Below are 57,671 nucleotides of genomic sequence, written 5' to 3'. Positions count from 1 at the left end.
CTGCCCTGAGGAAGCTTACCGCCCATCCCAAACTCAGCTTGCTGAAGCTGTCTTCCTTTTACAGGACAAAACCCTGGGGGAAAACGGATCAGCCCGATTTTCTGAATGCAGCTGCCCTGATCCACTGGGAAGATTCACCGGAAGAGCTTCTGACCTTCCTCCTTCTTACGGAAAAGGAAATGGGCCGGGTGAGAAAAGTCCACTGGGGGCCCAGGACGCTGGACCTGGATCTGATATATAATGAATATGAAAGGCGAGATACCAAATATCTTCAATTGCCGCATCCTTTATTCTGGGAGCGGCCTTTTGTGCTGGTCCCCATGGAGGAAATCCTGCCGGAATTTACCTTCCAGAGGGAAGGAATTCATGAAAGAATCCTTTCGCTTCATGGTTATGATGAAGTGAAACTAGAATGCACAAAAGGAAAGGAGTATGAAAATGGGAATTAATGAACAGTCATCCCTTTCCGGTGTCAGGGCAGCCATGACAGGGGCAAGACCCGAATCTTTTGAAAATGACAGTACAGCCGGTCCGGCTCTTACTGAAAAAATATTTTCTTTTTTTCATAAAAACGGGATTCTTGAGGAAAATAAGAATATAGAAATGATTACCGGTATTTCTGATGCTGCTAAAGCTCTTTCTGCATCAGCAGCTTTGAAGTCCTGTCATCAGGCGGTCATCATCGTCCCGGAAACGAAGGATATTTTCCGATGGGAAGAAGATCTTGCCTTCTTTGCTCCGGATATAGAAATTTATCCATTCCCTGTAGTGGAGGAGGCCGGTTTTCAGGTCGCCTTTTCCGGTTCGGAACGGCTTCGTGACCGCATGCGTGCTCTTTCGGCCATGGTTACCGGGGAAAAAGCCGTCATACTTGCTACAGCGGTAGAAGCTGCACAGAAAATCATCAATCCGGATGACCTGAAGCATTCACTGATTTCCATAGAAAAAGAAAAAGAATATGACCGGGATGATCTGGCAAGTGGTCTTGTCCTTGCGGGCTATGAGCGGGTGGACCAGGTAGAGAGAAGTGGTCATTTTGCACTGCGCGGAGATATTGTGGATGTGTATCCGATCAATGCTGCCCATCCGCTCCGTATCGAACTCTGGGGCGATGAAGTGGACAGCATCCGGTTCTTTGACGAAGATACCCAGCGTTCCATCCAGGAACTGGACCGGGCGGATATTCTTCCCCTTTCGCCGAAAGGGGAAAAGGATTCACTGCTTTTTTCCTATCTGACGAAGGGACTTCTTATTTACGATGAGCCTCAGCGGTCCGAAGAAAACCTGCGGCGCTATTTCCGGGAGGAAAAAGAAAACAGAACTAAAGTTTCTGCCTGGGAAGATGTGGTCCATCTGGGGAGAAGCGGGAAGAACCGGGAAATCATTCTTTCCCTTCTGAACAGGGAACTGACAGGTTTTCCTCATCCTCTGGTTCACGTCTGGCGTGGCCAAACCATGACGAATTACCAGCGCCAGATTCCTGTCTTTATAGAAGACCTGAAATCTTATCTGAAAAAAGAATGGCAGGTCCTTTTCATTGTCCCCAGACCCTCCGAAAAAGAGGAGTTAAAAGGAATCCTTAAGGATAATGAAGTCTCTTTCTCTGTCGGGTCCAATGATGGACCGGTTTCCCTGGTCAATGGTATTCTTTCCCGGGGATTTGAGCTGCCTGATGAAAAACTGGCTGTTTTCACTTCGGGAGACATTTTGGGAAGGCAGAAAATCCGCCGGACCCGCCGCGCTGGAAAAGGAAGGCAGATCCGTTATTTCTCTGATTTAAACATCGGAGATTATGTGGTACAGGATGTTCATGGTATCGGCAAATATCTTGGCATCCGTACGATTGAATTATCCGGAATTCATCGTGACTACATTGCCATCCAGTATGCAGGATCAGATAAACTTTTCCTGCCGGTTGAACAAATCACGACCCTTGAAAAATACATCGGCCCTGAAGGGGGCGTGCCGACCCTAAGCAAAATGGGAGAAGCTCACTGGGAAAAAATCCGGTCCAAAGCGAAAAAATCCATTGAAGAACTGGCAGAAAGGCTTCTTGATATATATGCCCGCCGCGAAATTACACAGGGTATTGCCTTTGCACCGGACGGGCCGGAACAGAGAGAATTTGAAGATACCTTTCCTTTTGTGGAGACCGAAGACCAGCTGACGGCGATCGAAAGCATCAAGAAAGCCATGGAACGGCCCGTTCCCATGGATATGCTGCTTTGCGGCGACGTGGGATTCGGGAAGACAGAAGTAGCAATGCGGGCTGTGTTCAAGTGTGTCATGAGTGGTTATCAGGCTATGGTACTTTGTCCGACTACGGTACTTTCAGCCCAGCATTACAAGAATTTCAAAGATCGTATGGATAGCTTCGGCGTGAATCTGGCAGTCCTGAACCGTTTTACATCTGTTAAAGAGAGAAAAGAAATTCTTCGGAAACTGGAAATTGGTGAGCTGGATATCATCATCGGTACCCATGCCGTGCTTAATAAAAAAGTTGTCTGCAAGAGGCTTGGCCTTCTTGTGGTGGATGAAGAGCAGCGTTTTGGTGTAGTGCAGAAAGAAAAATGGAAATCCTGGTCTTCCGGGATTGATGTGCTGACCTTGTCAGCCACCCCGATTCCCCGTACTCTCCACATGAGTCTTACCGGTGTGAGAGATATGGTAACGATCACTACACCGCCCCTGAACCGTCATGCCATCCAGACCTATGTGACTGAATACGACAGCCGTATCGTGAAAGATGCCATTCTTCGCGAAAAGGAAAGGGGAGGACAGACTTACTTTATTTATAATCGCATCGAGACCATGCCTGCCATGTATGAACAGCTCCGGGAAATACTTCCGGAAGACGTAACTATCGGCATTGCCTATGGCCGCATGGATGGAACCCGGCTGGAGCAGGTTATGCTTGATTTCTATGAAGGCCGGTATGATGTGCTCCTTTGTACGACACTGATTGAAAATGGTCTTGACCAGCCCAATGCGAATACCATGCTTGTCTATGATGCTGACAGGATGGGACTTTCCCAGATTTATCAGATGCGGGGCCGCGTTGGCCGGTCTGAAAAAATCGCAAGAGCCTGGTTCTTTTACCGAAAAGGGAAAATACTTTCGGAAGTAGCAGAAAAAAGGCTGGATACGATTCGGGAATTCACTGAACTGGGGAGCGGTTTCAAAGTGGCCATGAGGGATCTGGAAATCCGGGGTGCCGGCAATCTTCTGGGATCGGCGCAGCATGGAAATATCGCTGCCATCGGGTTTGCCACTTACTGTTCCATGCTTGAAGAGGCGGTGGAGAGGCTACGGCTCAAGAGAGAAAACAGGTCCATTCCGAGAAAACTGCCAAACACAACCATCGAATTCCGGCAGGATGCGTACCTTGACAGTACTTATATTTCCGATGAGGAACAGAAAATGGAAATCTACCGCCGTCTGGCTTCTGTGGAAGATGAGAAGTCCCTGTCTGACTTGATCGATGAGGTGGTTGACCGCTTTGGCTCACCCACAAAACCGGTGGAAAAACTTTTAAGTATTTCCAGAATCCGCGTAAAGGCAAGACTTCTCGGTATAGGCAGCATCCTTGATGGTGGAGCGAATTTCATCATTACCTGGGCTGACGAAGAACCTATGCGGGGTTGGAATCCAATGCTTCTTCCCAAAGAATGGCTCCCTAATATCAGGATTCTTCCCGGCAGTCCGGCAAAGTTTAGTATTAATAAGAGAGGCATACCTGAAGATACCATGACGTTGATTTCTTCCTTTATTGATGAACTTTACTCCGAAGTGAAAAAGGTAAGGGTAAAATAGAGAGATTTCCATTTTGACAGATTTCATGAATCATTTAATAATGGTACAAAGAAAATACAGGATAAAACTTTACAATTTCCTGTAAATCTGATATGACTATATGAGCTGTATCTCAAATCTTTGATTTTAAAACAGGTGAAAAATGCGTAAAAATTCATTCATTCAGGGGGCCCTGATCCTGACTGTGGCAGGAATCATCGTCAAGTTCATCGGTGCCTTCAGTCGTATTTATCTGTCACGGCTCCTTGGCGGAGAAGGTATCGGGCTTTACCAGATGGCTTATCCCATCTACCTGCTTTGCCTTTCCGTATCTTCTGCCGGTCTTCCCGTTGCTATTTCTATCATGGTGGCCGAGCGAAATGCGGTGAATGACTATTTTGGCGGACAGAAAGTATTCCGTATTTCTATGGTGGCCCTGATTCTGACAGGACTCTTCTTCAGCTGCCTTCTTTTCTTTGGTGCAGGCTGGCTCGTAGATACAGGAATAGTTCGTGACCCAAGGGCCTACTGGTCCCTCCTGGCTCTTTCACCGGCCGTTTTCTGTGCGACTCTTCTGGCAACCCTTCGCGGTTATTTCCAGGGGCTTCAGCTCATGACACCTACGGCTGTATCCCAGATCATTGAACAGATTGTCCGGGTAGTGACCATGATTGCTTTTGCCATCATTCTCCTGCCATCAGGACTTGAATTTGGCGCTGCCGGCGCAACCTTCGGAGCCGCTCCGGGCGCTTTTACCGGTATACTGGTACTGATTGTTTTCTATTATATGACCAGAAACTGGAGAAAAGAGCTCGCTGGGCAGCAGGATTCTTCCATTAAACCGCAGAGTGCCCTTCACATCATAAAAAGACTGCTGGTTCTTGCTATCCCTGTATCCCTTGCCAATATCATGCTTCCTATCGTTTCCAATATCGATCTTTTCATCGTACCTAGACGACTTGAAGTGGCGGGATTTGCTGTAGAAGAGGCAACAACTCTTTTTGGCTATCTTACCGGTATGGCAACAGCCCTTGTCAATATGCCCACAATTGTGACTGCCTCTCTGGCGGCCAGTCTGGTGCCTGTCATTTCTGAAGCAGTTGCCCAGCACAAAGGCGATGTGGTCATGAAAAGAACTGATACAGCCATGCGTCTGGCAAATCTTATTACGATTCCTGCTTTTGTAGGCATGTGTGTGATTGCCACTCCTATTTCTGCCATGCTCTATGCGACACCAGATGCAGGTCCTTGCATTGCGGTCATGAGTTTTGGCGTATTCCTGCTCGGCGTGCAGCAGGTTACTACCGGAGTCCTTCAGGGCATGGGAAAGACAGCCATTCCATTTCTGAATATGGTGGCTTCAGCCTGTGTAAAAGTATTCCTTTCCTGGAATCTGACGGCATTACCAAGTTGGGGAGTCATCGGGGCAGCCTGGGCAACGAATGCCGACTTTGGCGTGGCCGCCCTTTTGAATCTGATTTTCCTTTACAAATTCCGTCATTATATGATGGATATCATTCATACGGTCAAACTGTTTGTGGCAGCCGGTATCATGGGTGCGGCCGTACTGGCTATATACCATGGGATTGAAGGCTTCATCCACAGCAATACCCTGGCAACTCTCATCGCCATTATGGCGGGTGGTCTTGTTTACCTTATTGCCATAGTCCTGATCCGTGCAGTCAAGCCGGAAGATGTTCAGGGAGTGCCGAAAATCGGTCTGAAGCTTGCGAGACTTGTTGAAAAATTCAGTTTCAAAATTTAATGCATAAAAAATCCTTCTCCATAAAAACGGGAGAAGGATTTTTTTATGTTTAAGCAGGGAAATCAGATCAGATGAGGTGCCCGGGCCAGACAGTTTTCCGTGGTGGAAATCAATTCTTCCACGATTTCTTCCACCGGCTGTATTTTCGTCAGATGGGTAAGGGACATACCTGCCAGAACAAATCCGTTATCTGTATCCCCGTCCACTGCAGCCAATCTGGTAGTTCCTTTTGCCATTTCGATTAATTCGGAGAGGGGGGCACCGCTATATTCTGCTTTCAGGTATCTCTCGGAAAAACTGTTTTTGAGACCCCGGACACTGTCTTTTGTTGTGAATCCGGTGACCGTGGAATCTGTATCTTGAGCGTTGATGAGCGCTTTTTTTGCATTGGGGTGGAGACGGCATTCTTCAGCAAGCATGAAACGGGTCCCCATCTGGACTCCGGAAGCACCCATAACGAGGGCTGCCGCAATACCCCGGCCATCCACAATCCCTCCTGCCGCAATGACGGGAATCTCTATTTCAGGGAGTACATTTTCAAGAAGTGCCATGAGCGTGATTTTTCCGTCATGGCCTCCGGCTTCCATTCCTTCCACGACCAGTGCATCCGCTCCGGCATCCTGTACTCTTTTTGCAAGTTTTACATTGGGGACTACAGGAATGCATTTGACTCCGGCATGGTGGAAAGGCTCCAGCCAGGGCACCGGGTTTCCTGCCCCTATGGTCACGAAAGGAACTTTTTCATCACAGATCACCTGGGCCACGTCATCTTTGTTCGGCATCTGGAGCATCAGATTGACGCCAAATGTCTTTCCGGGGCCCAGGATGTCTTTAGCTCTTCGTATTTCTTCAAGAACCTGATCTGTTGAAAATCCTCCGGAGGCGATGACACCTGCGCAGCCTGTATGGGCCATGGCTGCAGCCAGGAGTCCGTCGGAAATATAAGCCATCCCTCCCTGAATGATGGGATAATCAATGGACAATAATCGTGTAATTCCTGTTTTCCACGCCATAGTTTCCTCCCAACGTTGTAAAATAATGATTAGATCAGAACTTCATCTTCTTTATCTTATTATACAGAAATTGAACCTGTCCGTTAAGAAATAAGTTTTCCCGACAGGTTAAAATTTCCGGCTTTCATCGGATTTGATCAATCTGGCGAACTTTTGGGATAAAGTAGAAATACTTATTCTGAGAAAGCATTCGATTTCCGTTATATAATGATAATAATTCATCGATTCACTATTTAAACCTGATTCAGCCACATTGGCGTTTACTTTTTAAGAAATGAAATTCAGTATTTTACAGCAAAAAGAGAATACCTGTTAGACATTCCGTGGATATGTTTTCCATATAACTACACAATATACCAAAAAGAGTATACTTATTTATATAAGATTTTACAGATGTTGTAGTATTAAACAAGGCGTGATATACTGTAAAAGGTAAAGCCCGGCTGGTTCTGTTTGTTTTCTGACTAATGGGAGGGATATTGGTGAAAGAAGATTCCTTAATGATGCTTCTCCTTCCGGAAATGATAGTAGAAGCACAGGAACGGTATGAAATTCTTCGCCAGATTCATGATATGCAGCCCGTTGGAAGGCATCTTCTTTCGGTGCAGACGAAACTCCCTGAAAGCACGGTGAGAAAACATATCGAAAAAATGGAAAAGGCCGGCCTTTTATTTTCCCGTCATTCCGGTATTACACTGACTCCGAAAGGGGAGTCTTTCATCGGGCCGCTGGCACCATATTTTCAAAAGACACCGGCTCTTTCAGATATGGAAAAACGCCTGTCTTCCGTCTTGTCTATGAAGAGAGTAGTGGTTGTTCGCGGAAATTCTGATGATTCCGATGAGATTAGTGAGAAAATCAGTCAGGAAGCGGCCATGATTCTTCTCCGGACAATCCGGGATGGTGATGTCACCGCTGTCAGCGGAGGAAAGATTCTGGCCGGAATTGCGGAAGCACTGCCTTCGCTGCATATGAATGTGGATATTGTTCCCGCCCGGGGTGGATCAGGCATGCAGATGGAATATGTGCCCGATTTCGTGGCAGCCCGGATGGCTGAAAAGTTTGGTGGACGTTACCATATGCTGCAGATTCCAGACGGTATCAGTCCAGAACTTTTTCTGAAAATCAGGAGTGAACTGCCACGGGTGCGGCAGGTAGAAAAAATGGTATCGGAAGTGAAAATTCTTTTAACCGGTATCGATATACCCAATGCGCCTTTCCGCTGGCCTGAACTTCCTTTCGATGTGAGAAAAAGACTGACGGAAGAAAAAGCGGCAGGAGAAGCATTAGGAATTTATGCGGATATTAACGGGAAAGTGCTCTATCGGTTCTATAATGCCGGTATTTCCCGGGAAGATATATCATCCATTTCCTGTGTGCTCATCGCAGCAGGGGGCAAAAGCAGGGGAGCAGCTATTCTTGCTATGGCAAGAGCAGGTTTTAGAGGTGTTCTTATTACTGACGAAGGTGCGGGGAAAGAAATATTACGTTTAACAGCCGCCGTGCAGTCAGAAAACAGGAGGTAAAGGAAATCATGACAAAAGTCGGTATTAACGGATTTGGCAGAATTGGCAGACTGGTATTCCGTGGAATGCTTGATCGGGATGATCTGGAAGTAGTGGCTATCAACAATCCAAGCGGTGTGGAAACTGCTGAATATCTTCTGAAATATGATACGGTTCATGGCCGGCTTGACAAGAAAGTGGAAATTGACGGCGAAGACCTGATTATCGAAGGGAAGCGGGTTCATGTGTTCCATGACCGTGATCCTGAAAATCTGGACTGGAGTAAGTATGGAGTGGAGATCGTTGTTGAATCTACGGGTAAACTGAAAGATAAGGCGAGTGCTGGAAAACATATTAAAGGAACTGTGAAAAAAGTTATCGTCACTGCTCCGGGTAAGGATGATGATGCTACCATTGTCATGGGGGTCAACGAAGAAACCTATGATCCTGAAAAAGATAATATCATTTCCAATGCATCCTGTACCACTAACTGTCTTGCACCGGTAGTTAAAGTGCTTCATGAAAAATTCGGCATTAAGAGAGGACTTATGACTACGGTTCATTCCTATACCAATGATCAGGCCATTCTGGAAAAAGCTCATAAGAAAGATGCCAGAAGAGGAAGGGCTGCTGCTGAAAATATCATTCCGACATCTACCGGTGCAGCAAAGGCTATCGGTATCGTTATCCCCGATTTGAAGGGGAAGTTAAATGGCCTTGCTATTCGTGTACCAACCCCGGATGTTTCCCTTGTTGACCTGGTGGCGGAACTTGGAAAAGACGTGACAAAAGAAGAAGTAAATGCTGCTCTTAAAGAAGCATCTGAAGGTGAACTTAAGGGCATTCTTGCTTATACTGATGAACCACTGGTTTCCAGTGACTTCAAGACCACGGATGTAAGCTCTACAGTTGACAGCCTCCTGACCATGGTGATGGATGGCAATCTGGTCAAAGTCATTGCCTGGTATGACAATGAATGGGGGTATTCCATGAGGATTATTGACCTAGTTAAGTTCGTAGCTTCGAAAGGACTCTGATTATGAACAAGCAGACCATTTATGATTTAAGCCCGGAAGGGAAGACCGTGTATGTCCGTGTGGACTATAACGTTCCACATGACAAGGAAGGTCATATCCTTGATGACCGCCGTATCCGTGCTACTGTTCCAACTATTCGGTACCTCATCGATCATGGGGCGGCGATTGTTCTTGCAAGCCATATGGGACGGCCAAAAGGAGTAGTCAATAAGGAACTTTCCTTAGCACCTGTGGCAGTCCGCCTTTCCGAAATCCTTTCCCGGGAAGTGCTTTTTGCGGATGACTGCATCGGCGAAAAAGCAGCAGCACTGAAAAAAGGACTGGAACCTGGACAGATACTTCTGCTTGAAAATCTCCGTTTCCATAAAGAAGAAGAAAAGAATAATCCCGATTTTGTTAAAGAACTTGTGGAAGGCTGTGATCTTGCGGTTAACGATGCCTTTGGTGTATCTCATCGTGCTCATGCATCGGTTGTTGGCGTAGGTCATGTGATGCCCATGGTTTCCGGACTTCTCTTGAAAAAAGAAATTGACTTCCTTGATGGAGTTATTGAACAGCCGGAGAGACCGTTTGCAGCTATTATCGGTGGAGCTAAAATCAGTGACAAGATTCAGGTTATTGCAAACCTGATGGAAAAAGCAGATGTCATTCTTATCGGCGGCGGTATGGCCAATACGTTCGTGGCGGCTCAGGGTTATGATATGGGTCAGTCCCTGCAGGACCGGGATCGTTTTGACCTTGCCCGCAATCTTATGAAAAAAGCCCGTGATATGGGCTCTGAAATCATGCTTCCGGTTGATTTTATGGCAGGTGATTCTTTCTCTGAAAACGCAAAGACAAAAGTGCTTTCTGCGGAAGAATTCGGGGATCCCTGGATGGCACTGGATATCGGGCCTAAAACCATTGAGCTTTATGTGGAAACTTTGAAGAAAATGAAGACTGTTGTATGGAATGGGCCAATGGGCGTATTTGAAATGAAACCTTTCTCCAGGGGTACATTTGCTATTGCAGAAGCCATGGCAGATCTTAAAGCAACTACCGTTATTGGTGGCGGTGAATCTGCATCTGTCGTGGACCAACTGGGAATAGGAGATAAATTCTCTCATGTTTCTACCGGTGGTGGTGCATCGTTGGAAATGCTGGAAGGTATGGTCCTTCCCGGTGTTGCCATTCTTGCAGATAAGGAGTGATGCTTTTTGAGGCAGACTCTGATTGCAGGAAACTGGAAAATGAATCTGACTGTTACTGAGGCAGAAAAATTTTTCAAACACTTCAACGCCCAGATGAAAGAAAATGTGGAACTCCTCGTCTGTCCGCCTTTTACGGATATCCCGCTGGCTCGTTTCTTTCTGGAGCGTTCATCGGTCAAATGGGGGGCCCAGGATGTGTATCCTTCAGAGAAGGGGGCTTTTACTGGCGAAATTTCACCAACCATGTTGAAAGACCTGGGATGCACTTATGTCATATGCGGTCATTCGGAACGCCGCAAGATTATTGGTGAAAGTGATGAATTCGTGGCACAGAAGGTGCAGGCAGTGCTGAACCGGGGATTGGTTCCTATTCTGTGCGTAGGAGAAACACTTGAGGAAAAGGAAGCAGGAAAAACGCAAGAGCGGATTGGTGAAGAAATCAACGCTGTTTTTACACTTCTAAAAAAAGAAGAGATTGGGAAAATCGTCATTGCCTACGAACCTATCTGGGCCATAGGATCCGGCAGGGCAGCAACCGCAGAGGATGCGGAGGAGATTTCTGCTTTTATCAGAAAAGCAGTGGAAGAATCGGCTGGCAAAATAGCAGCTGAAACAGTGCGTATCCTGTATGGCGGCTCTGTGAATGCTGATAATATTGTTGATTTTCTGAAAGAAAAAGATATCGATGGCGGGCTTATAGGCGGAGCAAGCCTGAGCCCTGAATCGTTCCTTGCTATATACAGAAATGCCTGATAAGGCATGTTTCATGATAAAATTAACAGGAGGAATAAAAAAGCATGGCAGTTATTACTGATCTTCACGCAAGAGAAATTCTGGATTCTCGTGGTAATCCTACAGTGGAAGTGGAAATGGTTTTGGAGGATGGTACATTTGCAAGAGCAGCCGTTCCTTCCGGCGCATCCACAGGCATGTTTGAAGCGACTGAGCTTCGTGATGGTGATAAAAACCGTTACAATGGCAAAGGTGTACTAAAGGCAGTAAACAATGTAAATGGCGAGATCGCTGATGCTGTCCTGGGATGGGATGCAAGTGACCAGAGGGGACTGGACCATATCCTGATCAATCTGGATGGAACGGAAAACAAGAGCCGTCTTGGAGCTAATGCTATTCTTGGTGTTTCTCTTGCTGCGGCTCATGCATCTGCTGAATCAGCAGGACTTCCCCTTTATCAGTATCTTGGTGGTGTTAATGCACATAATCTGCCTGTACCCATGATGAATATCATGAACGGCGGTGCTCATGCAGATAATAATGTTGACATTCAGGAAAGCATGATTATGCCGGTTGGGGCACCAAGTTTCCACGAAGGACTCCGTATGTGTGCAGAAATCTATCATGCCCTGAAAAACGTATTGAAAGGTAAAGGCCTTTCTACCGCTGTAGGTGATGAAGGTGGTTATGCGCCGGATCTTCCATCCAATGAGGCAGCTATGGAAGTCATCTGTGAAGCTATTGAAAAAGCAGGATATTCCGCAGGGAAAGATGTGGTACTTGCTACTGATGTGGCAGCTTCTGAACTCCTTGGTGATGATGGTCTGTACCATCTGGCCGGGGACCATACCGCAAAGACTGCGGAAGGCATGATTGAATTTTATGAAAAGCTGATTGACGAATATCCGATTATTTCCATCGAAGATGGTCTTGGTGAAGAAGACTGGGATGGATGGAAGAAACTGACGGATGCTCTTGGACAGAAGGTCCAGCTTGTTGGTGATGATCTTTTTGTAACCAATACAAAACGTCTTTCCAAAGGCATCCATGCCGGTGTAGCCAATTCCATTCTGATTAAATTGAATCAGATCGGCACACTTACTGAAACGTTTGAAGCAGTTCAGATGGCTCAGCGCTGCGGCTATACAGCTGTTATTTCCCACCGTTCCGGCGAAACTGCAGATACTACAATTGCCGATGTAGCTGTAGCACTTAACGCAGGTCAGATCAAGACCGGCGCTCCGGGACGTACGGAAAGAGTCGCGAAGTATAATCAGCTTCTCAGGATTGAAGAAGAACTTGATGCTGATGCGTTCTATGGCAGCAGTGCCCTTACGCATAGAATGAAAAGATTTGAATAAGAATTAAACGGGAAAGTCCCCCTGCTTTGGCAGAGGGACTTTTCTAATGCGTATTATTTTATTGCCTTTAAGAATAAGATGAAAATCCATCATCCTTCATGGTATAATGATGGAAGCAAATTTTAAAACTCATCATTAGGTTAAAGGAGCGATACCATGAGTAAAGTATATGTAATTGGTCATAAGTCCCCGGATACAGACAGCATTGCTGCTGCTATTTCATATTCTTACCTTAAAAAGCAGATGGGAATTGATGCTGTTGCTGCCAGGGCCGGAGAAATTAATAAGGAAACCGCATTTGCACTTGATTATTTTAAGGTAGAAGCACCGGAATTTCTTGAAACAGTAGCCAGAAAAAATCCAGATGATGAAAAAAACAAAGTCATTCTCGTTGATCATAATGAATCCAAGCAGTGCGTAAACGGTATTAAAGATGCAGACGTTCTGGAACTGGTAGATCACCATCGTCTGGGGGATTTTGAAACCGAATCTCCAATTTTCATCCTTGTCCGTCCTTTAGGATGTGTTAATACCGTGATTTATGGTTTGTATAAACTTCATGGCGTAAAACCATCCAGAGCGGTTGCGGGTATGATGCTATCCGCCATCATTTCCGATACCGTGCTTTTCCGTTCTCCGACCTGCACAGAAGAAGATAAAAAGGCAGTTGAGGAATTGGCAGCAATTGCCGGGGTGGACTATGAAAAATATGGAATGGATATGCTGAAGGCAGGCGCTGATATTTCCGATTATCCGCCGGAAAAATTGGCTCATAACGATACCAAGGAATTTGAAGCGGGCGATAAAATTTTCAGCTGTGGTCAGATTTCTGTAATGGATGTAGAACCAATCAATGCAAAAAAACCAGAAATCATGAAAATCCTGGAAGCAACAAAAGCAGAAAAGGGATATGTCGCATCTTACCTTATGGTGACAGATATTCTTGCTGAAGATACTTTCCTTTGGTTTACGGATGGCGCTGAAGCAACAGTTGAAGAAGCTTTCGGTAAAAAATCTGAAAATGGCTGCGTTTATCTTCCGAAGGTCATGTCCAGAAAGAAACAGGTAACTCCGTTCCTTCTGAAGGTTTATGGCGAATAATTTGTTTTGTCCGAAGAACTCATACATGACGATGTCATATATGAGTTCTTCTTTTACTAAGGAGAAAGAATGACAGATTTTTTAAATACATTGAATGATCGTCAGCTGGAAGCTGTAAAGCAGGTAGATGGCCCTGTGCTCATTATGGCTGGTGCCGGTTCAGGCAAGACAAAGGCATTGACCTGCCGTATTGCTTACATGCTTGAATTAGGGATTCGTCCGCAGGAGATTCTTGCCATTACTTTTACAAATAAAGCTGCAAAAGAAATGAAGGAACGTGTTCATAATCTTGTGGGACCGGAGGCAGATAAGATCTGGATTTCCACATTTCATTCTTTCGGGGTTCGTTTTCTCCGCCGGGAAATTAATAATTTCCCACCTTATAACGAAAAATTTACGATTTACGATTCTGACGATTCAAAACAGCTTGTCAAAAATGTTTTAAAAGAATTGAATCTTGATGATAAAATGTTTCCTCCCAATTCAGTACAGGGCAGCATTTCCTCAGCGAAAAATAGACTTCTCAGCCCGAAAGCTTTCCGTACTGAAGCAGGAGAGAATTTTTATAATCAGAAAATCGCAGACTGCTATGATTTATATGACAAGCATATGAAACAGAATAATGCTCTTGACTTTGATGATCTGCTTTTTATTACGACAGCTCTCCTGGCAAATGAGACTATACGGAAAAGGTGGCAGGACAGGTTCCATTATATTCTTATTGATGAATATCAGGACACGAACCATGCCCAGTACCTGATGGCAAGATATATTACTGGGAAATTGCAGAATATCTGTGCAGTCGGTGATGCTGACCAGAGTATCTATTCCTGGCGTGGTGCTGATCTTAGAAATATTATGGATTTTAAATCTGATTATCCTCGCGCTAAAATCATAAAACTGGAGCAGAATTATCGCTCTACCCAGACAATTCTGGATGCCGCCAATGCAGTAATCGCCAATAATCCGGATCGTCCATCCAAAATCCTTTGGACGGAAAAACGCGGTGGGAGCAGACTGCAATGGTATACAGCAGATGATGAGCATAACGAAGCGGACTTTATTGTCAATGTGATGAAGAAAAAACACGAGGAAGAACATGAGCCGTATGGAAATATGGCTGTTCTGTATCGTATGAATGCACAGTCCCGCGTTTTGGAAGAAATGCTGGTAAAGAAAGGAATCGCTTACACTATGGTTGGCGGTACCCGTTTCTATGATCGTGCGGAAATACGTGATATCATGGCATATCTTAAAGTTATCAATAATTTTCGCGATAATATCAGTCTTACCCGTATTATTAATGTGCCCAAACGTGGGATAGGAGCCACAACGATACAGAAGCTCACGGACTATGCCAATGAAGGCGGCATGTCTATGTTTGAAGGTATCATGGCTGTAGAAGGCTCGTCTATTTCCGCATCAGCTCAATTGAAACTTCAAAAGTTTTCAGCTCTTATTTTTGATTTTCTGAATGCTTCTGCAGAAGTGAGTGTTTTTGATCTGATCCAGAAAATTATGACTGATACCGGTTATCTTAATCAACTGCAGGAAAGTGATGATCCTCAGGCACAAAGCAGAGAAGAAAACCTGGGCGAACTGCTTTCTGTGGCAAAGGACTTTGTGACGAATCATCCCGAAGGAGGACTTCCTGAATTTTTGGAGCAGGTAGCTCTCGTGAACGATGTGGATAATTATCAGGAAACTGATGATAAGGTCACGCTCATGACTATGCATAGCGCTAAAGGGCTCGAGTTTCCAATCGTTTTCCTTCCCGGGATGGATGAAGGTGTCTTCCCAAGCGCCCGTTCTCTACTGGATGAATCAAGACTGGAAGAAGAGCGCCGCCTTTGCTATGTAGCTATTACAAGAGCAAAAAAAGAATTATATCTTTCCAACGCACATATGAGGACTATGTATGGTCAGATTAAGCCCTACATTCCCAGTCGGTTTCTTGATGAAATACCACAGGATCTTGTAGAAAGGGTATTTATCAGGGTAAGAGAAAGGAATCTGCAGGCTGCAAGAAGATGGCAGAATGAAACGAAGAGCCGTTATGCACTTTCCGATTCTACTGTGGTGAACAAACCGAAGAAGACAAGTGTCAAGGCACGATATGACTGGAAAGAGGGAGATATTGCCGTTCACAACCTTTGGGGAAAAGGCCGGGTTATAGCGGTCAGTGGAAAAGATAAAAATATGGTCCTGAAAATTAAATTTCCCGGTGACAAGGTACGCCAGTTGATGGTAACCTATGCTCCAATTACAAAAGAAGAATAGAGGTAAGCTATGGTACCGGAAGAAATCAGACAAAAAGTAGAGGCACTTCGAAAAGAAATCCGTCATCACAGCTATTTATACTACGTAAAAGATTCCCCGGAAATTTCGGATTATGAATTCGATCATATGTATCGTGCTTTGGTAGATCTGGAAAAGGAATATCCGGAAGTAGTGACACCCGATTCACCCACTCAGCGGGTTGGTGGCAAGGCTTCTGATGATTTCCGTAAAGTACGTTTTAGAAAACCTATGCTCAGCCTTGCCAATGCTTTCAGTGCCGATGAACTCCGGGATTTTGACCGGAGGGTCAGAGAAGGTCTGGGTACAGATAAGGTAGAATACATTACAGAACTAAAAATTGATGGTCTTTCCATGAACCTCATTTATGAAAACGGCCGACTGGTACAGGGGCTGACCCGGGGTGATGGCAGAGTGGGAGAAGATGTGACAGCCAACGTGAAGACTATTCATACCATTCCTCTGTATATTGAAAATGCGCCGCCCTACATGGAAGTACGGGGCGAAGTGTACATGCCAAGGAAAAGCTTCATCGCTCTTAATGAAGAAAGGGATGAGGCGGGAATCATGCCTTTTGCCAACTGCCGTAATGCGGCGGCTGGATCGCTCCGCCAGCTGGATCCCCATGTGACGGCAGCAAGAAATCTTGCCTTTTTTGCCTATGCTCTTGGTGATATCCAGGGATTGGAAATTCATTCCCAGGAAGAACTTCTGAAACAGCTGGAAATATTCCATTTCCAGGTGAACCCCAATTACAGGAAATGGGATTCCATCGAAGGCGTTATTGGCGGCGTGAATGAATGGGAACTGAAACGCCATGATCTGGGGTATGATACTGATGGCATGGTCATCAAAGTGAACGATTTTGCCCAGCAGAGCAGCCTTGGTGCCACAGTGAAAGATCCGAAATGGGCCATGGCCTATAAATATCCTCCAGAAGAAGCGGAAACGACAGTAGAGAGAATTATTGTCACTATGGGCCGTACCGGTGTACTTACTCCCTCGGCAGACCTTGCACCTGTTCACCTGGCCGGCACGACGGTAAAGAGAGCGACCCTTCACAATATGGATTTCATCCATGAAAAAGATATACGGGTAGGAGACCACGTTATTATCTACAAGGCAGGGGAGATTATTCCGGAAATTTCCAAAGTCCTTACTGATAAACGAACAGGGAAAGAAGAAATATTTGAAATGCCTGATACCTGTCCTATTTGCGGAGATCCGGTACAGCGGATAGAAGGTGAGGCTGCCTATCGCTGTGTAAACCCTGAATGCGGAGGTGTGGTGCGTGAAAAGCTCATTCATTTCTCCTCCCGTGATGCCATGGATATCGAAGGAATGGGACCATCGGTGGTTGACAGCCTTCTGGCAGCTCATCTGGTGAATGATCCCGGTGATTTCTATACACTGAAGCAGGAAGATATAGAAGGTATAGAAAGAATGGGTGAAAAAAGTGCCTCCAATCTGGTCGCTGCCATAGCTGACAGCAAGGGAAGGGGACTGGCGAAGCTGCTTTTCGGCCTCGGCGTCCGTTTCCTCGGAGCCAAAGGGGCTGAACTCATAGCTCACCGGTTCCGCACACTGGACAGAGTGATTGCTGCCGGTGTCGATGAAATTCAGGAAACGGAAGGAATCGGCAAAGTCATAGCAGGCAGTCTTTATGATTACCTTCATGACGTGAAGAACCTGACCATTATCAATAAACTGAAAAATGCAGGTGTCCTCATGGAAGAAGTTGTTCAGGAAACGGAAGGACGGGCTTTTGAGGGAGAAATGGTCGTTCTTACCGGCAAACTTTCTTCTATGGGAAGAAGGGAAGCAGGAGATATCATTAAACGACAGGGAGGAGATGTCCAGTCGTCTGTAACTAATAAAACCACTCTGGTAGTAGCTGGCGAAGATGCGGGCAGTAAGCTGGAAAAAGCGAGAGCCAAAGGAATTACTGTTATTGATGAAGAAACTTTCCTTGCCAGGGCAGGGGTACCCCGGCAGTGAGTAACGCTTAAGATCCCGGCAGATGGAATCTGCCGGGATTTTGCGATGAATCTTTTCATCGATGACAGGGATGAATTATTTCCGCTCTTGTCTTTTACGCCGCTTTATAAGGTGTGATATAATTGATACGGATTTTCTTTATTAACAATAAGATAAGGAAGTGTATCTATGAAAATTACCACCGAAGAAGCAAAAAAGATTGCGCTCCTTTCCCGCCTGGAATTCTCACCGGAAGATCTGGAGAAGATGCGCGATTCCATGAACAGCATCCTGACCTATATGGAAGAACTGAACCAGTATGACACCAGCGATGTACCGCCTACAGTTCATGCTGTCGAACAGTACAATGTCATGCGTGAGGATGAACCGCATACATCTTTTACCAATGAAGAAGCACTGCAGAATGCGCCGGACAGTGAAGATGGCTATTTCAAGGTGCCGAAAATTATTTAAGGAGGAAGAGCAGTGAAATATACCATTCATGATCTCCATGAACAGCTGGTAAAGAAGGAAATCTCCGCTGTTGAACTGACGAAGAAAATCATTGCTCACAGGGACAGTGTGGAAGGCGAGATCCATGCCTACCTGTCCACCAGTGATGAGTCCGCATTGAATGCGGCTGCCCTTGTGGATGAAAAGATTGCAAGAGGAGAAGAAATTTCCGATATGGCCGGGATCCCCGGTGCCATTAAGGACAATATGTGCATTAAAGGACAGACCTGTACAGCTGCATCCAAAATGCTGGAAAAGTGGGTATCTCCCTATGATGCGACTGTCATTGAAAGACTGAAAAAAGAGGACTATGTATCTCTAGGCAAAACGAATCTGGATGAATTTGCTATGGGTTCTTCCACCGAGCGATCTGCCTTTGGACCTTCCCGCAATCCCTGGAATACCGAATACGTTCCCGGCGGCTCCTCCGGCGGCTCCGCTGCAGCCGTTGCCGCTAATGAAGCCATTTGGTCCCTGGGCTCCGATACGGGCGGATCGATTCGTCAGCCTGCATCCTTCAATGGTATCGTTGGACTGAAACCGACTTACGGCCTTGTTTCCCGTTATGGACTTCTGGCTTTCGCTTCCTCCCTGGACCAGATCGGGCCTCTTGTCAAAGATGTGACCGATGCGGCTATTGTTCTTAATGCTATTGCTGGCCATGATGAAAGAGATTCTACTTCTATCCCGCTGGAAAAGAAGGACTATAAGAAAGCCCTGATCCGCGACGTAAAGGGAATGAAAATTGGTGTACCGAAGGAATTTTTCGGTAAAGGGATCAAAGAAGAAACAAAAGAAGCCATTCATGAGGCCTTTTCTTTCTATGAAAAAGAAGGCGCTGAAATCGTAGATGTTTCTATTCCACACATCAATAGTGGTGTTTCTGTTTACTATATTATTGCTCCGGCAGAAGCCAGCTCTAACCTGGCCCGTTATGATGGCGTAAGTTATGGTTTCCGCGCAGAAGGCAAAGATATCATCGATATGTACATCAAGACAAGAAGTCAGGGCTTTGGTGAAGAAGTTAAACGCCGTATCATGCTCGGCAACTATGTTCTTTCTGCCGGCTACTATGATGCTTACTACCTGAAAGCACTGAAAGTCCGTACCCTCCTGAAGCAGGAATTTGATGAAGCTTTCAAAAAATGTGATGTCATTGCAGCTCCTTCCGCATCTGGTACCTCTTTCAAATTCGGTGCCTTTTCCGATCCCCTGTCCCTGTATATGGAAGATATCTGCACAGTCCCGGTCAACCTGATTGGTGCTCCATCCATAAGCATCCCGGTGGGATTCAAAGATGGAATGCCTCTGGGCATGCAGCTAATTGGAAAGACGCTGGGTGAAGAAACTATTCTTCAGGCAGCTTACACCTTTGAACAGGCTCATCCTGAATTGACTAAGACAGCGCCAAAAGGAGAAATCAAGGAATGAAATACGAAGCAGTCATCGGTCTTGAAGTCCATACGGAACTTCAGACAAAAACGAAAATTTTCTGCAGCTGCAAGACATCCTTCGGTGCAGATCCTAATACCAATGTATGCCCGGTATGTCTGGGCCTTCCCGGTGTCCTTCCCGTACTGAACAAAAAAGTACTGGAATATGCAGTACGGGCAGGTCTTGCTCTCAACTGTGAAATATCCCGGTTCAGTAAATTTGACCGTAAAAATTATTATTATCCGGACCTTCCGAAGAACTTCCAGACTTCCCAGTTTGATCTTCCCATCTGTGAACATGGATATCTGGATGTTGAAGTAGAAGGCAAAAAAAGGAGAATCCGCATTACCCGCGCCCATATGGAAGAAGATGCAGGTAAGCTTGTTCATCATGGTACATCAATTACGGATTCTGATTATTCTCTGGTTGATTATAACCGTACAGGCACGCCGCTTCTTGAAATCGTATCCGAGCCGGATATGCGTTCTGCAAAAGAAGCAGTGGCTTATATGGAAAAGATGCGTGCTATCCTCCAATATGTAGGCATTTCCGATTGCCGGATGGAAGAGGGGAGCCTTCGCTGTGATGCCAATGTGTCTGTCCGCCCGGTAGGTCAGAAAGAACTGGGCACCAAGACAGAAATTAAGAATATCAACTCCTTCAAGGGTGTTGAAAGGGCTATTGAATACGAAGCCATGCGCCAGGCAGAACTTCTGGAAGATGGCGGTAAAGTAGTTCAGGAAACCCGCACCTGGGATGAAAAAGAAGGGGTTACCAAGAGCATGCGTACCAAGGAAGAAGCCAATGACTATCGTTACTTCCCGGAACCGGATCTTGTGCCCTTTACCGTCAGTGATGAATATATCGAAAACATTCGCAAGTCTCTTCCGGAACTTCCAGATGCGCGGAAAGAACGATATATGAAAGAATTCGGACTTTCCTCAGAAGATGCCGTATTTATGACCAATGACAAGGCAACAGCCGACTATTTTGAAGCCATGGTGGCAGCCGGTGCAGATCCCAAAGCAGCTGTCAACTGGCTCATGGGTGAATTTGCATCCCAGCTTTCTCTGGATGGCATTGAGATTTCCAAAGCCCCGGTAACGGCAGAAAACCTTTCCGGTCTTCTGAAACTTATTACTAAAGGCACCATTTCCGGGAAGATTGCAAAGAAAGTATTTGCTACCATGTGGAAAGAGGGAGGCAAAGCAGAAGATATCGTTAAAGCCCAGGGACTGGTACAGATTTCTGATACTGGTGCTCTTCAGGCACTTGTCGACAAGGTGGTCAACGAAAACCCGAAGGCCGTGGAAGACTTCAAGGCTGGTAAGAAAAAGGCTGTAGGCGCTCTGGTAGGCCAGATTATGAAAGCTACCAAAGGTAAAGCCAACCCGAGAGTCATCAATGAACTTTTGAACAAGAAACTCAAATCCTTATGAGCGAACCGGTAAAAGATGAGTATACGGAGGTTCAGGAAGAACCCCGCCCTATGTCTGAAGATGATGTCAGGGGTTATCATGGACTTACCCTGAACGACAAGGGGGAAGAAGAACGGACGGGCTCAGGAGGCGACGGCGATATCCATATGGGAAATATCCATGTACACATGGTTAATCTGGAATCCCTCCCTTTATGGAAAAAAGTGGTTTTGGGCTTGATCTGCGTGTGCGCAATTGTTGTTTTTCTTGTATTTGCCGTGGCGGCTGCCTGGGTATTTGCCATCGGGGGCGCCGTGGTTTTCGTGGCAGGAATCATTCTCTATTTCTTAAGAAAATATATTTTATAGAAAAAGCCTCTCCGAATGGAGAGGCTTTACTGCTTACTGCTTTATGATTGCAATTTCCTTAAAAAGGTTGCTGCAAAGAGAATGGGAAAGTCAGGATATGCTTGCCGGATTTATATTTCCAATCCCTTTTATCCGGGCTGGAAATTTTTGCATGGAAAATATAAATGGTATACTCCATTTTAACTTTGAATGTGATACAATAAGGACAACTGTGAAAGAGAAAGTGTACTATATTGGAGGTATACAATGAACAGACAACTTTCTATGGAATTTGTAAGAATTACCGAACAGGCTGCCCTTCTGAGCGGTCGTCTCATGGGTGTTGGCGACAAAGAAGGCGCAGACCAGGCTGCCGTTGACGGGATGCATCAGCAGTTCGCAAAGACTCCTGTATCCGGAACCGTGGTAATCGGTGAAGGCGAAATCGATGAAGCACCGATGCTTTATATCGGTGAACATGTGGGCGCAGGCGGAGAAGAAGTGGATATCGCAGTGGATCCCGTGGAAGGGACAAATCTGGTAGCCAAAGGACAGAATGGCGCCATTGCCGTACTGGCTATCGCCCCAAAAGGCTGCCTTCTTCATGCACCGGATATGTATATGCAGAAAATCTGTGTAGGCCCGAGAGCCAAAGGCAGAATCGATATCAATGCTTCCGTAACGGAAAACTTGAAAAATGTGGCGGATGCCATGAATCGTGAAATTTCCGATTTGACCGTTGTCATCCTTGACCGCGAAAGACATGAAGGCATCATCCGAGAAGCCAGAGCTGCCGGAGCCAGAATCCGTCTTATTACTGATGGCGATGTAGTTCCATCCATTGACTGCGGTATCCAGGGTAGCGGCATTCATATGGTCCTGGGTTCCGGCGGTGCTCCGGAAGGCGTTCTTTCCGCAGTGGGTCTTAAGTGTCTTGGCGGTGATATGCAGGCAAAACTGCTGCCCCATACGGATGAAGAACTGAGAAGACTTCATGAAATGGGTATTGACGATCCAAACAAGGTTCTTACCCTTGATGATCTGGTTAAAGGGGATGACTGCATTTTCTCTGAAACTGCCATTACTGACTGCGCAATGCTTCGCGGTGTCCGCTACTTTGGGGGCGGCGCAAGGACATCCACCCTGGTACTGCGCTACAAGACCGGAACTGTAAGATTTGTTGATACCATCCATCGTTTCGGAGATCCGAGACCGGCAGTCCGTCTGTCCTGATATTTCAATCATTGTACCAAAAAAACCGGCTTCTTTATGAGGCCGGTTTTGATTTGCATGAAAGAGTCATGCTTTTCAAAGTTCTTCTGCCATAGTATAATATAAGAGCTTTTAACTGTAAATTGGAAATGGAGCGTTGATTATGAGCAATCTGAACAAGAAATGCCGGGTTCACTATGAAGGGACATTTAACGATGGGACGAAATTTGATTCTTCCTATGACAGGGGACAGCCGCTGGAATTTACCTGTGGTGCCGGTCAGATGATCAAAGGCTTTGATGCAGCAGTGGTGGATATGAAGGTGGGGGAAATCAAAAATGTCCACCTCATGCCGGAAGAAGCCTATGGAATGCCGGATCCAAGAAATATTTTCACTATCGGCTTAAAGCAACTGCCCGGATCTGAGGAGCTATCTGTCGGTGCCCGAGTCATGCTGACAGGACCTATGGGACGATTTCCGGTCACAGTGACAGAAAAAACAGACACAACCATTACCTTTGATGCTAACAGTGAAATGGCAGGGAAAGAACTGAATTTCAAAATTGAACTCGTCTCTGTGGAAGACTGATTTTCAAAAGCCCTTTTCTACCTGGAAAGGGGATTTGTGCATCAAAAAACTCCCGAAACCGAATTGTTTCGGGAGTTTTTTGTTAAAAGAAATTAATAATTTTCGGCTTTAACAGCAAAGAAGCTTCTTGGATGGCCGCAGACAGGGCATTCTACCGGAGCTTCCACAGCTTCAACAGTGTAGCCGCAGTTAGCGCACATCCACAGTTTCTTTTCACCCTTCTTGAAGACCTGTTCGTTTTCCACATTTGCGAGCAGGAGTTTATAACGTTCTTCATGGGATTTTTCAATTTCCCCTACTTTTCTGAAGAGGAAGGCAATCTTCGGGAAACCTTCTTTTTCAGCAGTTTCAGCAAATTCCGGATACATGGAAGTCCATTCATCATGTTCGCCGGCAGCGGCTGCTTTCAGATTGGCTGCAGTGCCATTCTTCAGGTCACCGACGAGCCAGAACCAGATCTTGGCATGAGCTCTTTCATTAAGGGCGGTTTCTCTGAAAATATCAGCAATCTGACGGGAAATCTTCGGGTCTTTTTCCGCTTCGGCAGCAAAAAGGGTATACTTTACATGAGCCTGGGATTCACCGGCATAGGCAGCACGCAGATTTTTTTCGGTCTGTGTGCCGGCAACTTTTTTCATTTCTTCAACAAAGTTATCGTCGTACATAATAGTCCTCCTTTTAAAATAGCAGGAATAACAGCAGATATCAGAAAAAAATCTGCCCTACAAGTTCAGTATAAATTCTTTATCGATAAAAGTCAAATCAGTAAAACTCATAGCTTATTTGCATTTTCAGAAGAACATTAAAGGGAATTTATTATTTTTTGGAATGGGGTATAGGAAAATTTTTTAAACTACTTAAATGTATATTTTAAGAAAAAATATATTTATTTTATTCAAGAAATTGTAAAATAAAAGGCAGAGAACTGGATATATCTTGAAATAATTTATTGTAATTCGACAAACTTTACATAATTTTTACATATATGGGGTAACATGAAATAAACGGTATGCGTTCAAAAATGGAGGGTACCTATGTTTAGTCTTGTCAACAAGCATGAAGAATTTTTTGATTTTCTTGTTACTAATGCTGAATATTTCCATAAAGGTACGGTTCTTGCCAGGGATGTGCTTCAGGATCCGGCTAAACTGGAACGTTCAATAAAGGAAGTCAGGAATCTGGAACATTCTGCCGACGAAGTTACCCATAATATTTCTGCCAGAATGCGGCATGTATTTATTACACCGATAGACAGGGAGGATTTTTTCCTCCTGACTACAACCCTTGACGATTGCGTGGATGACATTCAGGATGTTGTTTTGAGCCTCAAATTGTATCATGCGGGGATTGGTTCCCGGATGGCCTTGCGTATGGCTGATATTCTTGTCAATATGTCATCTGAACTCATTGTGCTTTTTCGCCTTTTAAAGGAAATAGACAAGAATGAAACGGAAATAGGTGAAAGGGCTAGGAAACTCAATGCGCTGGAGAGTGAAGGAGATGAAGTGTATCGCAATACTATTTCTGCCCTTTTTGATGGTACCCATGAAGTAATGGAAATTATCCGCTGGAAGGAAATTATGGAGGCCATGGAGGAAACGGCCAACAGGGCGGAGAAGGTGGGAAATCTGATTAAAGAGGTGGTCATGAAATATGCCTGATCTGTACATTATCGCTTTTCTCATATGCCTTGCCCTATGTTTCGATTTTATAAATGGCTTTCATGATACGGCTAATGCCATAGCAACCTGTGTAGCTACCCGTGCGCTTAGCCCGAAAGTGGCCATCATTATGTCTGCTGTTCTGAATTTTGTGGGAGCCATGATTTCGACTGGGGTAGCCAAGACGATTGGCGGTGAAATCGTTACTTCTCCCCAGATGGTAGATTCGGTAGTGCTTTCGTCGGCTTTGGCATCAGCTATTATCTGGAATTTGTTCACCTGGCGTATTGGTATGCCCTCAAGTTCTTCTCACGCTCTCATTGGGGGTGTTATCGGTGCAGTTATCATTTCTTATGGTACCGGAGCTATTCATACAGCTGGGGTATTGACTATCGTCATAGGACTGGTTTGTTCACCGGTGTGTGCCCTTATTACAGGTTACATTATCATGACAATCCTGTATGTCCTTTTTCGAAACGTGGGCAAGTCCCGTGTCAATTATGTAGCTACTCATATTCAGATGGTTTCAGCAGCACTTATGGCTTTTTCTCATGGTTCTAATGATGCACAGAAATCAATGGGAATTATTACACTGGCTTTGCTTTCCGGTGGTTATATCAGTCAGCTGGAAGTGCCCTGGGAAGTTAAGGTTGCATGTGCTCTGGCTATGTCGCTTGGTACTTCTGTGGGCGGCTGGAAAATCATACGCACCGTGGGAAATAAGATTTTCCGAATGCAGCCTGTTAATGGACTGGCAGCTGACCTCAATTCTGCTATTACTATTTTCAGCGCGACCATGCTTCATCTACCCGTATCCACCACTCATGTTGTGACCGGTTCCATTATGGGTGTAGGCTGGGCAACGAGGTTTCGCGCAGTACACTGGAGTGTAGCCTATCAGATGGTTTCTGCCTGGATCATGACGATTCCCTGTACTGCTATAGTAGGTGCCGTAGTTTATCTCATTATTCGTCAAATTATTGGATAAATAAAAACCCGCAGGAAAGACTGCGGGTTTTATGGTCTGATACAGCTGTGTTCTTGTGAAATTGTTTTCTCTACCAGATATGGTACAATAGGATGTATAAATGAATCAAACAAGGCACAGGAGGTTAAAAATGCTTATTCAATGGTTCCCCGGTCACATGACAAAGACAAAAAGGATGATAGAAGCCCATCTGAAAGCTGTGGATGTGGTGGTGGAGCTCTTGGATGCCAGGATTCCTGCCTCCAGCGCCAATCCCATGGTTGGTGAACTGGTACAGGGAAAACCAAGAATTGTAATTTTGAATAAGGCGGATCTTGCAGACCCGAAGGAAACAGACAAATGGGTAAATTACTACAGAAAAAAGGAAATTCCGGTAGTCCCCATGAGTGTAGGAAACGCAAAAAATAAAAAGAAGCTTCTTGCTCTTATCCGCGAAACTGCCGCCCCGGTCCTTGACAAATGGCAAAGGCGAGGCCTAAAGTCCCGGTCTGTCCGTTTGATGATTCTTGGGATTCCAAATGTAGGGAAATCTTCGCTGATTAATTTTCTTGCCGGTACGTCAGCTACGAGAACTGCCAATACGCCCGGACATACTCGGGGCAAGCAATGGGTAAGGCTTTCTGAAGGACTTGATCTCCTTGATACTCCTGGAGTACTCTGGCCTAAGTTTGATGATCAGGTAGCAGCTCTTCGGCTGGCAGCTACCGGAGCTATAGCTGGTGATGTTTTTAATCCCGATGATGTGGTCCCGGCCCTACTCTCTTCTCTTGCAGAAATGGCACCGGATGCCTTAAAAAATATCTACAGGATTGAGGATGTTCATCAGGACCCGCAACTTTTGCTTGAAGCGGCAGGTCGGCGTCGTGGCTGTCTTCTGCCGGGCGGGGCTATTGACTATGACAGGGCCGAAGCATTGGTACTCCATGATTTCCGCAGTGGAAAGCTTGGAAGGATTACTTTGGACCCTCTGCCCTCGGAGGATGAGGAATGAAGATTGCAGAAATTCGTAACATATTAAAACAAGATGATGTTCCAGATGAGATAATGAAGGAAATCCTCTCTGACTCTCGTAAAGGCGTACAAATTCTTGTCGCGTCCTATATGAGGAAACTTGAAAGATTAAGCAGGGAACGACTTCGTGTTGAGTCTATGTACAAGACAGAAAGTGGATTTTATAAAAAAGGATTGAATTTGATAGCCGGCATAGATGAGGTGGGGAGAGGTCCGCTAGCCGGACCGGTTACAGTTGCAGCAGTGATTCTTAAACCCCATTGGTTTGCGGCCGGTCTTAATGACTCAAAGAAGGTAACACCGGCGCATCGAGAAGAACTTTCTAAAAAAATTCATGAAGAAGCAATAGATATTTCTATTTTCAGCCTTCCTCCCGAGGAAATTGATTCAGTAAATATTTATGAAGCTACCATGATGGCCATGTATCAGGCCGTAAAAAATTTAAGAGTAAAGCCTGAAGCAGTGATTGTGGACGCTATGCCCCTTCATTTTCCATTTCCTACAATATCTATGGTTCATGGTGATGCCAGGAGTGCCTCTGTCGCTGCTGCTTCTATTGTTGCGAAAGTGTACAGAGATCATCTGATGGATGAATATGATAAAGAATATCCTGGTTATGGGTTTGCCACGAATAAGGGCTATGGTACGGCAAAACATATCCATGCTCTGGAAGAACTTGGAGTGACTCCCATACACAGAAAAAGCTTTGAACCTGTGAAGAGTATGGTTCTTGGCAGATACTAGGAGGGAATAATAATCATGAGACAATGTATGGATGCGGAAAATCTCCATCGCCGTTTGAAGAAAATTGTTGGTCAGGTTCAGGCTATCGACAGGATGGTGGATGAAGATATACCGTGCGAGGATATTATTACGCAGGTCAATGCGGCCAAATCCGCTCTACATAAGGTGGGACAGATTATTCTGGAAGGCCACCTGCAGCATTGTGTGCGGGACGGTATCGAACAGGGAAATGCGGAGGAGACCATTGCCAAATTTGCTAAAGCTGTGGAAAGATTCTCTAATATAATTTAAAAGTTTAATAGTAATTCATCGACTATTTAAAAATGAATCAAAAAAATAGTGATGAGATTAAAAATAATTATTTTAAAATATAGTTTGATTAAAATTTCGGAAGTGACCATTAATTTTATTGTCACTTCCTTTTTTGAGTGTTACAATTTTAGAAATGGCAGATTATAAAATATAAATGCCATGTATTTTTGTTGTCCCGCGGAGGATTTTATTTGTATCCGGTCAATATCAAAATCAGGGATATGAGTTGTCTCGTTATCGGGGGCGGGCATATCGCTCTAAGAAAAGTCAATAAACTTCTTCAGGAAGGAGCAGCGGTAACAGTTTTGGCACCGGTTCTTTCAGAAGAACTTATGGAATTGTATCGAAAAAATTGTATTCATTGGAAGCAGACATTTTATCAGCCGGGAGATACGGAAGGGTATCATTTCGTAGTGACTGCCTGTGGAATCAGGGATGTGGCAGAGCAGGTACGGAAAGAGTCTTTAAGGAATTTTTTCCTGTATAATGGAGCCGATTTTCCCTCTCTTGGAAATTGCTCTCTGTCTGCCTGTTTTGAAAAGGGAGGAATCGGATTTGCCATTTCTACCAATGGCCGGTCTCCTGCCATGGCGAAATATATAAAAACATGGCTGGAAGATGAGATTCCTTCTTCTTTTGGTGCATGGCTTGACCGGGTGAGCGTGATCCGGGAAGAGCTTCCGGATGAACTTTCATCCAGCCGGGTGAGGGAATGCTTCTGGCATTCCGTTTTCAGTGACCAGGTCATGAATCTGGTCCTTTCAGGGAATTTGGACGAGGCAGAGGAGTGTGTACGTCATGCAATTGGTCGTTTTAGGACTGAATCATAAAACTGTTTCCGTAGATATCCGGGAACAGTTTGCCATTTCCGAGGAAAGCGCAAGGAGCGGACTTCACCATCTTGATGAACAGAATGGAATTCAGGAGGCAGTGGTTCTATCAACCTGTAACAGGACTGAAATTTACGCAGTCCTGAAAGATAAATCTTCAAAGAAAACTCTGGAAAAATTCTTTCTCGCGCTTTCCGGAAACAATGAAGCGAAAAAAGAATATTTCTTTTATTTCGAAGGAGAAGAATGCATCCGTCATCTTTTTGAGGTGGCATCCGGTCTTGATTCCATGGTGATTGGCGAAAGCCAGATTTTGAACCAGATTAAGACAGCTTATACCATGGCCCTTTCCGAGAAAGCGACAAAGACTATTCTGAATACTCTTTTCCACAGGGCAATCACTACCGGGAAAAGAGTCCGTACGGAAACCCGTATTTCTTACAGCGCCGTTTCTGTCAGCTATGCGGCAGTAAAATTGGCAGAAAAGATTCTTGGTAGTCTTTCTGAAAAAACGGCCATGGTTTTTGGTGCCGGTGAGGCTGCGGAGCTTCTGGTGAAAAATCTTCAGGGGAAAGGCCTGAAAAAAGTGATCGTAACGAACCGGCATTTGGACAAGGCAGAGGAACTTGCAAAGAAAATTGATGGAGAAGCTGTACCGTTCTCAAATGCCCTTTCTCATGCGGATGAGGTGGATATCATGGTCACTGCAACCGGCGCTTCCCAGTATATTGTGAAAGCCTGGGATGTGCGTAATCTGATGATGCGCCGGGGGACAAAGCCGCTTGTCGCTATCGATATCGCAGTTCCCTGCGACATTGAACCGGAAGTAGGTAATATCAAAAATGTTACTCTCTATAATATCGACCATCTGCAGGAAATCGTGGCGAATAATATCCGCTTCCGAAAAGAAGAGGCAGAGAGGGCAAAAGTTATCGTGGAAGAGGAAATCAAGTCCATTGAAGACCGTTTCCGCTATTTAAGTACAAGGCCTGTCATGGTTTCTCTTTCTGATAAGGCAGAAGAAATCCGGCAGCGTGAACTGCGCCGGGGCCTCTCCAAAATCGAAGGTCTGACCGATGAGGACATTCGGGTGCTTTCTCATATGACCCATATGATCGTACGCAAAATTTTAAGGGAACCCATGATTCAGCTCAATGAGTTCGCAGGAACTGAATGGGAATCTAGGGATAAGAAAGCTGTAGCCCGTCTCTTTAAACTGGATGTCAGAAAGGAGCAGGAACTTGAAAAATAAAATTATCATCGCTACCCGGGAAAGCCTTCTTGCACTCTGGCAGGCCAATTATGTGGCTAACCGCCTCAGAGAACAGTATCCTTCCCTTCAGGTTGAACTTCTTCCAGTAACTACGAAAGGAGATCAGATACTGGACCGTCCACTTGTGGAAATTGGTGGCAAAGGCCTTTTTATAAAGGAATTAGAAGTTATTCTTCTGGAAGGGAAAGCAGATATAGCCGTTCATTCTCTGAAAGATATGACGGCAGCCTGCCCGAAAGGCCTTTCTATTGCCGCTGTAACTGACCGAGAAGACCCGAGAGATGCTTTTGTTTCAAATACTTATAAATCCCTGAATGACCTGCCGCTTCATGCCTGTGTGGGAACATCCAGTCTCCGTCGTCAGGCGCAGCTTCTTCACTGGAGAAATGACCTTGATGTGCGTTCTCTTCGCGGAAATGTGCAGACCCGCCTCCGCCATCTGGATGAAGGAGATTTTGATGCAGTGATTCTGGCTGCAGCCGGGCTGAAACGGCTGGGGCTGGGCGACCGGATTACTTCATATATTTCCACAGATGACAGTATTCCTGCTGCCGGCCAAGGAGTTATGGCTATCGAAGCAAGGTCTTCTGATCAGGATACACTGGATCTGATTTCGTTCCTTCATAACAGGGAAGCGGCTTCCTGTATCCAGGCTGAACGGGCTTTTCTTGCGAAAGTGGGCGGTGACTGTAAAGTGCCTGCCGGGATTTATGCCATACCGTCAAAGGGCAAGAAGATAAAGTTGGAAGCTTTCATCGCATCCCCTGATGGAGAAAAACTGTACCGCAGTGAAATGACAGGAACCATTGAAAATGCCGAAAAACTTGGGAGCTCTATTGCCGAAAAACTTCTGGATGAAGGCGGGCGGAGAATTCTGGAATTGCTTCAGAAAATCTGATTGTATTTGAGGAGAATTTTATGAAAAAAGGGAAAGTTTATCTGATTGGCGCAGGACCAGGAGATCCAGAACTGCTGACGCTCAAGGGAAAAAGATGTCTGGAAGAAGCTGATGTGGTAGTTGGTGATTATCTTGCTGATAAGAGGCTCCTTCGCTTTATGAATCCGGAGGCCGAATATATTTATGTCGGCAAGAAGGCAGGCAATCATACCATGAAGCAGCATGATATTAGTCTTCTTCTGGCAGAAAAGGGGAAAGAGGGAAAAGTTGTTGCCCGTCTGAAAGGCGGTGACCCTTTTGTTTTCGGCCGCGGCGGGGAGGAAATCGAAGTTCTCAAAGAAGCAGGTGTGCCGTTTGAGGAAGTTCCCGGTGTAACGAGTGCTATTGCTGCTCCGGCTTATGCGGGAATTCCGGTGACTCATCGGAAGATGGCAGCATCCTTTGCTGTTATTACCGGTCATGAAGATCCGACCAAAAATGAATCTTCCATTCACTGGGATAAGCTCGCAGGTGGTGTGGATACACTGATTTTTCTGATGGGTGTTGCAAATACTTCCATGATTGCCTCCCAGCTGATGAAATACGGAAGGAGCAAGGATACGCCCGCGGCCTTTGTCTGCTGGGGCACCCGTCCCTATCAGGAAACTTATACAACTACTCTGGAAAAGGCGGCAGATGATGTAAATAAACTTGGTATAAGGCCGCCGGCAGTATTTATCGTGGGGGATGTGGTCAATCTCCGTCAGGATATGCGCTGGTTTGATGACCGTCCTCTGTTTGGTAAAAAAATCATTGTTACCCGTTCCAGAGCACAGGCTTCCCGTCTCGTGGATGTGCTGAATGAAAAAGGTGCAGAAACCATCGAGATTCCGACAATTGCTATTAAAGAACCTTCCGATAACTATAAAGGAATGGATGAGGCGCTTGAACACATTTCAACTTACGACTGGCTGCTTTTTACAAGCCAGAATGGGGTGGACTATTTCTTCAAACGGCTTTATGATAAAGGAATGGATACCAGGGCACTGGGCCATCTGAAAATCGGTGCCATCGGACCGGCAACGGCCCGCTGGCTTGCCCGCCATGGCATAAGGGCAGATTGTGTACCGGAAAAGTACAAAGCTGAAAATCTGCTGGCCGTCATGAAACCTCTCCTCAAAGGAAAAGAAAAGATTCTAATTGCCAGGGCAAAAGTGGCAAGAAGTGTTCTTCCGGAAGGACTGCGTGATTTCGGCTGTTCTGTGGATGTGGTAGAAGCATACCAGACTGTACCAGATGAGGAGAATAAAGAGAAACTGATTGAAATTCTTCAGAATCATGGCGCCGATATGATTACTTTTACCAGTTCATCTACGGTTTACAACCTGATGAACCAGCTTGATGGGAAAGGTGAGCTTTTGAAGGGCGTAACCCTTGCGTGCATCGGACCCATTACGGCGGATACCTGCAGAAAATATAATCTGGAACCATCTATTATTTCCAAAGTTTTTACAATTGATGGTCTTGTTCATGCCATTGAAGAAGGAGTCAGTCAGAAATGAAATTAAATACTCTTCGCCCAAGACGTCTCAGAAGAACGGAAGCGATCCGTTCCATGGTCAGGGAAAATTCCCTGGAACTCAATGATTTCGTTTACCCGATTTTCGTTGTGCCGGGAAACAATATTAAAGAAGAAATTCCAAGTATGCCAGGACAGTACCATCTCTCCGTTGATAACGCGGTGAAGGTGGCTGAAGAAATTTATAAAATGGGTATTCCTGCCGTGGAAGTTTTCGGCCTTCCGGAATACAAGGATGATATCGGCTCTTCCGCCTGGGATATGACAAGTCCTGTGCAGCGTGCTATGAAAGCCATCAAGGCAGCGGTACCGGAACTCGTTATCGTAGGCGACGTATGTCTCTGCCAGTATACGAAGAGTGGTCACTGCGGTCAGCTGAAGGGTCATGAAGTGGATAATGATCCAACCCTTGAATTGCTTGCCAAAGTGGCTCTTTCCCAGGCTGAATGCGGCGCGGACATTGTGGCACCGTCTGATATGATGGATGGCCGTATTGCGAAAATCCGTGAAACCCTGGATGCCAATGACCTTCAGGATGTTTCCATTATGTCTTATGCAGTAAAATATGCATCCGGCTATTATGGTCCATTCCGTGATGCTGCCGATTCTGCTCCCCAGTTTGGTGACCGCAGGGGTTACCAGATGGACCCGGCAAACAGCAGGGAAGCCATGAAGGAAGTGGATCTGGATATGGAAGAAGGAGCAGATATCATTATGGTAAAGCCTGCCCTGGCATATCTGGATATCGTTCGTCAGGTTCGTGACCATGTAAATCGTCCTGTTGCAACTTATAATGTGTCCGGTGAATATGCTATGGTAAAGGCTGCTGCAGCAAAAGGCTGGATTGATGAAAAGAGAATCGTTATGGAATCCCTTCTCTGCATGAAGCGGGCCGGTGCAGATATCATCATTTCCTACCATGCTCCGGATGTGGCAAAATGGATGAAGGAGGAAAAGGGATTATGATCAGCCTGGAAAAGTCAAAGGCTGCCTTTGAAGAAGCCCGGCTTTACATGCCCGGGGGAGTCAACAGTCCTGTTCGTTCCTATCCCCATATGGGCTGCCCGCCTCCTTTCATCAAAGAGGCAAAAGGCTCTCATATTACTGATATTGATGGAAATACCTACATTGATTATGTAGGTTCCTGGGGGCCCATGGTTCTGGGTCATGCTCATCCTGCCGTGATTTCCGCTATTCAGAAGGCTGCCGAACGGAGCACCAGTTATGGAGCTCCCACGCTTATGGAAACAGAAATTGCCAAACTGATTCATGAAGTATATCCTTCCATCGAGAAAATGCGCATGGTCAATTCTGGTACGGAGGCTACCATGAGCGCACTGCGCGCGGCTCGCGGATATACAGGACGAGATAAAATCCTGAAATTTGAAGGATGTTATCATGGACATGGGGACAGTCTTCTGGTCAAGGCCGGATCTGGTGCAGCTACTTTTGGCAGCCCCGATTCTGCCGGTGTCACAAAAGGGACAGCCAAAGATACCCTTGTTGTACCTTACAATGATATTCCCGCATTTACCCTGATCATGGATGAACAGGGCGATGAAATCGCTGCTGTCATTGTAGAACCGGTAGCAGGAAATATGTGCTGCGTCCCGCCGGTAGATGGATTCCTCGATACGCTCCGGAAGGAAACTGAAAAACATGGTACAGTCCTTATATTTGATGAAGTCATGTGCGGTTTCCGTACGGCTTTCCATGGAGCCCAGGCAAGATACCATATTCATCCGGATCTGACCTGCCTTGGCAAAATCATTGGCGGGGGCCTTCCGGCCGCTGCTTATGGCGGACGTAGGGAAATCATGAACTGCATCGCCCCGGATGGAAGTGTTTATCAGGCAGGAACTCTTTCCGGAAATCCTCTGGCCGTGACTGCCGGTATTGAAACACTGAAGCAGATGATGGCAATCCCGGATTTCGATAAGATTCTGGAAGATAAAACAAAGACTTTGCTGGCTGGCTTTAAGTCTGTGGCCGATAAAGCCGGTGTGCCTCTTGTCTGTCATCAATCTGGGTCCATGTTTGGTATTTTCTTTTCCGAAAGGGAAGTTCTGAACTACCGGGATGCCTGTGCAGCCAATGCGAAACAGTTCAAAGCATGGTTTCTTTCCATGCTGGATCAGCATATTTATCTGGCACCTTCTCCCTTTGAAACACTCTTCTTGTCTTACGCCCACAGCGATGAAGATATTGAAATGACAATCCGTGCAGCCGAAAAAGCCATGGAAGCTGCAGCAAAAGCGTGAACTAAAAAAATCCTGGGTCCTGTTAAGGGATCCGGGATTTTTTATGCAAATGATTCTAGAACGGGCGATTACGAAATGCGGCTTAAATTATTACTGAATATCATAATAAATGGATGATTCATATCATTTGTTTATGAATCGTTTTTACTCATTGACGAATCATTTCATACAATCATAAAATAAATAAAGTAGAATGATTCTTTCAAAAGGAGGAGCCATGCAGACCACTGCTTTTGGAAATGATGGAGAAAGTCTTGCAAAAGAATACCTAATGAAAAAAGGATATCGGTTTATCAGGAGAAATTTCAAAAGTGCCCATGGGGAGATTGACCTGATTATGGAAGATGAGGGGACGCTTGTCTTTGTGGAGGTCAAAAGCCGTCACAATCGGCGGTATGGGGAACCGGTGGAATCTGTAAGGCCGGTAAAGCAGCAGCATATTCGTTATACGGCGAAAATGTACCTTCTGGGCCGCCGTATCGAAGGAAGAAGAATCCGTTTTGATGTGGTTGAAATTTTGGCGGAACCTGGAGGAGCTGCCAGGTATCGTCATATAAAAAATGCATTCTGAACAGAATCTGGGTCAATAAGGAGAAATGCCTATGTATTCAAAAGTTCTGGGAACGACCACTTTCGGGCTTAACGGGCATGTCATCGGGGTGGAAGTAGATATCAACAAGGCAGTGCCCGCCTTTGATATTGTCGGACTTCCGGCAGCTTCCATTAAAGAATCCAAAGAACGGGTCCATTCGGCCATTCGGAATTCAGGTTACCATTTTCCTGTCGACAAGGTTACAGTCAATCTGGCGCCGGCAGATTTGAAAAAGGACGGTTCCGGTCTGGATTTGTCCATTGCTATCGGACTTCTGGCGGCAAGCGGGGAAATCCCTGAGGAATGCCTGGCTAATACGATTTTTATTGGCGAATTATCCTTAAAAGGGGAAATACGGCCGGTTCCTGGTATTCTTTCCATGGTACTTGCAGGGAAAGAGGAGGGTATATCCCGTTTCTTCATGGCTCCGGAAGTGACCAATGAGGCTCTTCTCTGCGAAAATATTGAGGTTTATGGTCCAAAGACCCTCCGGGAACTGGTTGAATTCTTGATTGGAAAAGAACCCCTGCATCCGGCAGTGCGGCACGAAACGAGACAGGAAATCATGAGCGATGTGGATTTCGCTGAGGTACAGGGCCAGTTTATGGCAAAAAGGGCTATGGAAATTGCCGCAGCCGGTGCTCATAACATGCTCATGACCGGTCCTCCCGGATCAGGCAAGACTATGCTGGCCCGGCGTATCACGACTATCCTTCCTCCCATGTCAAGGGAAGAAGCTCTGGAAGTCACGAAAATCTACAGCGTAGCCGGTCTTTTCAAGGCACAGGATATCATTAGGGAGAGACCATTCAGGAGTCCCCATCACACGATTTCAATGGCGGGGCTTATCGGCGGCGGGACCATCCCACGGCCCGGCGAAGTAACGCTAGCCCACCGTGGAGTGCTGTTTCTTGATGAACTTCCGGAATTTCCAAGATCCGTACTGGAGGTGCTTCGTCAGCCTCTTGAGGATCGGGAAGTCCATATTTCCAGGGTCAATGCATCCTTTACATATCCCGCTGATTTTATCCTTATTGCAGCTATGAATCCATGTCCCTGTGGATATCTGGGAGATCCTGATCATCCCTGCACCTGTACAGATGGGGAAATCAGGAGCTATGGAAGAAAGATTTCAGGACCTCTCCTGGACAGAATTGACCTTCATGTATCTGTCCAGAGACCAAAGTACAGTGAACTGACAGCGACCATCAAGGGAGAAGCATCTAAAGATATAGCTGCCCGGGTGGCTGCGGCAAGGGCTATTCAGGCGGAACGGCTTTCACGGTGGCATATGCAGAACAATGCCCAAATGGGACACCGGCAGCTGAAAGAAACCTGTGCACTGGATAAGGATGGCACAGAAATGCTGCGGGAGGTTTTCGAAAAGCTTCATTTATCTGCAAGAAGTTATGACCGGATTATTAAAGTGGCAAGAACCATCGCTGATTTGGATGGGAAGGAACAGATTCAATCGGATCATGTGGCAGAGGCCATCAGTTATCGGAATATGATTCCCCGGAGGTAATTTATGGATAAGTATGCAGCTGCTCTTCCGGGATGTCCGGGCCTTGGCGCGAAACATATGCGGGGACTTATTGAATTCTTCGATACTCCGGAAGATGTATGGAAGGCACCTGATGAGGATATACGCAATGCGAAGATTTTAAAAGGGAAAACGGAAGCAGCTTTTCTGGAATGGCGTCATACGACGGAACCGGACCGGGTAGAAGAGGAATTATATAAGGCTGATATCCGCTGCTGTACCTGGGAAGATGAGGATTATCCGCTGCTCCTTGCGGCGACTTCCAATCCTCCTGCTGTCCTTTTTTACAAAGGAGCTGTACCTTCTGATGAAAAAATGATTGCCGTAGTGGGATCCAGAAAGGCAACTTCCTATGGAATCCAGACTGCGGGAACTTTTTCAAGGGAACTGGCAAAGCAGGAAGTAACCATTGTTTCCGGCGGGGCCAGAGGAATTGACAGTGCCGCCCATAAGGGGGCTCTGGAGGGAAACGGGAAAACTGTCGTAGTGGCCGCATGCGGACTGGACCGTGTTTATCCACCGGAGAACAGGAATCTTTTTCTTCAGGTTATCGAAAATGGAGGCACTCTTATTTCTGAATATCCGCTGGGTACACCTCCTCTGGGGCGGCAGTTTCCTGCAAGAAACCGTATTATTTCCGGCATGGCAAGAGGGGTTATCGTAGTGGAAGCGGCAGAGCGGAGTGGTTCCCTGATTACTTCTGATTTTGCACTGGAAGAGGGAAGAGATGTTTTTTCCGTACCGGGGAGCATTTATATTCCTTCCTGCAAAGGGACGAACCAGCTGATTAGAAATGGCGCTATTTGCTGTACTTCGTATAAAGATGTGCTTAGCGAATACGGCTGGGACGCTGCGGAAGAAGTGGGAAAAGAAAAAGTTTTCAAAGAACAGTTGACACTGGAAGAAGAATTGGTGTATCGTTTCTGCTGTACGGAAAATGAGATTACTGCGGAAGATATCATTCAGCAGTCCGGTTTGTCAGTGGTGAAGCTGACTATGCTTCTGCTTCAGCTGCAACTGAAAGGATATATAAAAGAAACCGGTCCTGGCAGGTACATCGTAATCAAAGGCTGAATACTTTATACCTTTGGGAAATCTATGGATTCTTATGGACTTATTTCTTCAGGGAGGATTTACCTTGCCCATTACAAGAACGATTACAATTACAAAGAAAAGAAAAGGCCGAAAGACCGGCGAAATCACCTTCAGGAGAAAACCCAATCCTAAGGGGAAGCATTTGGTAGTAGTGGAATCACCGGCAAAAGCAAAGACGATTGAGCGTATCCTTGGTCCCGATTATAAAGTGATGGCTTCCAAAGGTCATTTGAGGGATCTTCCAAAGAAAACACTGGGTGTTGACATCGATGACGGTTTTACCCCGGAATATGTAGATTCCGTGGAACGGGAGTCTGTCATTAAGGATTTGCAGAAAGAGGCCAATCGTGCCAGAGATGTCCTTTTGGCAACGGACCCTGATCGTGAGGGAGAAGCGATTTCCTGGCATCTTTCCAAGCTTCTTGACGTTAATCCTGCAGATAATGTGCGGATTGCCTTTCATGAAATCACACCGCCTGCCATCAGGGCGGCTATCGCCCATCCGGGACCGATTGATATGAACCGGGTCGATGCGCAGCAGGCAAGGCGTGTACTGGATCGTCTTGTGGGATACAAACTCTCTCCCTGGCTGTGGAAACAGATTTACCGGGGGCTCTCCGCGGGCCGCGTGCAGTCTGTCGCAACTCGCCTCATCTGTGAAAGGGAAGAAGAAATCAGGGCTTTCAATCCGGAAGAATACTGGACGATTGAAGGAATTTACCAGAAAGAAGACCGGGAGAAATTTACTGCAAAACTTATACAGATCGATGGTAAAGAGGCAGTGATTTCCAATAAGGAAACATCAGACCAGGCCGTGGCTGAAATCGATGGAAAAGAGGCAGAAATCCTTTCCGTCGTTAAGTCTGTCAAACAGAGAAAGGCAAAACCTCCCTATACCACATCCACCATGCAGCAGGATGCCGTCAATAAACTGAATTTCCCGTCCAGAAGGACTATGGCGATTGCTCAGGCCCTGTATGAAGGCATAGAAGTACCGGGACACGGACACGTAGGTCTTATTACCTATATGCGTACTGACTCCACACGTATTTCTGATGAAATGATCAATCAGGTACGACCCTATATAGAATCGGTCTACGGGGAAGAGTATCTGCCTCCTAAACCCAATGTATTTGCCAAATCAAAAAAGGCACAGGATGCCCATGAAGCCATTCGTCCTACCAGCCTTCTTTTCCCGCCGGAAGTGCTGGAATCAGTACTGACGAGGGAGCAGCTTAAACTGTATACATTGATCTGGAATCGTTTTATTGCCAGTCAGATGGCTCCCCAGAAACAGCAGACGACTACAGCCCTTTTAGGAAGTGGCCGGTGTGTGCTGAAAGCAACCGGAAGCAGAGTTCTTTTTGATGGTTTCACTGTCATGCAGTCTGCGAAGGAAAAAAAGGTGGAAGGAGAAGATATCCATGAACTTCCAGTCCTCAAAAAAGGAGAAATCGTTAAGAATGTGAAGACAGAGGGAGAGCAGCATTTTACAACTCCGCCGCCCCGATATACGGAAGCCAGCCTCATTAAAACTCTCGAAGAGAAAGGTATCGGCCGTCCATCTACCTATGCTCCTATCCTGGATACAATTCAGAAAAGACAATATGTGGTAAAGGAAGGAAAGCAGTTCGTTCCTACGGAAATCGGATTCAAGACCACGGATCTCCTGAAAAAATATTTCGAAGGAATTATCAATGTGGATTTCACGGCCAGTCTGGAAAGCTGGCTGGACAAGATCGCTGATGGTCACGCTACCTATAAAAAAGTTCTTACAGATTTTTACAAAGTTTTCAGCAGTGAACTGGAAGCAGCCAATGTGGAATCTGAAAAGGAACGGAAAGAAAATCAGGTGGTCACTGATGTGAAATGTGAGAAATGTGGTGCCAACATGATTGTGAAAGTTGGCCGCTACGGTAAGTATCTTGCCTGTCCGAATTATCCGGATTGCCGGAATATCAAGCCTTACAGTGTACTGCAGGGGGAGGAAGAAGTTTCCGATGTGCATTGTGACAAATGCGGAACCCTCATGGTTTATAGGGAAGGGCCTTATGGCCGGTACCTGAAATGTCCGAATTGCAATACCAATAAAGCGATTGTCATTGATACCGGTATTATCTGTCCTAAATGTCATGAGGGACATATGGTGCAGAGAAGGAGCCATAAAGGGAAAATTTTCTATGGCTGCAGCCAATATCCGAAATGTGATATGGCTCTATGGAATGAACCGGTTAACCAGTTCTGCACCACTTGTGGTTCCATTATGGTAAAAAAGAAATTCAAGACAGGGAAAGAATTTATTACATGCTCCAATCCAGACTGTCCTTCTCACCCGAAGCGTCGGACTGCCGCCGCAAAGGGGGAGGAAGGCGGTTCAGTGGAAAAATCAGTCAAAAGACGTCGTAGTATAGAATCAGGAGAATCAGATTGAATCAGTATGTAACCGTAGTGGGAGCAGGCCTTGCGGGGAGTGAAGCTGCATGGCAGCTTGCAGAAATGGGTATTCCCGTCAGATTGATCGAAATGCGTCCCCTTCGCCAGACCCCTGCCCATCATACGGCTTGTTTCGGGGAACTGGTCTGCAGCAATTCCCTTCGTGCGGCATCCCTGACCAATGCAGTTGGCCTTCTGAAAGAAGAGATGAGACGCCTTCATTCGGTCATCATGAAAGCAGCCGATGATAACCAGGTACCGGCGGGCGGGGCTCTGGCTGTGGACCGCATGGGATATGCAGAGGAAGTTACCCGCCTTGTGAAGAGTCATCCTCTTGTAGAATTTATTCAGCGGGAAATTACAGCCATACCACCGGAAGGCATTGTCATTATCGCAACTGGTCCATTGACCGATGGGGCTCTGGGAGAAGACATCCAGGATTTTTGTGGAAGGGAGGGATTTCATTTCTATGATGCGGCAGCTCCCATCGTGACGAAGGAATCGCTGGATCTTGATGTAGTCTACCGTATGTCCAGATATAATAAAGGGGAGGCAGCCTATCTGAACTGCCCGATGAATGAAGAAGAATATAAAGCTTTTCGGGAAGCTCTTTGTCACGCGGAAATGGCTCCTGTCCATGGGTTTGAAAACAAGAAAGTCTTTGAGGGCTGTATGCCTATTGAGGTGATGGCCCAGCGCGGGGAAGACACCATGCGGTTTGGCCCCATGAAACCCGTAGGGCTTCCGGATCCGAGGACAGGTAAAGATCCTTATGCGGTAGTTCAGCTCCGGCAGGACAATGAAGATGATACCATGTACAATATCGTGGGTTTCCAGACTCATCTCAAATGGGGTGAACAGAAACGGGTTTTCGGCATGATTCCTGGTCTTTCCCATGCGGAATTCATCCGGTATGGTGTGATGCACAGAAATACCTATATGGATTCGCCGGATCTTTTGAATGCCACTATGGAAACCAGAAAACGGCAGGGACTTTTCTTTGCCGGTCAGATGACAGGTGTGGAAGGTTATGTGGAATCAGCGGCATCCGGAATTGTAGCTGCCTATAGCGCTGCTGCCAGAGTTAGGGGAAAGGAACCGATTCCTTTTCCGCGGGAAACAGCGATTGGGGCCTTGTGTTATTACATTTCCCATTTTGATGGCAAAAATTTCCAGCCAATGAACGTGAATTTCGGGCTTATTCCTCCTCTTGAAAAGAAAGTGCCCAAAAAGGAGAAAAATCTGAAACTCGCAGAACGTGCTCTTTCTACCCTGGATGCATGGATAAAAAAAATATAGAATATGGGCATTAAAAAGCCCCGAAAGGGGGCTTTTTATCTTTTCGGTTTTCCGGGAAGAATTTCCATCCGCTAATAAAGTCCCCCATAGACTGTTTATGTGTTAAAATAAAATAAATATGACCATATCCAGGAGGAAATTATGAAAAAGGTTATTTTTGACGTGGATGGTGTTCTTTTATCCGAAGAAAGGTATTTTGATGTATCCGCGCTTACGGTATGGGAAATCCTTTACAGCAAGGATTATATGGGGCTTCCTGCAGAAAGTGATGATTTTGTTCCTGATGCCATTACAGAGGGCCAGATTGCAGCTTGCCGGGCCAGAGTATGGGGGAATGATCGTCTCCTTGCCTGGTTAAAGGACAGGGGAATTAATTCCAACTGGGATATGGTCCATGCCCGACTAATTACTACATTCTGGCTCATGGCCGAAGTTTATAAAAAAAGGTCCGGCGGTGAAAAAATTTCCCTTTCATTCTCTCGGCCGGAGGATATGAAAAAAGCAGGACTTATTCTTATGGGACTTCCTGTGCCTGGAGCAGATGATATTCTCCAAAAATGGGAAGAAGTAGTTCCCAAAGAACTTCAGGGGGAAGATGTTATTCATCAGCTTGCTCTTACCATGTCAGATGATTTTGAGGCATCTACACACTGGGCAGAGCTTAGAAGTGATTTCTGGAAGATTCATACAGAAGCTTTTCAGGCTTGGTACCTTGGGGATGACACATATATTATTCTTCTGCACAAGGCTCCTTACAGTGGCGGGAAAAAGGGCTTTCTTTATAATGAGGTACCACTGGCGCCGGCCGAAAGCATACGGGCTCTATTTATTGAACTGAAGAGACGGGGCTATGAATTGGGTGTGGCAACCGGAAGAGCTCGTGAAGAAATGGAAATTCCATTTAAAATGTTTCACTGGTACGAAGAATTTAATCCTCTTTATCTTGCCACAGCAACGGATGCAGTCGAGGCAGCCGGACTTTACCACTGTCCTGTACCGGATAAGCCGCATCCATTTATTTTTACTTGCGCCATTTACGGTAGAAATCGGAAAAGCTATAAGGCTTACCTGGAAGAAAATGTCAAGCCTGACCGTTCAGACCAGGTCATTGTGTGCGGTGATTCTTATTCCGATGTACTTGGAAGTCGGTCCGCGGGGACTTCCTTTATAGGAATTCTTACAGGTCTGGAGGGGAAAAAAGCTGCTCCGATTTTTGAAAAGGCCGGTGTTCCTTATGTAGACCGCATAACAGATATTGAAAAAATCCTCCATTAATAGAGATGGGAAATCTTGGGAAAGGTCAGTTTCATATTTTTGCATGTATATAATGGTCATGATAAAATAAACATAAGTTTCAGGATACAGGAGGCCCAGTTCAATGTGCGATTTTCTTCCCCATCTTTACGGGCAGGAGAAATTAAAGAAGGAATTGAAGAGACTTCTAAAAGATGAACGCATTCCACATACACTCATTTTTTATGGTGATGAAGGATTGGGGAAAACTACGGCAGCTTTGGACCTGGCAGGGATTATAACAGACAGAATTGACAGCCTGTGGAATGCTTTTTCATCCATCGCCAAGGAAGATCTGTCTAAAGCACCGGTCATTACCCTGGCAGATCAGTTGGTTTGGTATCTACATCCTGTAGGACTGGAATTGAAAATCGAGCAATTTCGCATTTTCCTGGAAGCCATGGCTTCTTTTGATGAAAAAACGCATGTGTGCATCATCGATGAGGCCCAGACAATGATGGCTCCTGTCGCAAATTCTCTTCTCAAAACATTGGAAGAACCAGAGGGAAACATCCATTTTATACTTATCACCCATGATCTGGATTCTTTGCTTCCCACAATTATTTCCAGAGGAGAGCGGTTTGGATTTTTTCCTTTAAATAAAAAGGATTTTTTTGCACTTGTCAAATCTTCTCCTGAACGGTTTAAGCCGCCGGAAGGTATGGATGAGTCTTTGCTTTATCAAATATCAGAAGGAAATCCGGGCATAGCGCTTGAGGTCTGTGAAGAGAAGGGAAATAAGGGACCTGAATGGGCTATGCATTTCTGGGAGGTTCTTACTGGCAGTACTCTGCCTTTTTCAATTCTTTCTGCAGAAGAGTTTAAGGACCGTTATGAGTTTTTAAAAGCCCTTCGCTGGATATCTCTTGTAGGCAGGGATATTATGGTACTTTCTCAGACAGGAAATGCTTCACTGGTCCGCTGTGCGCCAATTTTTGAAAAGGAATGGAAGATTTCGACTTATTGGTCTGGCGGGCGGGGCGAAGAAGCTATGAAAGTTTTGAAGATAGCGGAAACAGCTGTAGCACGGTATATTAATACAAAAAATGTTTGGGATTTTATTATCATCGAATTAACGCATATACAGAAAGGCGAAAAGAAATGGATCAGATAATTGGCGTCCGCTTTAAGCCGGCAGGTAAGATTTATTATTTTGACTCTAACAATCTGGATATTCATTTGGATGACGGGGTTATCGTAGAGACATCCAGAGGTCTGGAGTATGGAAATGTGGTTTTAATTCCCGAAAATCCGGTTACTGATGCACAAGCTCCGTTAAAGCCGGTTGTCCGAAAAGCCACTATCAAAGATTTAGCCCAGCTGGAGAGGAACAAGGCAAGAGAGAAATCAGCTTTTGATATCTGTCTTAAAAAAATTGAGAAATTTAAAGTACCAATGAAACTCCTCAGAGCAGAGTATACCTTTGATCGCAATAAAATAGTATTCTTTTTTACTTCTGATGGAAGGGTAGACTTCAGGGAACTGGTAAAAGAACTGGCTTCCGTTTTTCATACGAGGATAGAGCTTCGTCAGGTCGGAGTCAGGGACGAAGCCAAGCAGGTTTCAGGTATTGGTTCCTGCGGTCGTCCACTCTGTTGTGCAACTTTTCTTGGGGATTTCGCACCTGTTTCTATTAAAATGGCAAAAAATCAGGGCTTATCATTGAATCCTTCTAAAATTTCTGGCGTTTGTGGCAGATTGATGTGCTGTCTCCGCTATGAAAATGACCAGTATGAAAGCACTGGAAATAAAAAGAAGAAATGCTGCGTCATGAATAAAAGCAATGCTAAGGTTTTTCGTGTTGGCATGAAAGTTATAACTGATGAAGGCAGCGGACAGGTGGTTTACGTAAACAGTCAGAAACATACTGTTAAGGTACAATTTGAAGGTCAACCAGCCAGAATAATGTCGTGGGATTCTGTAGAACAGGAAGAAAATGATTGACTGGAAACTAAAAAAAGGGGAACGTTTGGACAATCTTGTCCGGGATGATATGAAAATTATACAGCGTACGGATCAGTTTTGCTTTTCTGTTGATTCCGTGCTTTTAGCTCATTATCCTGTCATTAAACCCAAAGATCGGATTATCGATTTAGGAACCGGCACCGGAGTAATATCTCTCCTGGCTTCAGCACTGGGAGGTCAGGATATAACTGCTATTGAGGTGAACCCTGTGATGGCAGATCTGGCTAGAAGGAATGTGATGGGGAACGATAAAGAAAAAATCATCCATGTACTGGAGGCTGATTACCGGGAGGCAAGAAAATACTTTCCTTCCGGTTACTTTTCTCTTATTTTTGTTAATCCACCATATAGAGAAGTGGGGAGTGGTCGGATGAGTGAAAACCACGGTATTGCTTCGGCCAGCTATGAATTGAATGCGACACTGGACGAAGTTTTCAAAACGGCTCAGTACCTCCTCAAATATGGCGGACGAATGGCGATGGTTCATCGGGCTGATCGTCTGGCAGATCTGATTTCTCTGGGAAGAAAATATGGTATGGAGCCAAAGAGAATGCGTCTGATATACGCCAGGAAAGGCCACAATGCCGTTCGCGTGCTGCTGGAATGGAAATATGGAGGCCATGCGGAACTTTCCGTGGAGCCTCCGCTTCTATTACACAACAAGGATGGTTCCTATACGGATGAAGTAATGGCTATCTATGGGAAGGAGTCCACATGAATGAAATAAAGCCGGGTACCCTTTATCTGGTGCCTACGCCTATTGGAAATTTGTCTGATATCACGGAACGCTCTGTGGAAATATTAAATAACGTTGACCTTATAGCAGCTGAGGATACAAGACATACCAGGATTCTTCTTGACCATCTTGGAATATCGAAATCCCCTGTATCGTATCATGAGCATAATAAAAAAGAGGCAGGGCCAAAGCTTATTGATGAATTAAAGTCAGGTCATACAGTTGCCCAGGTCAGTGATGCCGGAATGCCGGTCATATCTGATCCCGGGGCGGATTTGGTAAGACTTGCACTTTCTGAAGGTATCCCAATTGTACCGCTTCCGGGGCCTAATGCGGCGCTGACTGCTCTGGTGGCATCCGGTCTCGATGCACGGCAGTTTGTTTTTATCGGATTCCTTCCCAAAATTACTGCAAAGCAGAAAAAGCTTCTTTCCGATATCAGCCATGTGCCTTTTACTCTTATTTTTTATGAAGCACCGCATCGATTGAAGGATACTCTGGATACACTTTTGAAATATCTGGGCAACCGCAGGGCAGTGACCGCCAGAGAACTGACCAAAAAATTTGAATCCTTTAACAGAGGAACTCTCGAATCCATTCGTCTCCATGCGGATGAAGAAGAACCAAGAGGAGAATATGTCTTACTGGTGGAAGGATGGAATGAATCCATGGAAACCGGGGAAGAGAATCAGGCAACCTGGCAGGAGGAAGCCATGAAACAGGCTGAATCACTTCCTCTGAAAGAAGCTGCCCGCAGGACGGCAGGGAAATTCAATATGTCCCGCAGGGAAATATACCAGTTTCTACTGGAAAACAAAAAATAATCTCATTAAATACAAAAATATTAACTCTTTTGATATCAGGCTGTTTTTTATATTCCCCTTTAGAGTTATAATTAAAATATTGCTAACAGACGATATCGTTTCAACTATAGAGAGAGGAGCCATTTTTTATGAGTGAAAAACCAGCGTACTATATTACCACACCGATTTATTATCCAAGCGCAAAGCTGCATATCGGCCATACTTACTGCACTTCCATTGCAGACAGCATTGCCCGATTCAAAAGGCTTGACGGCTACGATGTTTTCTTTCTGACCGGCAGTGATGAACACGGGCAGAAAATTGAACAGAAAGCAGAAGAAGCGGGAGTTACGCCCATTCAGTATGTAGATGGTATCGTTGCCCTCTTCAAACAACTCTGGAAAGAATTGAATATTTCCAACGATGACTTTATCAGGACTACGGAGGAACGTCACAGGAAGGTAGTCCAGATGCTTTTTCAGCGGGCTTATGATAAGGGAGATATCTATCTTGGCAAGTATGAAGGCTGGTACTGCATACCGGACGAAACCTTCTGGCCGGAAAACAAGCTGACCCCTGATCATATCTGCCCGGACTGCGGTCGTCCGCTGCAGAGAGTCAGTGAAGATGCCTATTTCTTCAAAATGTCCAAGTATGCAGATCAGTGGATGAAATATGTGGAAGAACATCCGGACTTCATTCAGCCTGAATCCAGAAGAAATGAAATGATTCAGTTCGTAAAGAGCGGTCTGGAAGATCTCTGCGTGTCCAGAACTTCCTTCTCCTGGGGTATTCCCGTGCCTTTCGATCCGAAACATGTAGTTTATGTATGGTTTGATGCTCTTGTCAATTACCTGACTGCTGCAGGTATTGTGGATAATACTGAGAAGTTTAAAAAATTCTGGCCTGCCGACGTTCATCTGGTGGGGAAGGAAATCGTCCGTTTCCATACCATCATCTGGCCAATCATGCTCATGAGCCTTGGCATCGAACTGCCGAAAAAGGTGTATGGTCATGGCTGGCTCATCGTGGATGGCGAAAAAATGTCCAAGTCAAAGGGCAATGTCATTGACCCGATTCCGCTTTTACAGGAATTTGGCTCCGATGCCATCCGTTATTATCTGCTGAATGATATCCAGCTTGGTCAGGACGGTAATTTCAGTCGTGATCGTCTGATTAACCGCATTAATTCCGACCTTTCCAATGATCTGGGTAATCTTCTCTACAGAACCCTTTCCATGGCAGCCAAATATAACAAAGGCGTACTCCATAAAGGGGATGCTACCGGAGATCCTTCTATCGAAGCCGCATCGGAAGAAGTGGAAAAGAATGCTGCCGAAACGCTGAAAATATTCCGCGAAAATATGGACAACTGGAAAATCAATGATGCAATCCGTGCTGTATGGACCTTTATCCGTTCCCTCAATAAATATATTGATGTGACTATGCCCTGGTCCCTGGGTAAAGACCCTGCCAAACAGCCGCTGCTGGATGCCGTTCTTTATCATCTCTGCGAAGGACTCCGCTACGTTTCTCTTATGGCTGAACCAGTCATCCCGATTGCTTCTGAAAAAATCTGGAACCAGCTGGGCCTCGAAAACTTCAAAACGGCAGTCTATAAAGATCTGGTTTGGGGAGGAATTCCGGACGGGACCCTGACGCATAAAGGAGAGCAGATTTTCCCTCGTATCGAAATTGAAGAAGAGGAAACACCGGCCCCGAAGAAGGAAAAGAAAACACAGAAGAAAGAAGCACCTAAAGAGAATAAAGAAGCTTCCATTTCCGTAGATGATTTTTTTAAGACAGACCTTCGCGTAGCAGAAATCCTTACCGCGGAAAAAGTGGAAAAATCAAAAAAACTGATCAAGATGACCGTTACCCTTGGCGGCGATGACAGGAGAACTGTGGTCAGTGGTATTTCCGAATATTATAAGCCGGAAGAACTGATTGGGAAGCATGTCATTTTCGTATCCAACCTGAAACCGGCCAAACTGATGGGCATCGAATCCCAGGGCATGATTCTTGCTGCTTCCAAAGATGACAAGCTTCAGGTACCTTTTGTTGATATGCCGGCAGGAAGCAAGGTCAAGTAATGGGGCTTTTTGATACTCATGCCCATCTCTATGACAAAGCCTTTGACCGGGACAGGGACGAACTGATTCCAAAGCTTTTAAAGAATTTGGACTATATCGTCATACCGTCGGAAAATCTGGAAACGAGCAGGAAAGCTGTATCCCTTGCAGAAGCTTATGGTCCTCTTTATGCGGCCGTTGGCATCCATCCCCAGGTGACAAGGGATGGCAGTGAGGAAATTCTTCGAGAAATAGGGGACATTGCTGAATCCCATCCCAAAGTGAAAGCCATCGGGGAAATCGGTCTTGATTACTATTATCTGTATACGGATAAGGGAACCCAGAAAAAATGGTTTGCCCGTCAGATTGAGCTGGCCAGAGATCTGAACCTTCCCTTCGTTATCCATGACAGGGATGCTCATGGGGATACACTCTCCATTCTGAAGGAACATAAAAGTTCTGCCATGAGAGGAATCCTTCATTGCTTCTCCGGAAGCCTGGAAACGGCTAAGGAGCTTATTAAGCTTGGCTTCTATATTTCCTTTGCCGGGCCTGTCGTATTTCCCCGGAGTATCAGGCTGAAAGAAGTGGCTTCGGCCCTGCCGCTGGATCGAATCCTGATTGAGACAGACAGCCCTTACCTGACCCCTCCTCCGAATAGGGGAAAACGGAACGATCCATCCAATGTGTATTATGTGGCGGAAGAGCTGGCCCGTCTTAAAGGACTTCCTGTTGAAGAAATTATAAGCTGTACCAGAGAAAATGCCATTCATATTTATGAAATTTAGCAGAACCTCCTCACTCTGAGGAGGTTTTTTGATGAAAATTTATCAGATATGGTATAGTAGAATCAAAGAAGGAAACGCAGAATCTTTTTGCAGTGGGAAAGCGGTATCCGATACAGTATTAGTCCCGGCAAAGAGAGTGGTTATGAAAAAGGAATGTGATGGGCATGGGATTTACAATCATTGACAGGAGTAAATGGCCGAGGGAAGAATATTTTCGGTATTTTCTGAGGGCGGTTCCCTGTATGTACAGCATGACAGTGCAGCTTGATGTCACACCGATTATGAGACAGCATGCCCGTCCTTATCCTGCCATGCTTTATTTCCTGTCAGTCGTGGAAAACAGGCATAAGGAATACCGGATAGCCTTCAACGAACAGGGAGAACTGGGATATTATGATGTGGTTCATCCAAGTTACACAGTCTTTCATCGTGATGATCATACATTTTCCAGCCTGTGGACAGAATACAATGAGGATTACCACATTTTCCTTAATTCTTATGAACAAGATACTGCTATTTATGGGAATAATCGGGGACTTTTTGGAAAACCGGGACGTCCTGCTAACCTGTTTCCTGTTTCTGTCATTCCATGGATTGCCTATGAATCTCTTCATTTAAGTTTTCCAAGGGCTTTCCGTTACTTTATTCCTATGTATACCCTCGGCCGCCTGCACAGAAAGAGGAGCCGCTATTATATGCCGCTGGCTCTGGAAGTCCATCATGCGGTATGTGATGGTTATGATGCGGGAGCGATCATCAAGGAAATACAATCCCTTATCAATGGCTGGAAAGGATGAGCTTCATGAAAACTAAACAACTCTTAACATTCCTGGAGCATAAAGGGCTTATATCTGAAGATGATAATTTTTCAATCATGTCCGGTATTGATTCTGATATCATTCCCTTAACCGGGAGAAATCTTTTGATATTGAAGGATTGCACCATGGAAGAAGGGGAAATATTTGTTGGGAGGTTGAGACTGATTTTTCAGGATATAACTCCATTGATTATCCTTGATGATGAAAATATTTTTAGAGTCCTAATAAAAGACTTTAATAAATACTCGTTTAAGGGGAAATTCATTCTGCTTTTTGATGGCAGAAAAGGGATACGTCATGAAGCACTTCCTTATTCCTTTGAATCTGTTAACAAAACGGTTTATACACTTCTTGCTCCGGGAGGATGTCCCTGGGATCGGTCTCAGAATCATCAGTCCATGCGTACTTATCTTCTACAAGAAGCCTTTGAAGTTATAGATGCAATCGATAAAAATGATATGTCTAATCTCAAGGAAGAGCTTGGGGATGTCCTTTTTCAGATCGTATTTCATTCCGCTTTAGCAGAAAAGGAAGGCTTCTTTACTATGCAGGATGTTATCGATGGTATTTCTGATAAAATGATTAAACGACATCCATTCGTGTTTCAAAAAGAGGACAAAAATGCTTATGCAACTTCTTACGAGGCATGGGAAAAACGTAAAAGAATTGAAAAAAACAGGAAATATCTGCTTTCCGGTGTGCCGAAGAGCTTGCCAAGTCTGCTTTTAACGTGTATAATTCAAAAGAAAGTTAGTTCCAGTGGACTGCAGAATCTCCTTCCGACAGAGGATTATATGGATGTTTCTCGTGAGGCCTTCCATGTAATAAAGTTGAAATCTGTTGAGCCTGGAGACAAGGAAAATGAAGCAGGAGCTCTGCTTTTTCGGTTGGCATGGCTGCTCCGGAATCAGGGCATAGAACCGGAATTAGCCCTGCGCCGTTTTACCATTGACTTTATGGACAGACTGCAAGGATTTGAAGACAGGCTGGAAGAAAACGGTTTGCATCTATCTGATGTGGCTCCTGAAAAATTATTGCAGTTATGGAATGATTATCTTCAGGCAGATAACTGATAAGTTCATCATTGGAGCTACAGGCGGAGGATTCCGCACATTTATTAAAGGAGGATGTTTAGCTATGAACAAAACAGAACTCATCACAGCAGTTGCCCAGGAAGCAGAGATGACCAAGAAAGACGCTGAAAAAGCTGTCAAAGCCGTTATTGATGTTGTTTCCCAGGCTCTTGTAAAAGGTGACAAGGTTCAGCTCATTGGATTTGGTACTTTCGAAGTTCGTCAGCGTAAGGCCCGCATTGGTCATAACCCTTCCAATCAGAAAGAAATCAAAATTCCGGCTTCCAAGACTCCAGCATTTCGTGTTTCTAAACAGCTGAAAGAAAAAGTAAACGTTAAAAAATCAAGAGCAAAGAAAGCAAAAAAATAAAATAAAAAGGATCCCTGCAGGACAGGGATCCTTTTTATTTTATTTAATCATCGAAGGAGATATGAAATACAAATAGAACATATATGATTAATCTTAATAAATCTCTAACAGAGTAAAGAGATTAGCAGAATAAAAGCAATAATAATATTGGATTTCATTTCAAATGGCAGCTGTCCTATGTTATAATTTATCGGAGAATATAGAAAAGAGGAACTGCCATGTCAGATCGCCCGCATAAGTTTATTATTTTGACAGCAAGCATTGGAACAGGACATAGTCAGGCTGCCAGAGCAATTTCGGAAGCCATTCAGGCAGCGCATCCATCAGATTCAGTGACGGTTCTTGATTTTGTTTCTAATAATATCTTATCTGTGGATCATATTATCAAAGATACTTATCTGAAAATGATAGATGTTTTTCCGTCCATGTATGATCATCTATACAGTGATTCTCAAAGCAGTCGTTTCGGACAAGTTTCACAATTCATGCTCTCTATCACTTTTAAAAAACGTATGAGAAAACTGGCAGAAACATTGAAACCGGATGCTTTTATATTCACTCACCCATTTCCTGCCGGTGCAGCAGATCTGCTAAGAGCTGATGGAGCAATTACTATACCCCTCCTTGGTGTTATTACAGATTTTGATATTCATCAACTCTGGGTAGATCCTCATCTTGATGGCTTCTGTGTTGCAACGGAAGATTTGAAAACGCTTATGGAAACTTATCGGATTCCAGGAGATGTCATTCATGTGACCGGCATTCCGGTACGGCGGTCATTTTTTGAAGAATCAGCCAAAATAAGGAACTACGAAAAAGGAACTGTCCTTGTTATGGGTGGTGGTTTGGGGCTGGGAAATGTGGTGGATAATATCCGTCGCCTTGATGAAGTGGAAGAAATTTCCCGGTTTATCGTAGTGACAGGGAAAAATCTTGACCTCTACGAGAAGGTGGCAGTGATGTCTGAACATCTTCGACATCCGGTCGAACTTCATAGTTATACGAACAAAGTAGCCGAATTGATGGGGAGAAGTGAGATTCTCGTTACCAAGCCCGGTGCACTGACATGCACAGAAGCCATGGTGATGCATCTTCCCATGATTCTTGTAAATACACTTCCTGGACAGGAGCGAGCCAATGCCCTTCACATGAAAAAGCAGGGATGTGCTGAATGGGTAAAAAGAGGAGAATTGGCAGAAACGGCCAGAAGAATTCTTTGTAATCCTGAAATTCGCGGACGGATGGCTGCAGCCTGCGGTGATACACATCCGGACAGTGCGAGAAATGTTATGGATGTGCTTTATGGGCTTCTTTCCGATTAAATGAATTGATAAAAACTGCTCTGATTTGTCACAGGGCAGCTTTTTATTTGAGAAGAAACGATAGTATACCAGTAATGAAAGAAACTGGAAGTATGGCGAAAGATGTTGTAAAATAAAAAAACACGAGTATAATTTTGCATTGAATACAGTTTTAATAAAAGGAGAATTTCATGCACGAGATTTTAGATTGGGCCTATTCCATCGTGGTGGCACTTTTTCTAGCCATGTTGATTCATATTTTTTTATTCGTTCCTACAAGGGTTTCCGGTCAGTCTATGTACCCAACCCTGACGAATGGTGAATATCTGATCGTTTCCAAAATCGGACATGTCATGCGGGAAGAGCCTAAATATGGAGATATCGTCATTATCGACAGCCGCACACATCGTGAAAGATCCTGGATGGACGATTTGGAAGAACCGATGAAGAATTATATCGCCATTTTCAATCGTTCTTCCCAGGGACACAATATCTGGGTTAAGAGAGTGATTGGCAAGGGCGGAGATAAGCTGGAATTCCGGGATGGTCACGTCGTTCGTAATGGGACTGCTCTTGATGAACCTTATATCAATGAACCTATGGAATTTTCCATGGATGGTTCTTATATAGTTCCAAATGGAACGGTATTCGTTATGGGAGATAACCGGAATCACAGTTCTGACAGCCGTTTCATCGGACCGGTTCCTGTCGATCATGTGCTTGGCCGCGTAATTTTCCAATTTTGAACTAAAGTCTCTGCTCTGGCAGGGACTTTTAGCTTTTTATGGAAGGAATATTTTCTCATATATAGCTTTCCTTTGATAAAGGAATTCAACTATGTTAAAATATAAAAATCACAATTGGATTCAAATCTGTTGAGAATGATTATAGAGAGGCGATATTATGGCACACTGCAATGAAAATTATCTGAACCTTCAGGGCGCGTATCTTTTTGCAACAGTCCGTCAGAAGCAGGATGCTTATAAGAAAGAGCATCCTGATGCTGATATTATTTCTCTGGGTATTGGTGATGTGACCCAGCCGCTGGCACCGGCAGTAATTGAGGCTATGCATAAGGCTGTAGATGAAATGGGAAAGATGGAGACATTCAGAGGCTATGGTCCTGAGCAGGGATATCTATTCCTGCGCGAAGCTATTGCAAAACATGATTTTCAGGCAAGAGGCTGTGATATTTCTCCGGACGAGATTTTTGTCAGTGATGGTGCTAAATGCGACACCGGTAATATGCAGGAAATTTTTGCAGAATCAGACATTGTGGCTGTTACCGATCCGGTATACCCGGTGTATGTTGACAGTAACGTTATGGCTGGCAGAAGCGGTAAATTTGTACGGGGGTCTTTTGAAAGATTCGAATACCTGCCATGTTATGAAGAATGCGATTTCAAAGCAAATCTTCCAGCTCATGATCCCATGATCATTTATCTCTGCTCCCCGAATAATCCTACCGGTGCTGCCTTGAATAATAAAGATCTCACCATGTGGGTTAAATATGCCAAGCAGACAGGTTCCGTCATTTTCTTTGATGCGGCTTACGAAGCTTTTATCACGGAAGATGATGTACCGCACAGCATCTATGAAATCGAAGGGGCTAAGGAAGTAGCTATCGAATTCCGTTCTTATTCCAAGACTGCCGGTTTTACCGGCGTCCGCTGCGGATACTGCGTAGTACCGAAGGAACTGATGCTGGAAACAAAATCCGGAGAGAAAGTATCTGCTAATTCTCTTTGGGACCGCCGACAGTGTACAAAATTCAACGGATGTTCCTACATCGTACAGCGTGGCGCAGAAGCGGTTTATACAGAAGAAGGGCAGAAACAGATTCAGGCGACACTTGATATTTACAGAAACAATGCTAAAGTAATTCTTGAGGGAGTGAAGGAATGCGGGCTTACTGCCTGCGGAGGCGTCAACAGTCCTTATGTATGGATGTCTGTACCTGAGGGCATGACCAGCTGGGATTTCTTTGATTTCCTTTTGAAGGAAGCACAGATTATCTGTACCCCGGGATCCGGTTTTGGACCATGTGGTGAAGGTTACGTACGTTTTACTTCCTTTAATACACCTGAACTTACAAAAGAAGCGGTCGCCAGAATGAAGAAAGCCCTGGCAGCACGCAAGAAATGATTGACCGGAAATCTACCTTCTTTTGGGGGTAGATTTCTCCATGTATTCACATATTTATGATAAATAAGGAGTTTCTATGAGTACAAATTTGCAGATTGGGATTGTCGGACTTCCGAATGTAGGTAAAAGTACATTGTTTAATGCGATTACTAAAGCAGGGGCAGAAGCGGCCAATTTCCCTTTCTGCACCATTGAACCGAATGTAGGAGTTGTAGAAGTGCCGGATCACCGGATTTATGATCTGGCGGATATGTTCAAACCCAAAAAAACTACACCTGCCTTTACCCGCTTTGTTGATATTGCAGGTCTTGTGGCAGGTGCATCCAAAGGTGAAGGTCTTGGAAACCAGTTTTTAAGTCATATTCGTGAAACTGATGCCATTGCCCATGTAGTCCGCTGCTTTGAAGATGGAAATATTACTCATGTGGAAGGCTCTATTGATCCTGTCCGGGATATGGACATTATCAATACGGAACTCTGCCTTGCGGATTTGGAAAGCGTAGATAAAAAGAGAACAAAAACCGCAAAACTGGCCCAGGCAGGAATCAAAGAGGCCAAAGCTGACCTGCCGGTACTGGAAAAAGTATATGATGCCCTTCAGAATGGAACTCCGGCCAGAGCACTTGAACTTTCGGAAGATGACCTGGATATCCTTAAAGAACTGAACCTTATCACTTTAAAACCGGTTCTTTATGTGCTGAATATGGCAGAAGATGATATCGCAGATCCGATGGCCAATGAATTTGTCAAAACAGCAGCAGAACAGGCAGAAAAGGAAAATGCCAAATGGGTACCTATTTCTGCTGAAATTGAGCAGGAAGTTTCCGAGCTTGATGAAGAAGAGGCTAAAGCATTCCTGGCAGATCTCGGGGAAGATGAACCGGGATTGAATCGTCTGATTCGTACCGCTTACTCCATGCTTGGGCTCATTAACTTCTTTACCGTTGGATCGGATGAATGCCGCTCATGGACTGTCCGCGAAGGAACGAAAGCCCCAAAGGCCGCCGGCAAGATTCACAGCGATATTGAAAGAGGCTTTATTCGTGCTGAAATCGTGTCCTATGATGATCTTATGGCCTGCGGATCTTATGCTGCAGTTCGCGAAAAAGGGCTCCTTCGTGTGGAAGGCAAGGATTATATCATTCAGGATGGGGATGTCGCCTATTTCCGGTTTAATGTGTAATTTTGAAACTTTAAAAGAGGGCATAGGCCCTCTTTTCTTTCTATGGAGAAAATATGGCCTTGGAAATTTATAAGTCACTGGCTGTCGGACGGTTTCTTGACCGTCCAAACCGTTTCGTCTGCCATGCCGAAGTCAATGGCAAAACGGTCCTTTGTCATATGCCAAATCCGGGGAGGATGAGAGAATTGTTATTTCCGGGTTCGACCCTGTACCTGACTCCCAACCGCCCGGGGCTTCGTACTGCTTTTAGAGTGGTGGGGATTGAGAAAGGAACGGAACGGGATATATTTTATCTGGACACCACGAAGGCAAATGATGTGGCAGCATTTCTGGTTCAGAATCATAAAATACCGGGCTGGGAAGATTATGACCTTCTGGAACGGGAAGTGACCATGGGGGACAGCCGGTTCGATCTGCTTCTTGGAAATCGAAAGACAGGAGATGCATTTCCAGTAGAAGTAAAATCCTGCAGCCTTGCCGGCAAAAAAGGGGCCATGTTTCCCGATGCGCCTACGGAGAGGGGAGAAAAGCATCTGTCTCATCTGGTCAAAATGACAAGAGAAGGACAGCATGCCGGACTCCTCATACTTGTTCATTACAGTAAGGCAGAATGGTTCATGCCCAATTATCATACGGATCTGGAATTCTCCAGAATTTTTTTTGAAGGAATGGACAGTCTTGACTGGAAAGCTGCCGTAATTCCGTGGACAAAAGAATTTACCATGCCACAATCCGTGCGGCTCATCGGGAGCTCCAGAAAAGCACTGGAAGAGGAAATGGGGAATGCCGGAGATTATATGATCATTCTTCAGCTGAAAGCATCCCGGACCATCACGGTGGGAAGTCTTGGCCCTGTTGATTTTGCGGAAGGTTACTATGTCTATGTGGGCTCGGCAAAAAGGAATCTTGAGCAGCGAGTAGCTCATCATCGCGCTATAAGAAAGAAAATGCACTGGCATATGGATTACCTGAGGAAAGAGGCAGATTTCGCAGGAGCCATCTTTGTTCGTACCCGTGAAGATTTGGAACATGACCTGGCTAAGGCCCTTGCATTAATTTCAGATTGGAGCGTTCCTGAATTTGGCTGTACTGACTGTCATTGTAAAACTCATCTTTTCGGGTTCAAGGAAAATCCGATGCATAATCCTTCTTTCCTTAGGATTGAGGAAGAATTTGAAATCAACAGACTTCAAAAATATTTTGATTAGAAATAAAGAAATCCGGCCGCCGTTGACGACCGGATTTTATTGTGTAAAGAAAACCCCCGGATAGTCCGGGGGTTCAGTATTAGCTTTAGCGGTGATTTTCCAAAGACTAAACAAAAAACCTCCCATGATATAGA

The 57,671-nt window shown here is 45.2% G+C and carries 51 protein-coding genes (1 of these 51 running past the window's edge); 49 read left to right on the top strand and 2 right to left on the bottom strand.

All coding sequences use genetic code 11. From position 1 onward, the window contains the following. The 3 genes from folK to QZN42_RS02115 all read left to right on the top strand — a co-directional run. Positions 1-449 carry the 3' portion of a 2-amino-4-hydroxy-6-hydroxymethyldihydropteridine diphosphokinase gene (gene folK, locus QZN42_RS02125; RefSeq protein WP_296954079.1) on the top strand. Its footprint begins 67 nt before the window's first position, so only the last 449 of its 516 coding nucleotides appear in the window; the start codon falls outside the window, past its left edge; the stop codon is at positions 447-449. Beyond that, entirely contained in the window at positions 439-3,813 is a 3,375-nt protein-coding gene (gene mfd / locus QZN42_RS02120; protein ID WP_296954078.1) for a transcription-repair coupling factor, read from the top strand. Before folK ends, mfd begins: the two co-directional genes overlap by 11 nt. A 142-nt stretch (positions 3,814-3,955) precedes the next feature. Beyond that, the gene (locus tag QZN42_RS02115; protein WP_296954077.1) at positions 3,956-5,557 is read left to right on the top strand and encodes a polysaccharide biosynthesis protein; all 1,602 of its coding nucleotides are present in this window, start codon (positions 3,956-3,958) and stop codon (positions 5,555-5,557) included. Positions 5,558-5,619: 62 nt separating this feature from the next. Here QZN42_RS02115 and QZN42_RS02110 read toward each other — a convergent pair whose 3' ends face one another. Then, a complete protein-coding gene (locus QZN42_RS02110; protein ID WP_296954076.1) occupies positions 5,620-6,570 on the bottom strand; it encodes a nitronate monooxygenase in 951 nt (316 codons plus the stop codon). 482 nt (positions 6,571-7,052) lie between these two features. Here QZN42_RS02110 and QZN42_RS02105 point away from each other — a divergent pair, with 482 nt between their 5' ends. From QZN42_RS02105 to QZN42_RS02040, 14 genes are all read left to right on the top strand, one after another. Beyond that, positions 7,053-8,096, top strand: coding sequence for a sugar-binding transcriptional regulator (locus QZN42_RS02105; RefSeq protein WP_296954075.1), 1,044 nt, complete (start codon positions 7,053-7,055; stop codon positions 8,094-8,096). A gap of 8 nt (positions 8,097-8,104) precedes the next feature. Then, a complete protein-coding gene (gap, locus tag QZN42_RS02100) occupies positions 8,105-9,112 on the top strand; it encodes a type I glyceraldehyde-3-phosphate dehydrogenase (RefSeq protein ID WP_296954074.1) in 1,008 nt (335 codons plus the stop codon). 2 nt (positions 9,113-9,114) lie between these two features. Continuing rightward, complete coding sequence (locus QZN42_RS02095) at positions 9,115-10,302, top strand: phosphoglycerate kinase (RefSeq protein WP_296954073.1); 1,188 nt, start codon at positions 9,115-9,117, stop codon at positions 10,300-10,302. A 6-nt stretch (positions 10,303-10,308) separates the two neighbouring features. After that, the gene (gene tpiA, locus QZN42_RS02090; RefSeq protein ID WP_296954072.1) at positions 10,309-11,055 is read left to right on the top strand and encodes a triose-phosphate isomerase; all 747 of its coding nucleotides are present in this window, start codon (positions 10,309-10,311) and stop codon (positions 11,053-11,055) included. Positions 11,056-11,099: 44 nt separating this feature from the next. Beyond that, positions 11,100-12,395, top strand: coding sequence for a phosphopyruvate hydratase (eno, locus tag QZN42_RS02085; protein ID WP_296954071.1), 1,296 nt, complete (start codon positions 11,100-11,102; stop codon positions 12,393-12,395). Positions 12,396-12,551: 156 nt separating this feature from the next. Then, entirely contained in the window at positions 12,552-13,496 is a 945-nt protein-coding gene (locus tag QZN42_RS02080) for a manganese-dependent inorganic pyrophosphatase (RefSeq protein ID WP_296954070.1), read from the top strand. 69 nt (positions 13,497-13,565) lie between these two features. Beyond that, positions 13,566-15,776: a DNA helicase PcrA gene (pcrA, locus tag QZN42_RS02075; RefSeq protein ID WP_296954069.1), complete on the top strand. Its 2,211-nt coding sequence runs from the start codon at positions 13,566-13,568 to the stop codon at positions 15,774-15,776. Between the two features lie 9 nt (positions 15,777-15,785). Then, positions 15,786-17,792, top strand: coding sequence for an NAD-dependent DNA ligase LigA (gene ligA / locus QZN42_RS02070; RefSeq protein ID WP_296954068.1), 2,007 nt, complete (start codon positions 15,786-15,788; stop codon positions 17,790-17,792). 168 nt (positions 17,793-17,960) lie between these two features. Further along, complete coding sequence (gene gatC, locus QZN42_RS02065; RefSeq protein WP_296954067.1) at positions 17,961-18,245, top strand: Asp-tRNA(Asn)/Glu-tRNA(Gln) amidotransferase subunit GatC; 285 nt, start codon at positions 17,961-17,963, stop codon at positions 18,243-18,245. 12 nt (positions 18,246-18,257) lie between these two features. After that, positions 18,258-19,715, top strand: a complete 1,458-nt coding sequence (gatA, locus tag QZN42_RS02060; protein WP_296954066.1) for an Asp-tRNA(Asn)/Glu-tRNA(Gln) amidotransferase subunit GatA — start codon at positions 18,258-18,260, stop codon at positions 19,713-19,715. Further along, positions 19,712-21,157: an Asp-tRNA(Asn)/Glu-tRNA(Gln) amidotransferase subunit GatB gene (gene gatB / locus QZN42_RS02055; RefSeq protein WP_296954065.1), complete on the top strand. Its 1,446-nt coding sequence runs from the start codon at positions 19,712-19,714 to the stop codon at positions 21,155-21,157. Before gatA ends, gatB begins: the two co-directional genes overlap by 4 nt. A 50-nt stretch (positions 21,158-21,207) precedes the next feature. Continuing rightward, positions 21,208-21,504 carry a hypothetical protein gene (locus tag QZN42_RS02050; RefSeq protein ID WP_296954064.1) on the top strand — a complete coding sequence of 99 codons (297 nt, stop codon included), beginning with the start codon at positions 21,208-21,210 and terminating at the stop codon, positions 21,502-21,504. 246 nt (positions 21,505-21,750) lie between these two features. Next, entirely contained in the window at positions 21,751-22,716 is a 966-nt protein-coding gene (gene glpX / locus QZN42_RS02045; RefSeq protein WP_296954063.1) for a class II fructose-bisphosphatase, read from the top strand. Positions 22,717-22,858: 142 nt separating this feature from the next. Beyond that, the gene (locus QZN42_RS02040) at positions 22,859-23,284 is read left to right on the top strand and encodes a peptidylprolyl isomerase (RefSeq protein ID WP_296954062.1); all 426 of its coding nucleotides are present in this window, start codon (positions 22,859-22,861) and stop codon (positions 23,282-23,284) included. Positions 23,285-23,376: 92 nt separating this feature from the next. Here QZN42_RS02040 and rbr read toward each other — a convergent pair whose 3' ends face one another. Continuing rightward, on the bottom strand, positions 23,377-23,949 hold the full coding sequence (gene rbr / locus QZN42_RS02035; protein WP_296954061.1) for a rubrerythrin: 573 nt from the start codon (positions 23,947-23,949) through the stop codon (positions 23,377-23,379). Positions 23,950-24,318: 369 nt separating this feature from the next. Here rbr and QZN42_RS02030 point away from each other — a divergent pair, with 369 nt between their 5' ends. The 32 genes from QZN42_RS02030 (at position 24,319) to sfsA (ending at position 57,537) form a co-directional block, all read left to right on the top strand. Further along, positions 24,319-24,945, top strand: a complete 627-nt coding sequence (locus QZN42_RS02030) for a DUF47 domain-containing protein (RefSeq protein WP_296954060.1) — start codon at positions 24,319-24,321, stop codon at positions 24,943-24,945. Further along, entirely contained in the window at positions 24,938-25,933 is a 996-nt protein-coding gene (locus QZN42_RS02025; protein ID WP_296954059.1) for an inorganic phosphate transporter, read from the top strand. The genes QZN42_RS02030 and QZN42_RS02025 overlap by 8 nt, the downstream gene beginning before the upstream one ends. A 130-nt stretch (positions 25,934-26,063) precedes the next feature. Then, positions 26,064-26,924 (top strand): ribosome biogenesis GTPase YlqF, encoded by an 861-nt coding sequence (ylqF, locus tag QZN42_RS02020; RefSeq protein ID WP_296954058.1) that lies wholly within the window; start codon positions 26,064-26,066, stop codon positions 26,922-26,924. Further along, the gene (locus tag QZN42_RS02015) at positions 26,921-27,688 is read left to right on the top strand and encodes a ribonuclease HII (RefSeq protein WP_296954057.1); all 768 of its coding nucleotides are present in this window, start codon (positions 26,921-26,923) and stop codon (positions 27,686-27,688) included. Before ylqF ends, QZN42_RS02015 begins: the two co-directional genes overlap by 4 nt. Before the next feature lie 15 nt (positions 27,689-27,703). Continuing rightward, positions 27,704-27,979, top strand: coding sequence for a metal-sensing transcriptional repressor (locus tag QZN42_RS02010; RefSeq protein WP_296954056.1), 276 nt, complete (start codon positions 27,704-27,706; stop codon positions 27,977-27,979). Between the two features lie 212 nt (positions 27,980-28,191). Next, a complete protein-coding gene (locus QZN42_RS02005; protein WP_296954055.1) occupies positions 28,192-28,830 on the top strand; it encodes a bifunctional precorrin-2 dehydrogenase/sirohydrochlorin ferrochelatase in 639 nt (212 codons plus the stop codon). Next, on the top strand, positions 28,799-30,082 hold the full coding sequence (gene hemA / locus QZN42_RS02000; protein WP_296954054.1) for a glutamyl-tRNA reductase: 1,284 nt from the start codon (positions 28,799-28,801) through the stop codon (positions 30,080-30,082). The genes QZN42_RS02005 and hemA overlap by 32 nt, the downstream gene beginning before the upstream one ends. Beyond that, a complete protein-coding gene (hemC, locus tag QZN42_RS01995) occupies positions 30,072-31,001 on the top strand; it encodes a hydroxymethylbilane synthase (protein ID WP_296954053.1) in 930 nt (309 codons plus the stop codon). Before hemA ends, hemC begins: the two co-directional genes overlap by 11 nt. A 20-nt stretch (positions 31,002-31,021) precedes the next feature. Continuing rightward, positions 31,022-32,542: a uroporphyrinogen-III C-methyltransferase gene (gene cobA / locus QZN42_RS01990; protein WP_296954052.1), complete on the top strand. Its 1,521-nt coding sequence runs from the start codon at positions 31,022-31,024 to the stop codon at positions 32,540-32,542. Beyond that, positions 32,539-33,525 (top strand): porphobilinogen synthase, encoded by a 987-nt coding sequence (gene hemB, locus QZN42_RS01985; RefSeq protein WP_296954051.1) that lies wholly within the window; start codon positions 32,539-32,541, stop codon positions 33,523-33,525. Before cobA ends, hemB begins: the two co-directional genes overlap by 4 nt. Further along, positions 33,522-34,820, top strand: coding sequence for a glutamate-1-semialdehyde 2,1-aminomutase (hemL, locus tag QZN42_RS01980; RefSeq protein WP_296954050.1), 1,299 nt, complete (start codon positions 33,522-33,524; stop codon positions 34,818-34,820). The genes hemB and hemL overlap by 4 nt, the downstream gene beginning before the upstream one ends. A 217-nt stretch (positions 34,821-35,037) precedes the next feature. Beyond that, positions 35,038-35,391, top strand: coding sequence for a YraN family protein (locus QZN42_RS01975; RefSeq protein WP_296954049.1), 354 nt, complete (start codon positions 35,038-35,040; stop codon positions 35,389-35,391). A 31-nt stretch (positions 35,392-35,422) separates the two neighbouring features. Then, on the top strand, positions 35,423-36,937 hold the full coding sequence (locus QZN42_RS01970) for a YifB family Mg chelatase-like AAA ATPase (RefSeq protein ID WP_296954048.1): 1,515 nt from the start codon (positions 35,423-35,425) through the stop codon (positions 36,935-36,937). A gap of 3 nt (positions 36,938-36,940) precedes the next feature. Next, entirely contained in the window at positions 36,941-38,029 is a 1,089-nt protein-coding gene (dprA, locus tag QZN42_RS01965) for a DNA-processing protein DprA (protein ID WP_296954047.1), read from the top strand. A gap of 64 nt (positions 38,030-38,093) precedes the next feature. Further along, positions 38,094-40,481 (top strand): type I DNA topoisomerase, encoded by a 2,388-nt coding sequence (gene topA, locus QZN42_RS01960; protein ID WP_296954046.1) that lies wholly within the window; start codon positions 38,094-38,096, stop codon positions 40,479-40,481. Then, entirely contained in the window at positions 40,478-41,782 is a 1,305-nt protein-coding gene (trmFO, locus tag QZN42_RS01955; protein ID WP_296954045.1) for a methylenetetrahydrofolate--tRNA-(uracil(54)-C(5))-methyltransferase (FADH(2)-oxidizing) TrmFO, read from the top strand. Before topA ends, trmFO begins: the two co-directional genes overlap by 4 nt. A gap of 141 nt (positions 41,783-41,923) precedes the next feature. Next, positions 41,924-43,057 carry an HAD family hydrolase gene (locus QZN42_RS01950; protein ID WP_296954044.1) on the top strand — a complete coding sequence of 378 codons (1,134 nt, stop codon included), beginning with the start codon at positions 41,924-41,926 and terminating at the stop codon, positions 43,055-43,057. A 103-nt stretch (positions 43,058-43,160) separates the two neighbouring features. Beyond that, positions 43,161-44,189, top strand: coding sequence for an AAA family ATPase (locus tag QZN42_RS01945; protein ID WP_296954043.1), 1,029 nt, complete (start codon positions 43,161-43,163; stop codon positions 44,187-44,189). Continuing rightward, positions 44,177-45,019: a stage 0 sporulation family protein gene (locus QZN42_RS01940; protein ID WP_296954042.1), complete on the top strand. Its 843-nt coding sequence runs from the start codon at positions 44,177-44,179 to the stop codon at positions 45,017-45,019. The genes QZN42_RS01945 and QZN42_RS01940 overlap by 13 nt, the downstream gene beginning before the upstream one ends. After that, the gene (locus QZN42_RS01935) at positions 45,012-45,758 is read left to right on the top strand and encodes a tRNA1(Val) (adenine(37)-N6)-methyltransferase (RefSeq protein WP_296954041.1); all 747 of its coding nucleotides are present in this window, start codon (positions 45,012-45,014) and stop codon (positions 45,756-45,758) included. The genes QZN42_RS01940 and QZN42_RS01935 overlap by 8 nt, the downstream gene beginning before the upstream one ends. Beyond that, a complete protein-coding gene (gene rsmI, locus QZN42_RS01930) occupies positions 45,755-46,600 on the top strand; it encodes a 16S rRNA (cytidine(1402)-2'-O)-methyltransferase (RefSeq protein WP_296954040.1) in 846 nt (281 codons plus the stop codon). The genes QZN42_RS01935 and rsmI overlap by 4 nt, the downstream gene beginning before the upstream one ends. A gap of 128 nt (positions 46,601-46,728) precedes the next feature. Continuing rightward, positions 46,729-48,672, top strand: a complete 1,944-nt coding sequence (gene metG, locus QZN42_RS01925) for a methionine--tRNA ligase (protein WP_296954039.1) — start codon at positions 46,729-46,731, stop codon at positions 48,670-48,672. Then, positions 48,672-49,439 (top strand): TatD family hydrolase, encoded by a 768-nt coding sequence (locus tag QZN42_RS01920; protein ID WP_296954038.1) that lies wholly within the window; start codon positions 48,672-48,674, stop codon positions 49,437-49,439. The genes metG and QZN42_RS01920 overlap by 1 nt, the downstream gene beginning before the upstream one ends. Positions 49,440-49,470: 31 nt before the next feature. Then, complete coding sequence (locus QZN42_RS01915) at positions 49,471-49,623, top strand: hypothetical protein (RefSeq protein WP_296954037.1); 153 nt, start codon at positions 49,471-49,473, stop codon at positions 49,621-49,623. Continuing rightward, positions 49,598-50,236 carry a CatA-like O-acetyltransferase gene (locus QZN42_RS01910; protein WP_363916047.1) on the top strand — a complete coding sequence of 213 codons (639 nt, stop codon included), beginning with the start codon at positions 49,598-49,600 and terminating at the stop codon, positions 50,234-50,236. Before QZN42_RS01915 ends, QZN42_RS01910 begins: the two co-directional genes overlap by 26 nt. 5 nt (positions 50,237-50,241) lie before the next feature. Then, positions 50,242-51,330, top strand: coding sequence for a nucleoside triphosphate pyrophosphohydrolase (gene mazG / locus QZN42_RS01905; protein ID WP_296954035.1), 1,089 nt, complete (start codon positions 50,242-50,244; stop codon positions 51,328-51,330). A 64-nt stretch (positions 51,331-51,394) separates the two neighbouring features. Beyond that, positions 51,395-51,700, top strand: a complete 306-nt coding sequence (locus QZN42_RS01900; RefSeq protein WP_296954034.1) for an HU family DNA-binding protein — start codon at positions 51,395-51,397, stop codon at positions 51,698-51,700. A gap of 218 nt (positions 51,701-51,918) precedes the next feature. Beyond that, positions 51,919-53,022, top strand: a complete 1,104-nt coding sequence (locus tag QZN42_RS01895; RefSeq protein WP_296954033.1) for an MGDG synthase family glycosyltransferase — start codon at positions 51,919-51,921, stop codon at positions 53,020-53,022. Between the two features lie 170 nt (positions 53,023-53,192). Beyond that, entirely contained in the window at positions 53,193-53,747 is a 555-nt protein-coding gene (gene lepB / locus QZN42_RS01890; protein ID WP_296954032.1) for a signal peptidase I, read from the top strand. A gap of 157 nt (positions 53,748-53,904) precedes the next feature. After that, complete coding sequence (locus tag QZN42_RS01885; RefSeq protein ID WP_296954031.1) at positions 53,905-55,146, top strand: LL-diaminopimelate aminotransferase; 1,242 nt, start codon at positions 53,905-53,907, stop codon at positions 55,144-55,146. A gap of 76 nt (positions 55,147-55,222) precedes the next feature. Then, on the top strand, positions 55,223-56,329 hold the full coding sequence (gene ychF / locus QZN42_RS01880) for a redox-regulated ATPase YchF (protein ID WP_296954030.1): 1,107 nt from the start codon (positions 55,223-55,225) through the stop codon (positions 56,327-56,329). Positions 56,330-56,382: 53 nt separating this feature from the next. Beyond that, positions 56,383-57,537 carry a DNA/RNA nuclease SfsA gene (gene sfsA, locus QZN42_RS01875; RefSeq protein ID WP_296954029.1) on the top strand — a complete coding sequence of 385 codons (1,155 nt, stop codon included), beginning with the start codon at positions 56,383-56,385 and terminating at the stop codon, positions 57,535-57,537. Positions 57,538-57,671 lie beyond the last annotated feature (134 nt).

Origin of the sequence: uncultured Dialister sp., from assembly GCA_900314595.1 — a bacterium.
Classification (GTDB): domain Bacteria; phylum Bacillota; class Negativicutes; order Veillonellales; family Dialisteraceae; genus Dialister.
This window is presented reverse-complemented; position numbering and strand designations above follow the sequence as displayed.

Coding starts and splice junctions, on each gene's coding strand:
- mfd (WP_296954078.1), top strand. CDS start 439: ATGGGAATTAATGAACAGTCATCCCTTTCCGGTGTCAGGGCAGCCATG.
- QZN42_RS02115 (WP_296954077.1), top strand. CDS start 3,956: ATGCGTAAAAATTCATTCATTCAGGGGGCCCTGATCCTGACTGTGGCA.
- QZN42_RS02110 (WP_296954076.1), bottom strand. CDS start 6,570: ATGGCGTGGAAAACAGGAATTACACGATTATTGTCCATTGATTATCCC.
- gap (WP_296954074.1), top strand. CDS start 8,105: ATGACAAAAGTCGGTATTAACGGATTTGGCAGAATTGGCAGACTGGTA.
- QZN42_RS02095 (WP_296954073.1), top strand. CDS start 9,115: ATGAACAAGCAGACCATTTATGATTTAAGCCCGGAAGGGAAGACCGTG.
- eno (WP_296954071.1), top strand. CDS start 11,100: ATGGCAGTTATTACTGATCTTCACGCAAGAGAAATTCTGGATTCTCGT.
- QZN42_RS02080 (WP_296954070.1), top strand. CDS start 12,552: ATGAGTAAAGTATATGTAATTGGTCATAAGTCCCCGGATACAGACAGC.
- pcrA (WP_296954069.1), top strand. CDS start 13,566: ATGACAGATTTTTTAAATACATTGAATGATCGTCAGCTGGAAGCTGTA.
- ligA (WP_296954068.1), top strand. CDS start 15,786: ATGGTACCGGAAGAAATCAGACAAAAAGTAGAGGCACTTCGAAAAGAA.
- gatC (WP_296954067.1), top strand. CDS start 17,961: ATGAAAATTACCACCGAAGAAGCAAAAAAGATTGCGCTCCTTTCCCGC.
- gatB (WP_296954065.1), top strand. CDS start 19,712: ATGAAATACGAAGCAGTCATCGGTCTTGAAGTCCATACGGAACTTCAG.
- QZN42_RS02050 (WP_296954064.1), top strand. CDS start 21,208: ATGTCTGAAGATGATGTCAGGGGTTATCATGGACTTACCCTGAACGAC.
- glpX (WP_296954063.1), top strand. CDS start 21,751: ATGAACAGACAACTTTCTATGGAATTTGTAAGAATTACCGAACAGGCT.
- QZN42_RS02040 (WP_296954062.1), top strand. CDS start 22,859: ATGAGCAATCTGAACAAGAAATGCCGGGTTCACTATGAAGGGACATTT.
- rbr (WP_296954061.1), bottom strand. CDS start 23,949: ATGTACGACGATAACTTTGTTGAAGAAATGAAAAAAGTTGCCGGCACA.
- QZN42_RS02030 (WP_296954060.1), top strand. CDS start 24,319: ATGTTTAGTCTTGTCAACAAGCATGAAGAATTTTTTGATTTTCTTGTT.
- QZN42_RS02025 (WP_296954059.1), top strand. CDS start 24,938: ATGCCTGATCTGTACATTATCGCTTTTCTCATATGCCTTGCCCTATGT.
- ylqF (WP_296954058.1), top strand. CDS start 26,064: ATGCTTATTCAATGGTTCCCCGGTCACATGACAAAGACAAAAAGGATG.
- QZN42_RS02015 (WP_296954057.1), top strand. CDS start 26,921: ATGAAGATTGCAGAAATTCGTAACATATTAAAACAAGATGATGTTCCA.
- QZN42_RS02010 (WP_296954056.1), top strand. CDS start 27,704: ATGAGACAATGTATGGATGCGGAAAATCTCCATCGCCGTTTGAAGAAA.
- hemA (WP_296954054.1), top strand. CDS start 28,799: ATGCAATTGGTCGTTTTAGGACTGAATCATAAAACTGTTTCCGTAGAT.
- cobA (WP_296954052.1), top strand. CDS start 31,022: ATGAAAAAAGGGAAAGTTTATCTGATTGGCGCAGGACCAGGAGATCCA.
- hemB (WP_296954051.1), top strand. CDS start 32,539: ATGAAATTAAATACTCTTCGCCCAAGACGTCTCAGAAGAACGGAAGCG.
- hemL (WP_296954050.1), top strand. CDS start 33,522: ATGATCAGCCTGGAAAAGTCAAAGGCTGCCTTTGAAGAAGCCCGGCTT.
- QZN42_RS01975 (WP_296954049.1), top strand. CDS start 35,038: ATGCAGACCACTGCTTTTGGAAATGATGGAGAAAGTCTTGCAAAAGAA.
- QZN42_RS01970 (WP_296954048.1), top strand. CDS start 35,423: ATGTATTCAAAAGTTCTGGGAACGACCACTTTCGGGCTTAACGGGCAT.
- dprA (WP_296954047.1), top strand. CDS start 36,941: ATGGATAAGTATGCAGCTGCTCTTCCGGGATGTCCGGGCCTTGGCGCG.
- QZN42_RS01950 (WP_296954044.1), top strand. CDS start 41,924: ATGAAAAAGGTTATTTTTGACGTGGATGGTGTTCTTTTATCCGAAGAA.
- QZN42_RS01945 (WP_296954043.1), top strand. CDS start 43,161: ATGTGCGATTTTCTTCCCCATCTTTACGGGCAGGAGAAATTAAAGAAG.
- QZN42_RS01940 (WP_296954042.1), top strand. CDS start 44,177: ATGGATCAGATAATTGGCGTCCGCTTTAAGCCGGCAGGTAAGATTTAT.
- QZN42_RS01935 (WP_296954041.1), top strand. CDS start 45,012: ATGATTGACTGGAAACTAAAAAAAGGGGAACGTTTGGACAATCTTGTC.
- rsmI (WP_296954040.1), top strand. CDS start 45,755: ATGAATGAAATAAAGCCGGGTACCCTTTATCTGGTGCCTACGCCTATT.
- metG (WP_296954039.1), top strand. CDS start 46,729: ATGAGTGAAAAACCAGCGTACTATATTACCACACCGATTTATTATCCA.
- QZN42_RS01920 (WP_296954038.1), top strand. CDS start 48,672: ATGGGGCTTTTTGATACTCATGCCCATCTCTATGACAAAGCCTTTGAC.
- QZN42_RS01915 (WP_296954037.1), top strand. CDS start 49,471: ATGAAAATTTATCAGATATGGTATAGTAGAATCAAAGAAGGAAACGCA.
- QZN42_RS01910 (WP_363916047.1), top strand. CDS start 49,598: ATGGGCATGGGATTTACAATCATTGACAGGAGTAAATGGCCGAGGGAA.
- mazG (WP_296954035.1), top strand. CDS start 50,242: ATGAAAACTAAACAACTCTTAACATTCCTGGAGCATAAAGGGCTTATA.
- QZN42_RS01900 (WP_296954034.1), top strand. CDS start 51,395: ATGAACAAAACAGAACTCATCACAGCAGTTGCCCAGGAAGCAGAGATG.
- QZN42_RS01895 (WP_296954033.1), top strand. CDS start 51,919: ATGTCAGATCGCCCGCATAAGTTTATTATTTTGACAGCAAGCATTGGA.
- lepB (WP_296954032.1), top strand. CDS start 53,193: ATGCACGAGATTTTAGATTGGGCCTATTCCATCGTGGTGGCACTTTTT.
- QZN42_RS01885 (WP_296954031.1), top strand. CDS start 53,905: ATGGCACACTGCAATGAAAATTATCTGAACCTTCAGGGCGCGTATCTT.
- ychF (WP_296954030.1), top strand. CDS start 55,223: ATGAGTACAAATTTGCAGATTGGGATTGTCGGACTTCCGAATGTAGGT.
- sfsA (WP_296954029.1), top strand. CDS start 56,383: ATGGCCTTGGAAATTTATAAGTCACTGGCTGTCGGACGGTTTCTTGAC.